Source organism: Butyrivibrio sp. TB (genome assembly GCF_900110805.1).
Classification (GTDB): domain Bacteria; phylum Bacillota; class Clostridia; order Lachnospirales; family Lachnospiraceae; genus Butyrivibrio; species Butyrivibrio fibrisolvens_C.
The window spans coordinates 1-57,671 of the sequence record NZ_FOER01000010.1; the positions used below are offsets into that span (position 1 = coordinate 1).

Sequence of the window (57,671 nt, forward strand, 5' to 3'; positions counted from 1 at the left end):
GAGCGATTACAAAATGATTCCGAATATAGCCATTGGTTCAATGAACTTGTGAAATGCCGCAAGGAAGCTAGTGAATGTGGTTTTAACATTGGTAGGCTTGAGGGAGTTATGTATCAGCTCCATATAAGGGAGATTGGCAGTATAGCCGATAATATGCCCCAGTAATTCCAAACATAAAAAGAGAGTTTCATGTATCATATGAAACTCTCTTTAATGTTTGATTATAAAGTTTAATTATATATAATCAATGCACACTCCGCTTAAAATATGGCTTAATTATAATTTATTATACTATTTACCTTATATTCTCCTTGGTTGGGGCTTTTCTTTTTCTCCGGTTTTTCTTTGACAATTTCCTTCGGAACATAATCATCAGGAGAAGTTGTATGTGTATAGATATGCTTTAATTCTATAGATGGCATATCAGACAGATCCCCTCCCTGGATCATGACCTGACGACGCAAAAAAGACAGAAAGCTCCATCCAAGAGGCGTTCCAAATACTTTGTTCTGTATAGATTTAGTATAGACTGTTTTAATATTGGCAAGACTGTTCAGTTTGACATGGGACTCCAGATACTCTATTTTTCTGGCATCGACTCTTGCTTTGTCTGCGTCTTCTTTGGTCTTAAACAAAAAACCGCCAACATCAAGTGCATCATCAGTCTCTACAGGATCATTCTTAGCAGGCTCAGTATTTTTATCTGGAATTATATTGTCTCGCAAATCTGTCATTGCAGCCTCCTGAAGATACACAATAACCCATTTTTCGCAAAATCATTATCCCCTCAGCAGCTAAATTTTTTGGGGGATATATTTCCATGTACAAATACAGGATGTATTTAGTACATGTATGGAAATACATGGATGTATTTCCATGTACTTCACTCTTCTATTTCGGCAGAAAATCCAATAATATCAAGATTTTATTTTGTTTTATCCAGGATTTGCTTCAAACATACAATAAAAGATCTTGTTATCTTAGTGTAATCAAGTCAATAAAACAAAAAAGATTTTATTGCCGGATCAAAGTCCAGACAATAAAATCCTTTTTATTTTTATAAATACTTATTTCAAATCTCCCACTTCGGCAGAGAAATATCCTCAAAGAAGCTTTTTAACTTGCTCTCATCCCTGATCACGAATAATCTGTCGGGAAATTACCAACAAATACACTTACACTTCGTGCTTTCAATATCCATCCCTCATCTGTCAGAGGTACAGGCCTATTATAAAAGAACTTGCCATCCGTAGCTCCTGTATTTATAGCAAGAGCCCAATATCCACCTCCGGGAAAACCGGGAAGTTTTATAGCTATATCTTCCCAGAAAACATTGATCGCAATATATACTACATCATCATGACCTTTTTCTCTGGAAAAACCTGCAAAACGGATACCAATCATTCTGCTATCCTTAGTTATATTACCATTATAAGGATCTTCTACATGGCAACTTACATAAGGAAGTCCGCATCTAGCAGGTTGTAAATCTTTCCTGATCGCAGGATGCCTTTTCCTAAATTGTATAGCATTTCTATAAAAATCATAGAAATCGTGGTTTTTATTCATAAGATCCCAGTTAAGCCAGGATATCTCATTGTCCTGACAATAAGCATTATTGTTACCAAACTGGGTATTGGCAAACTCATCACCGGCAAGCAGCATTGGTGTACCTCTGGAGCACATAAGGATCGTAATGGCATTGCGCATCATCCTAAAGCGCAGCTTTAAAATCTCTGGATCATCAGTCTCTCCTTCTTGGCCGCAGTTCCAGCTTCTGTTATCATCTGTTCCGTCAGTATTGTTCCATCCGTTAGCTTCATTATGCTTGCCATTATATGAATACAGATCATATAGAGGAAAACCATCATGACAGGTTATAAAATTGATCGATGAATTATAACCAACATACTCACCACCATAAAGGTCCATGGAACCTGTGATTCTCTTTATTGCTTCCGGCGCAGACCAGTACTCACCCTTAAGATATGAACGAATGTCGTCACGGTATTTGCCGTTCCATTCAGCCCATCTGTTCCATGTAGGAAAACTCCCTACCTGATACATTCCACCTGCATCCCAGGCTTCTGCAATTAGTTTACAGTTGCCAAGGATAGGATCATAAGCAAGTCTCTGAATAAGGGGTGGCCTGTCCATTGGAGTACCATCCTCATTTCTACCAAGAATGCTCGCAAGATCAAAGCGGAATCCATCCACTCTATAATCCTCAACCCAGTAGCGCAGGCAATTGACTATCATCTCCTGAACCAGTGGATTGTTACAGTTCACAGTATTGCCACACCCTGAGAAATTGTAATATTTGCCGTCAGGTGTCAGCATATAGTAGATATTATTATCAAAACCTTTAAAAGAAATAAAGGGACCGTTCTCATTACCTTCAGCTGTATGATTGAATACAACATCAAGGATTACTTCTATTCCATTATCCTTAAATTCCTTTATAAGATTTTTGAGTTCAAGACCTTCGTAATTGTACTCGCCAACAGAAGCATAAGCTGTATTTGGTGCAAAAAAGCTAACCGTGTTATATCCCCAGTAATCAAGCAAGGTCCGCCCGTTAACTTCTCTTTTATCCCTAGTCTCATCAAACTCGAAAATAGGCATCAGTTCTACTGCTGTTATTCCAAGGCGCTTAAGGTAAGGCACCTTCTCCTTAAGCCCTTCAAAAGTTCCGGGATACCTTACACCGGAAGACGGGTCTTTAGTGAACCCTCTAACATGAAGCTCGTATATGATAGAGTCTTCCATGGGAGTTTCAAGCTGCCTTGTAGCATTCCACTCAAAGTTATTCCTTACTATTCTGGCTCTGTATATGCCATTTCTATTATCATTCTGTCCCCAGATGCGTTGCCCGCTTACAGCCTTGGCATACGGATCCAGAAGCATATGCTTTTTATCAAAAAGAAGTCCTCTTGACGGATCCCAGGGACCATCAACAGAATATGCATATTCAATATTCTCTATATCCAGTCCGAATACGATCATTGAATATGTCTTACCGATTTTATAAGATTCAGGAAAAGGGATTGTTCCAAAAGGAGCAGAATCGCCTCTGTGGAATAACAATAATGTTATAGACTTGGCTCCTTTAGAATAGCATGTAAAATTAACACCATCAGGGATGACAGTGGCTCCGTTCATTTCATAATAACCAGGCCTGATACGAAAACCATTGATCTCATCAAGTGCCAGCATCTGGCGGTTTAGATCCATCTTTCTGAATTCTACACCGCGGTGCTCTCTGAGTACTTTTCTTTCTACTCTGCGTCTTCTGAACTCTTGCATAAAAAACCTTCCGCCTTTGTAAATGTTTTTAAACGCAAAACCTCATTTATAGTTTAACATAAAAAAACACCCCGGAAAACCAATTTGGTAAATCCGAGGTGTTATGTTTTTGGAATTATAAAAATATAGTAATAGTATACACTATATTCTCAACTAAAGCTCCTATTAAGCAGGATATGCTCCGTTCTTAGTATCAGCCTTAGCAAGATCTACTCCGCTCTTCTGAGCTTCACGATACTTGAAGAAGTCAGTAGCAACCTGAGGGAATAATGCGTATGAAAGAACATCTTCATCGCATGTAGCCCACTGCTTGCACTCTTCTCTGAACTTGTCCATCTGAGGCTCGATAAGATCTGCAGGACGGCATGTGATACGCTCTTCGTCGCCGATGCACTTCTTAACAACTTCAGGATCCATAGGCTTGATAGTCTGACCGTATTTACCTCTTACAAGGTCCTTGGTCTGCTCAGGAACGATCTTATATCTCTCGCCCATAAGGACGTTCATAACTGCCTGAGTACCAACGATCTGTGATGAAGGTGTAACGAGCGGTGGCTCACCAAGGTCTTTACGAACTCTCGGTACTTCTTCAAGAACTGCTTCAAGCTTATCAAGCTTGCCCTGATCAGAGAGCTGCTTAGTAAGGTTAGAAAGCATACCACCAGGTACCTGATACATAAGAGTCTTGATATTAACACCAAGAACCTTAGTAGACATAAGTCCTGACTCAAGGCACTCTTCTCTGTATGGACGGAAGTGATCAGCAATCTTAGAAAGGATCTTCTGATCATAACCTGTATCATATGGTGTTCCCTTAAGGGCTTCAACCATAACTTCTGTAGCAGGCTGTGATGTACCAAGAGCAAATGGGCTGATTGCACAGTCGATGATATCAACACCTGCTTCAATAGCCTTCATGTATGTCATGCTGGCTACACCAGATGTGTAGTGAGTGTGAAGCTCGATCGGGATCTTTGTACCGCTCTTAAGAGCACGTACAAGCTTATCTGCTTCGTAAGGAAGGAGAAGTCCTGCCATATCCTTGATACAGAGTGAATCAGCACCAAGTGACTCGATCTCACCAGCAATTCTCTTCCAGTATTCATCATCATAAGCGCCGCCAAGTGTGTAGGAAAGAGCAATCTGAGCTTTTCCGCCATACTTCTTGCAGGCCTTTACAGATGTCTCAAGGTTACGAAGGTCATTAAGACAGTCGAAGATACGGATGATATCAATACCGTTCTCGATTGACTTAGCAACGAAAGCTTCTACTACGTCATCAGCATAGTGGCTGTAACCAAGAAGGTTCTGACCACGAAGAAGCATCTGAAGAGGTGTATTTTTGAAGCCTTCTTTAAGTTTACGAAGTCTTACCCATGGATCCTCTTTTAGGAAACGCAGGCATGAATCAAATGTAGCACCACCCCAGCACTCTACTGCGGCATATCCTACTTTGTCCATTGTATCAACAATAGGAAGCATCTGCTCTATTGGCATTCTGGTAGCGATCAGAGACTGATGTGCATCACGAAGGACTGTCTCGGTGATCTTTACCGGTTTTCTTTCAATATCAGACATAGATTTTCTCCTTTATAAATTAGATTCCGAATATCGCCATAAATGTACCGGCAACAACTGCTGTTCCGATTACACCGGCAACGTTAGGTCCCATAGCATGCATTAGAAGAAAGTTGGTAGGATCTGTTTCAGCACCAACCTTCTGAGATACACGTGCAGCCATAGGAACGGCTGAAACACCGGCTGAACCGATAAGCGGATTGATGCTTCCACCACTGAAAAGATTCATCAGCTTACCGAACAGTACACCTGCGGCAGTACCTACAGCGAATGCTATAAGTCCGAGAGCTACGATCTTAAGTGTAGCAACATTAAGGAATGCTTCTGCACTTGTAGAAGCTCCAACTGATGTACCAAGAAGGATAACTACAATGTACATAAGTGCATTAGATGCTGTCTCCTGAAGCTGGTGTACTACACCACACTCACGGAAGAGGTTACCAAGCATCAGCATACCAATAAGTGGAGCTGTTGTAGGAAGGATCATGCAGACAACGACTGTAACAACAACAGGGAAGAGAATCTTCTCAAGCTGTGATACAGGACGAAGCTGAAGCATGCGAATCTTACGTTCCTTCTCAGTTGTGAAAAGCTTCATGATCGGAGGCTGGATGATCGGCACAAGTGACATGTACGAATATGCAGCAACTGCAATAGGTCCAAGAAGGCCTGTACATCCAAGCTTTGTAGCAAGGAAGATAGATGTAGGACCATCAGCACCACCGATGATGGAGATAGAAGCAGCTTCTGTTCCGGAGAATCCCATAAAGATAGCCATAAAGTAAGCTGAGAAAATACCGAACTGTGCTGCTGCACCAAGCAGGAATGACTTAGGGTTGGCAATAAGCGGACCAAAGTCAGTCATCGCACCTACACCCATGAATATGAGTGAAGGAAGGATTGACCATTCATCCAGCTTGTAGAAATATGTGAATAATCCACCGCCGCTTCCGTCTTCGGATATCTCGTGCATAATCTCAGGATAGATATTTACAAGAAGCATACCAAATGCGATTGGAACAAGAAGCAGAGGTTCAAAATCATGGGCTATAGCCAGATACAGAAATACGAAAGCTACGAGGATCATAACATAGTTGCCCCAGTAAAGTTTCTGGAAAGCTGTCTGAACCCATAGATTCGAAAATGTTTCAACGATTTTTTCCATTTTTGTTCCTCCAGTAGAATACGAAACTATTAGTTAAGTGTTGCAAGAACTGTTCCTGCCTCTACTGAATCACCTACTGCGCAGTCAATGCTTGCAACAGTTCCGTCTGAAGGAGCAACCATAGGAATCTCCATCTTCATAGACTCGATAGTAACAACAGCATCGCCCTTCTTAACAGCCTGTCCTACGTTAGCGTTAACCTTAACAACCTTTCCGGCTGCACCGGCTTCAACCTTGATTGAACCAGCACCAGCGGATGCCTTCTTAGCTGCAGGAGCTTTCTTAGGAGCTGCCTTTGGAGTTGCTGCAGGAGCTGCGCCGCCTGCACCTTCTTCTACTGTAACATCATATACGTTGCCATTTACGGTAATAGTATAGTTTTTCATGTTTATCCCTTCCTGCCGTATATTACGGCTTCGAATTTTATGTAAATCCTGTAATTTCTTATCTTATGCCCCAATAGGGACTAATTTATGCTCTTGCTCCAACACGTCTCTTTCTGATAGAGCGAACAACAAATCCATCACCGGATGCTGAAGTACTTCCCTCATAAGCTGCGATAGCTGCAGCAATTACAGCAACAAGCTCATCATCATCAGAAAGATCCTCTTCTTCTACAACCTCAGGAGCTGCTGCAGGCTTGTTTGCAGGAGCTGGAGCAGGCTGTTTCTTACCGATCTTTCCGATCATGGGGAAAAGAGAAATGATCAGACTGATAAGAATAAGTACTGCGAATGCAGTTCCCATTCCAAGCAGTGTGTTGATACCCGCATCAGCAAGCTTGTCAGCCATTGAAGTAGTTTCAGTTGCTTCAAGAGCTACAGGAAGATAAGATAAAGAACTTGTAAAAAATTCCATCATCATTTACCTCCTTATTTCGTTACATGCTTCTTTGCAGGTTTAGCTTCTCTCTTTGTAAAAAGCATTTCTAATGCACCGATAACATATTTTCTTGTATCTGCAGGCTCGATGATCTCGTCAACATAGCCTCTTCTTGCAGCGCTAACTGCACTGTTCTGAAGAGAAGCATACTCTTTGGCGATCTCATTAACTTCTTCTGCGCTCTTGCCATCACCGATGATCTTGGCAGCCATGTCTGCTTCCATAGTTCCGATCTGGGAATCAGGCCAGCATACATTTATATCAGCCTTAGAATTCATGATAACAAATGCACTTCCAAGAGCCTTGCCTGTAACAACGTTAACCTTCGGAACAGAAGCATTACCAAGTGCAGAAACAAGTGCTGCTGCATTCTTGGCAAGTCTTCTCTCCTCACATGTTGTTGCAAGGAAGCCCTTTACGTTAGTGAATGTAACGATAGGAAGATCGAATGCATCGCAGAAACGTACAAAATCAGCAGCCTTCTCAAGTCCGTTTGCTGTAAGAACTGCATCGAACTTCTCTTTTTCTTTACCATTTTCATCAAATACTACGCTACGGTTTGCAACAGCACCTACTGTAGCACCGTTAAGTTTGATGAATCCTGTAACCATCTCTTTAGCGTACTCTCTCTTTGTTTCAAAGAAAACGCCATTATCTGAAAGAATCGAAAGTGCAAGTGCAGGATCTGCAACTGCTCCGTCAAAATTCTCAAGTGATCTGTTAAGATCATCAGCACACTCTTCATAGAAGTCGCTGTCTTCGTTATTGGAAGGAAGAAGACTTACAAGCTGACGAATCTCGTTGTAGATTGTCTCTTCATCACCAGCTACATCTACGATTCCAGTCTTAGAGCTCTGGAAATCAGCAGCTGCTGTGTCACACTTCTCTTCATAATTGCCTTTAATGGAATTTGGAGAATTAACGAAAAGCTTTCCGTTCTTGCTCTCCATGAATGTAAAATCAGAAAGTGCCGGTACAAGTGCCAGACCACCACCACAGCCACCGAATACAGCTGTGATCTGAGGAACAACTCCTGAAGCCTCAACTTCTTTAGCGTAGATCTCGCCAAAAGCTGAAAGAGCATCTGTTGCCTCCTGAAGACGCATACCTGTAGAATCAATAAGACCAATTACAGGTGCTCCCATCTTGACTGCCATATCGTAGATACGTGCAATCTTCTTTGCATGCATTTCACCAACGGAACCGCCTAGTACACTTGCGTCCTGGCTGTATACATACACAAGGTTACCATCGATGACACCATATCCCGTAACAACACCATCGGATGGAGTCTCTGACTGTTTCAGACCGAAGTCAGTGCTCCTTGCTGTAACCATAGCACCAATTTCGACGAAACTGTTCTCATCGAGTAAAGCATTAATTCTTTGACTCGCCTGTGAAGTACTACTCATTTACTTACCTCCGTATAATATATGTTGACGTTAAAGCACTCGCAAGTAGAAACATATTGATTTGTTTGTGAAATGAAACCTCTTACATGTCCTAAAACTTGATAATGCCAAACTTTTCACAAATATTATTGTAACATAAACAAATCGGAAATAGTACTGTATTTATAAGGATTTTTATATAATAACGCTTAAAAAATTTAATTGTATACACAATTACATCTGTAATTGTGATATTGAAAGTATTCTTTTACTTTTTCCAATATCAAAATTACAGATTTTATATTAGCAAGCATGAAGATATGGTCAGATATCCAATTTGACATCTATCTCTTTTTCAGCCTCTTTCTTGAACTCTTCTGCATGATCTATATCAATTGAAGGCAGATCATCGACAGATCTTACTCCAAAAGATCTAAGGAACTGTTCTGTAGTTCCGAACAAGATAGGTCTTCCGGGAGCATCCATACGGCCAAGCTCCTTTACAAGCTCGAATTCTACAAGCCTGTTAACAGCATGATCTGAATTGACTCCGCGGATACGTTCTACTTCAGCTTTGGTAACAGGCTGCTTGTAAGCAATGATCGAAAGAGTCTCAAGAAGAGAATCCGTAAGAATATACTTCTTTGGTGAACTTGCAACCTTGATAAGCTGAGGATAAAAATCCTTCTTGGTGCTAAGCTGCAGTGAATCTTCCAGTTCCAGCAGATTTATTCCGCTGTCATTTTTTTTATATTTATCCTTAAGATACTCTATCTGTTCTTTTACTTCTTCTATACTTTCTTCAAGAGCATCTGCAAGCTTGGACACTTCAACAGAATCTCCCATTGTAAAAAGAATAGCCTCAATAGCTGCTGCTCCTTCTTTCTTTTTCATATCAGCTCTGCTCCTTTTCTAATTCCATGGCTGTCTTAACCGCCTCTTCCTCGTCCAACTCTTCACCAAACTTATTTGAAGTTATGGTTATATCCGCAAAAGTGTCATCCTGAGTCACAGTAACTTCTCCAAGTTTGATCTCTTCTAAGATTACAAGAAACGCAACAATGATCTCAGCCTTAGTTGCTTGTTCCTGCAAGAGTTTTCTAAAGCTGAAACTCTTATGTTTTCTGACATAAGCTTTAATAAAAAGAGTCTTCTCATCAATATCAACAGACTCTCGTTCAATTCGTCCGAACGTACTTCTAACAGGATCGATCTTATCTTCCTGCCTGCGAAGTAGTTCCTGGAATATCTCGTTTAGTTTCTGAAGATTGTTATCACCAACAAGCTCCGCGTAATCTATAGGAGGTTCATAAGACGTAACTTCTGAAGGAAGGTTCTGCTTACGATAAAAATACATATCGCCACCATCGAATCTCTGCGCCAGCTCTCCCGACAGATACTTGAACATCTTGTGCTCAAGGAGTTTTTCAACAAGTTCTGCTCTTGGATCCTCCTCTTCGCCTTCTTCATTGACTTCGCGAGGAAGCAGCATCTTGCACTTTATATCCATAAGTTCAGCCGCCATGACCAGAAATTCACTGGTAACATCCATGTCCTCTTTCTCCATAAGGCTAAGGTATTCAAGATACTGAGCTGTGATAGTGGAGATCGGAATATCATAAATCTCAACTTTATTTTTATCTATAAGATGAAGCAGAAGGTCCAAAGGTCCTTCAAATGCCTCAAGCTTAACTTCAAGTGACATTACTGTGCCTCCCCATTATCAGCTTCAAGGTCGATCACCACAAGTTCTCCGGGATTAAATACCCTGATAGGAATAGTATGTGTCCAAAGCCCTCTGGACAGAACCATGGTATGACCACCTATCTTAAACAATCCACCATCATATTTTGGAAAAAGAATAAGTGCCGGAGATATTACACCTCCAAGCAAAGGAAGTTTTATGATACCTCCGTGAATATGGCCTGACAAAACAAGGTCTGCTCCCCACTTTGCATATTTAGGAAAATACTGGGGATTGTGTACTATAAGAAGATTAAATCTATCTTCATCAGGTTTGCCTATCATGCTATCAAGATAATCATCCTTCATTCGGCGTATGATAACTTTCCTGAAATATTCATGAGGAAGCTCAAGACCTGTTATCCTGATACCATATTCATCAAGAAACATCTTATCATTGTTCAAAAGATTCACGCCAAAACTGCTCATATCATTGATATATGTATCATAAAATTGCCCAAATCCTTCATAATACCAGTTAAGCTCACTTTCGTGATTGCCATTTGCTGCATACACAGGATATCTGGATGCAAGCTCTCTGACAAGTCCCTTCTCTAAAGGCCATGTCTTACGAGGCGAAGAGCCTGTAAGAATGTCTCCTGAAAAGACAATGATATCAGGATTTAGTTCATCTATAGCTTTGATAAGGTTCTTGTTATCATCGCCATACTGCCAGCCGTGAATATCAGATAAATGGCATATTCGAAGACTTTTTTTAAGCTTAGAACTCTTTATGTTATATTTTCTTATAACAAATCTTTTTGAATTATATATACTGTTACAGATACCTATAACAGCGCAGACAATGATCAGTATGATCAGAATTTCCAATATTTTAATCAGCAAATTAAAACCCAACTTTCGTGAAATGTATTGCTACTATGAAATCTATTGCAAATATAAAACATAATTGCAATCATAAAGCTACCATGATAAAAGAAAAGCCCTTGATTTTATATAAAAAACCAAGGGCTGTATTTCTTTAGTTGTATTTACGCTTTCTAGCAGCTTCAGACTTCTTCTTACGCTTTACGCTAGGCTTCTCGTAATGTTCTCTCTTACGAATCTCCTGCTGGATACCAGCCTTAGCACAACTTCTCTTAAAACGACGAAGTGCGGAGTCAAGTGTTTCATTCTCTTTTACTATAACTGTTGACATATATTCTCTACCCTCCCTTCAGTCCCGTTACATTATTGAACTGATCGGGTTATTTACTTAAGTTAAATCAATTTAACTCACAGCATTTAGAATTATATACTGTTTTATTTCGATAGTCAAGGGGGTCTTTGACATCTTTTTTACTGGATCTGACCGGCAAGCACTTCAGCAGCCTTCTTGAGGGCATCTTCGATACCTGCAGGATTCTTACCACCAGCCTGAGCCATGTTAGGACGACCGCCACCGCCGCCTCCTACCATAGGAGCTATCTCTTTAACAAGATTGCCGGCATGTGCACCCTTCTTAACAGCTGAGTCAGAAGCCATTGTCATGATGCTGACCTTGCCACCATTATCACTCATAAGAACTACAACGCAGTCTCCAAGCTTCTCTTTAAGAGAATCTCCAAGTTCGCGAAGTCCGTTCATATCTACATCCTTAAGTGACTTAGCTACAAGCTTAAGACCCTTAACATCTACAGCATCATCAGCTGCATTACCAAGAGCTTCCTTGGCAGCGCTGCTCTTTAAGGACTCGTTCTCGCTCTTAACAGCTTTAAGTTCTTCCTGAAGCTTCTTGATGTGATCATACAAAGTATCAGGTGTAGCCTTGAGAAGAGCTGCTGCATCCTTGGCATTTTGCTCAAGCTCTTTGTAATACTCTGTTACATTGCTGCCTGTGATAGCTTCAATACGTCTAACGCCTGCAGCAACACCGGACTCAGAAAGGATCTTGAACTGGCCGATCTGTCTTGTATTTGATACATGTGTACCACCACAAAGCTCTATAGACCAGTCACCCATGTTAACAACTCTTACGTTGTCACCATACTTTTCTCCGAACAGAGCCATAGCACCTGACTTCTTAGCTTCTTCAAGAGTCATAACCTGTGTATTAACATCAAGTTCAGCTGCAATCTTCTCATTTACAAGCTCTTCAACCTTCTGGATCTCAGCAGGTGTCATTGCCTTAAAGTGAGAGAAGTCGAATCTTGTACGATCTGCATCCTGATATGATCCAGCCTGCTCTACATGTGTACCAAGCACCTCACGAAGTGCCTTCTGCATAAGGTGAGTTGCAGAATGATTACGGCATGTAGCCATACGACCATGCTTGCAAACCTTAAGTGTTACCTTATCTCCTGTCTTGAACATACCCTTAACAACGCGGCCTATCATAGCGATCTTAGATCCGGCAACATGCTCTGTACTCTCAACCTTGAATACAGCAACCGCCTTATCATTGCAACTATCGCAGCCAAGTGCATCATGCTCAGCGCTGTCAACATCAGCAGGATACAGGAAAATCTTACCATGATCTCCTACCTGACCACCCATTGTTCCATAGAAAGGTGTCTGGGAAGTAATGATCGCACCTGTCATTCCATCTGTAAGAGCATCAGCAACAGCATTCTCTGCATCTTCATCAGCAGCATGCAGCTCAGCCATAGCTACGATAGTAGAATCAGCTACAAGCTTATCATAGCCGATAAACTCTGAATTGATACTAGGATCAATATCTTCGTATACAGTTGCATCAGCGCCCATGTAGTTACTTACTTTACGAGCAGCTCTAGCTGTATCACGCTGATTCTTCATAGCCTTTTCGAATCCTTCTGCATCTACTAAGAATCCGTTCTCAGCAAGGATCTCTTCTGTAGAATCAAGAGGGAATCCGTATGTATCATATAATTTGAATGCATCTTCACCTGACAATGTATTCTTGCCGGCAGCCTTAAGCTCTTCCTGCATATTTGCAAGGATCTCAAGACCCTGTTCGAACGTCTTCTCGAATTTATCCTCTTCCTGACGGATAACATTAAGGATGAAGTCCTTCTTCTCCTCAAGCTCAGGATAACCATCCTTAGAACCTGCAATTACAGAAAGTGCAAGCTCAGGAAGGAATGAACCGCTTATTCCAAGCTTTCTTCCATGTCTTACAGCTCGGCGGATGATTCTTCTAAGAACATATCCTCTTCCTTCGTTGCTAGGCATGATACCGTCTGAGATCATGAAAGTAGTAGAACGGATATGGTCTGTTACGATACGAACAGATACATCGCTTTCTTCTGTTCCTTCTGCTTCATACTGTACGCCGCCTGCCATCTCGCAGATCTTATCACGAAGAGCTTTAATTGTATCTACATCAAAGATTGATCCAACATCCTGAACTGCAACAGCAAGTCTTTCAAGGCCCATACCTGTATCAATGTTCTTCTGTACAAGGTCTGTGTAGTTGCCATGTCCATCATTGTTGAACTGAGAGAATACAACGTTCCATACTTCCATGAAACGATCGCCTTCTCCGCCCAGTACATCCTCAGGACCTGTACCGTATTTCTCACCGCGATCATAGTAGATCTCTGTACAAGGACCGCAAGGGCCTGAACCATGCTCCCAGAAGTTATCTTCCTTACCAAGCTTTATGATACGCTCAGCAGGAATATGCATCTTATCAGTCCAAATCTTGAAAGCCTCATCATCATCCACATATACAGAAGGATACAGACGCTCTGCATCAAGACCTACAACCTCTGTAAGAAATTCCCATGCCCACGGAATAGCTTCTTCTTTGAAGTAGTCTCCAAAAGAGAAGTTACCAAGCATTTCAAAGAATGTACCGTGACGAGCTGTCTTACCAACATTCTCAAGGTCACCTGTACGGATACATTTCTGACAAGTAGTAACTCTACGCTTTGGCGGAACCTCCTGGCCTGTGAAGTAAGGCTTAAGTGGTGCCATACCTGAGTTAATGATAAGAAGTGAATTATCATTATGTGGTACAAGTGAAAAACTATTCATACGAAGATGCCCTTTGCTCTCAAAGAACTTAAGATACATCTCACGAAGTTCATTAACACTATATTTCTTCATGACTATTCCTTTCAAAAGGCTTTGTTTATACAAAGTCTCAATATATTATCTCAAAATAATATTTGCGTAAGATCCGCATCTATTGCAGATCTTACGTCAAATATCTTCAAATCCTGAATTTATCAAAAAGCAAACTTTTCTTCAAAGAACTTATCAAGCTCTGCGATAGGCCATCTTACATTGCCTTCAGAGTACTCGATCTGCTTCATGGTATCACGCTCACGAATTGTTACGCAGTGATCTTCTTCAGAATCAAAGTCATAAGCTATGCAGAAAGGAGTTCCGATCTCATCCTGTCTTCTGTATCTCTTACCGATAGATCCACGATCGTCATACTCGCAGTTCCACTTCTTGGAAAGCTGGTCAAATACCTTCTCAGCATTCTCTGAAAGCTTCTTGGAGATAGGAAGAACAGCGATCTTAACAGGAGCAAGAACAGGATGGAAGTGCATAACTGTTCTTACATCGCCGCCCTCAAGTTCCTCTTCATCATATGCTGCGCACAGGAATGCAAGAGCAACACGGTCTGCACCAAGTGAAGGCTCGATAACATAAGGGATATAACGCTCTTTTTTCTCTTCATCAAAATATGTAAGATCCTGAGCTGATGTTGTCTGGTGCTGACTAAGGTCATAATCAGTTCTGTCAGCGATACCCCAAAGTTCACCCCAGCCAAATGGGAACTTGAACTCGATATCTGTTGTTCCCTTTGAATAGAATGCAAGCTCTTCAGGGTCATGCTCACGAAGACGCATCTCATCTTCCTTCATACCAAGCTCAACAAGGAAGTCTCTGCAGAAATTCTTCCAATACTCATACCACTCAAGATCAGTTCCGGGCTCGCAGAAGAACTCAAGCTCCATCTGCTCGAACTCACGTGTTCTGAATGTGAAGTTACCAGGTGTGATCTCGTTACGGAAGCTCTTACCGATCTGACCGATACCAAAAGGAAGCTTCTTACGAGTTGTACGCTGTACATTCTTGAAGTTTACGAATATACCCTGTGCTGTCTCAGGACGAAGGTATACAGTATTCTTAGCATCCTCAGTTACACCCTGGAATGTCTTGAACATAAGGTTGAACTGACGGATATCAGTAAAGTTGTGCTTGCCACATGAAGGGCAAGGAACATTATTATCGTTAATGAAATCCATCATCTGCTGCTGGCTCCAGCCGTCAACTGATGACTCAAGTATGATATTGTTCTCAGCAGCAAAATCCTCAATGATCTTATCTGCTCTAAAACGCTCATGGCACTCCTTACAGTCCATCAAAGGATCAGAGAAGCCGGCAAGATGTCCTGATGCAACCCAAGTCTGAGGGTTCATAAGAATCGCGCAATCAACACCTACATTGTATTTGTTCTCCTGAACGAATTTCTTCCACCATGCCTTCTTGACATTATTTTTGAATTCAACACCAAGTGGACCGTAATCCCAAGTATTTGCAAGACCTCCGTAAATCTCAGAACCGGGGAAAATAAATCCTCTGCCCTTAGCCAGTGCAATTACTTTGTCCATTGTCTTCTCTTCTGCTTTCATTTCCTTAATCTCCTGTATCTTTATTCGTTAATCTGCTTTCAGTACAATATAACACAAATCGTCCTTAGTTGCAGATAAATCTACGTTTTTACTACCATTAAAAGAGCTCCCTTCAGGAGCATAAGCTATTTTGCCATAGGAATAGAATCCTATCTTCTCATTCATGACAATAACTGTCTGATCCTCTGAGATAAGCTTAACATCTATCTTCTGACCCTTAGAATCAACCAGTGTAGACGGAAGGCTGTATCCAAGTGCCTTCATATCTTTATAAGAGCCATAGAAAAAAGTAACCTGATTAAAATCCGCATAAGAAGCCGTATCCTTATATGTCATTGTGACACGTACATTCTTATCTTCAGTTACGGCATCCTGAAAAGTAATAAGATCCTTACCTTTGGTTGAATTGTACTCATTGACTTGACTTTCAATATCAGTTTTCAATTCACCCAGATCATAGTAAGGTGCCGAGAAATCCTCGACTATAGTACTTATTACCTGTCCGTCCTTGCCCACATATACGGCAGTGCTATCAGACTTAGTAACATCCATACTCTTACCGCATCCGGTCAGTGCAACTGCCATAAACACGGCTGCACAGATCATCTTACGTATATGAAGTTTATAACTATTATCCGCACAATTAACCATACTTAACCTCATGTCGCGATCATAGCGAGTTACTATTGGCTGAAATTGGTGGAGCTCGCGGCACCAATTCGCTATGCCTGCTGTCTTTCCTAATGATGAATAAACTCTAAAAGTCCGTAATATGGCCCTTAGCTCTTCTTTTATATATTCACAGCGCCAAAAATGCGCGCAGAATGCGCACTTATGTAATATATTCATGTGAATACATACATTACATGATTATAATAGAGCCATGACCTTTTTTCAACTTTTTTAAAGTTTAGTCATGGTCATATAAGTTCACGTTCCACGGTGCTTAATATTTCAAGGCTTTTGAGCTGCCTGTCAACAAAATGTTCCCGATACATCCTTGTTATATCTATCAGCTCTTTAAGTGCCTGATCGCTTAGTCTGAATGTAAAAAGACTTTTTAGATCAGAGCCGCTTATATGCTGCATTGCAAGCTTTACTGCATCGCTATAGCCTCTGTTTTCAGGAAATCCCGGATATTGACCATCAATAACAAGTGCCCGAAGTTCAAATATACATCTGACAAGCCTCTTATCAAAAGCATCTTTGGTAAGAGCAGTAAGTGAAAGATATAAAAGCTTTAATAGCTCAGTCTCATCGCTGTTTTCCGTCGCATAATAATCCGCCAGTTCCAGAAGATAAGTTCCATAGCAGGTATCTTCCAGATTCCGGCGGAAAGGTTCGAAATAATTGATGATATCTGTTTCAATTATACTGTAGGAACTTTTCCCTTCATATAGGGTGAAAGTTCCATAGCAAAAAGGTTCGACATTGCCGGAAAGCTTGCCTCCCGGCTTTCTTGCGCCTCTTGCAAAAGCACTGATCTTGCCACGCTCCATAGTAATGATCGTAACAGTAAAATCATATTCACCAACAGGCCTGTGCTTTATGACAATGCCGTTTACAGTAAGTCTGTTGTCCTGATCAAATGTCTCTTTCATCATAGCCAAAATGCTTCATCTGCGAACTGTCATCTCTCCAGTTCTTACGAACTTTAACCCACAGTTTCAAATTAACCTTGCACTGAGTCATATCTTCAATATCAACTCTGGCCTGGCTTCCAATCTTTTTGAGCATAGCACCGCCCTTACCTATGACTATTCCTTTATGAGAATCCCTTTCACAGATAATGGTAGCGTCTATATCCAGAAGCGGCAGGCCATCATCAGACAGATAGCCTTCTCTTTCTCTCATTCTCTCAATAGTAACGGCGATTCCATGTGGAACTTCATCCTGAAGGAGTCTAAGAGCCTTTTCACGGATTATCTCAGCTGCAATATCACGCTCAGGTTCCTCTGTTACAGTATCCTCATCATAAAGAGCAGGACCATATGGAAGATATTTGCATATAACATCCATAAGGGTATCGAGATTCTCTTTTTTCCTAGCTGAAACAGGAACTATATCAGAAAAGTTCAGCTCACTTTTGTAAGCATCTATGAACTTTGGCAACTGGTCTTTTTTGACTGTATCAATCTTATTGATAACAAGAACTACAGGCTGTTTGCATCTTTTGAGCTGCTTAATGATATATTTTTCACCTTGTCCTATGAAATCTGTCGGCTCTACAAGCCACAGGATCATATCAGCATCTTCCAGGGTCTTCTGAGCTATGTGAAGCATATAAGATCCAAGCTTATTCTTGGTCTCATGTATACCCGGCGTATCAACGAAGATCATCTGACAGCGATCATCCGTATATACTGTTTGAATACGTCCTCTGGTAGTCTGGGGCTTATTGGAGGTGATGGCTATCTTCTGGCCTATCATATTGTTCATAAGAGTGGACTTACCCACATTAGGACGCCCAACCAGTGCTATAAATCCTGTTTTAAAACTATTACTATCCATAAACACACTTTCCTGTTATCAGAGTTCTTCGACTTTGTCAAAAAGATCTCTGTGCTGATTAATCTTTTCACTTGTACCAACTACGCAGATACTGTTATCTTCTTCAAAAGCATCTACATAATCTGCAAGCTTCCTGATATCCTCTACAGTTACATCAAGTATCTGGTCACGATGCTCCTGAAGCTTATCAATATCTACATGGCACATGTAAGCCATAAGGCCGTAAGAGCCTTTTGCGCTAGGTGTCTTAGGTGTATCAAGCTCTCCTATCGCACCTATAACAAATCCTGTAAGTGTACGCTCATCTGCTTCATAATTCCTTACAAAATCAGAAACCTGACGGAACACATCAAGACTTCTCTTAAGATGAGGATCTCTATAAGTTACAAAATATGAGTCTCCATTGGGAGAAGCTCCGCCCATAACGCCGTATGCTCCGCCTTTTACACGGATATTGTTCCACAAAAAGTCATATCCCATCATAACCTGAAGGACACGAAGCGCTCCTGTATACTCAAGTCCGTTCTTTCTAAAGTTGCCCGCAAGCGCAGTATACTGAACCTGCCCCGGAGTCTTGAACGCATCATTACTCTTTACAGGTACAAATTCAAGTCGGCCCTTCTGACAATCCTGAGTATAAAGGTTATCAGCAAATTCAGCCACCTTCGCTTCTATCTGACCGTAGTTCTTCTTATCTGTAGTAAAGCTTACAAGAAGATTCTCTTTACGGAAAAGAGTCTTCATAAGCTCAGAAAGCTTTTCAACAAGCTCTTTGTGAGCAGCCTCATCATAATGCTTAGCATACTTTTGAACAAGGCGATATCCTGTTATACCGGACAGATTCTCAGAAACATTGCCTGCCTTAGAGAATCCCGCTGCAGCATGAAGAGCAGCAGCACGATGTCCTGCCGTCTGAAGATCTACTTCCATATGTGACATCTTCTCATCAAGGATCTCCTTCATACGCTTCATATCATCGATTTTTGAAGTCCTTATGATCTCAGTTGCAAGATCAAATGCATGATCTATATTTGAAGGAAGGACCTTGACTGCAATCTCAAAAGTTGTAGCGAATTTTGACAGATCACGTCTGTCAGAGTAAGTACCGATACTTGCTGTAAATCCGCCTGTTTTCATGTTGATCTCATTATAAAGATCTCCATAAGAATAATTCTTGGTATCTACAAGTCCAAGTACAGACTTAAGGATTCCTGAATATTTAAACAGTTCATAAGGAACATCTTCCATTCGAAATACGAAGTTAAGATAATCTATACCATTTGTAAAAATATCATGGAATAAGAGTATATTATCCCCAACCTTCTTTTCCTCATAGATGAAAGGCTCTACGTTTCTTCTAAGATCCTTTCTTGTAAGCATAGGAATCTTCTTGAGATTCTCTTCCAAGTCAGGAGCTTCCTGATATTCCTTAAGCTCGGCAGTTTCGCGAACGATTCTGTCTATATCTTCCTTAGTAAGGCTTTCCTTATACTTTTGAAGCTCTGCAGATTTTGCAGCTTCTTTTTCTTCATTAAGGCCCTTTACAGGATCCATGATAAACATACTCGAATGCGTATTATCAAGAAGATATTCCTGTATAAGTTTTTCGAAGTAATCGCCTTCTATCTCATCTCTAAGTGCCTTATAGGTATCTCCTGCTTCGATATGAATAAAAGGCTTCATGTCGTCATAGAGCCAGCTGTCAAGGACCTGAAGTCCATATAAAAGTCCCTTAGGGAATCTTCCAAAGTCCGCTTCTCTGTACTTAAACTCATCTACGTTGATGGCAGCTTCAAGAGCCTTCTTATCAAGGCCTTCCTTAACTGTCTTTTCAAGGCACTCAATGATTGTCTGTTTGAAAAGATCTGCCTGATCAGCATTTGCATTCTTGGCAATTACAGAGAAAAATGGCTGAAGTACACCATTTTCATATTCGCTGTAAACATCTTTACCAATACCCTTATCAATAAGAGCCTTTTTAAGAACAGCGCCGGGTGCAGAAACAAGACAATAATCAAGAACATCAAATGCCACATAGAGCTTTCTGTCAAGGCTTGTTCCGACAGACCAGTTCATAGTCAGATATGTATTATCTTTAAGATCATCTGTCTTAAGAATGGAATAGTCCTTGTGAACAACAGACTGCTTCTCAAAAGGCTTCTGCATCTTGATACTTGAATCAATATCAAGATGATCAAAATGTGACAGATAATTCTCGTCTATATAAGTAAGCTTCGATACCATATCCATATTTCCATACAGATAGATATAGCTGTTGGACGGATGATAATATCTTCTGTGAAAATCAAGATACTGCTCATATGTCAAAGAAGGAATAACGTCCGGATCACCGCCTGACTCAATATTATAAGTATTGTCAGGATAAAGAGAGTTCATGATACCCTTATCAAGAATATCATCCGGTGATGAATAAGCGCCCTTCATCTCGTTATATACAACGCCGTTGATTTTAAGATCATCATCAGCGCTTTCCATCTCATAGTGCCAACCTTCCTGCTTGAATATCTTATCTGTTTTATAAATATTGGGATAAAAAACAGCATCAAGATATACATGCATAAGATTCTGGAAGTCAGCATCATTGCAACTTGCTACAGGATATACAGTCTTATCCGGATATGTCATTGCATTAAGGAATGTATTAAGTGAACCCTTGGCAAGTTCGATAAAAGGATCCTTAACAGGAAAATCCCTTGATCCGCACAAAACTGTATGCTCAATGATATGCGCAACACCTGTAGAATCTGTCGGAGGTGTACGGAAACCTATATAGAAAACCTTGTTTTCATCATCATTTGGTAAAAGAACTACACGAGCCCCTGTCTTTTTATGCTTTAAGATATAACTATCTGTTCCAAGGTCATCTATTCTTCTATGCTCTAAGACCTCGTAAGCAGTCAATTCATTAACTGTCATAAATACTATAATTCCCTTCTTTTTGTTCTCATATCATTATCTCCTCCCAAAGGAAAAGACTATATTAACTAATCATTATCATTGATCATGTGGCGCTTAAGTTATTTCCAAAATATAATCAGATCAAAAACATATAAACCAATATACGCTCGATCAGAAAAGATCAAAATCATCTCCTGCAGAGACTTCAACATCAAATTCTCTGTTAGTGATGACTTTACGTCCAACTTTCAGTTTGCCTGAAGGATTGTGCATCTTGGACATAGTGCGTCGCCTTTCAAGAAGCTCCTGTTTTCCAAGCCTTGGAAGCTCATCTTCTTCTGTATCCATAGGAACCACCATTCCTTCCGGAACAAAACGTGTGATCTTCTCATCATCAAATGAAGGATCCAAAGTACCTTTCAGTGATAAATCCAGGTCATCTGGCTTGTTAGCATCTGCTACTTTAATATCTGTAGTATTGTCTAATAAATCAGCGCCATTTTCAAGTGCCTTAAGCGAATTGCGATCGTCTGACTGAATATCTTCAAGTTTCTGCCCTTTTACTATATTTTCTTTTTTCTGGTTATCCTCAGGTTCTCCTGCATTTTTATTCGAAGTATCTTTTTCAGTATCATCTATAGTATGTTCTTCTTCAGTTTTTTCTATAGACTGCTCATCTTCGGATTCTTCTGCAGTCTGTTTGATTTCCGATTTCTCTTTAGCCTGCTCGTCTTCAGATTTGCCTACAGTCTGCTTATCTTCAGATCTTTCTATGGACTGCTCATCTTCGGATTTTTCTTCAGTCTGTTTGATTTCCGATTTCTCTTTAGCCTGCTCGTCTTCAGATTTGCCTACAGTCTGCTTATCTTCAGATCTTTCTGTGGACTTCTCAACTTCAGATTTTTCTTCAGTTTGCTGATCTTCAGATTTCTCTTCGTCGCCCTCAGCTTTGAGTGAATCATCCGCGCCTTCATCTAAAGGCTCGAACACAACCACATCTTCTTTATTTTCAGATGCATCATCAAAATCATCATTACCAAACAACAGTTCAAAATCAGAAGTATCATACGAAGTAAACATGCAGGCAAGTCCTCCTCCGATCACTATAATGCACATAAGTGTCATCATTCTGAGTGTATTAACGCCAGTCTCCCCCATCACAGGAGATACAATGCATACCAATAGTGCCGGAAGCATAACAGGCGCAAGACGTGTAGTCTTTTTATGGAAAAGAAAAGCAAATGACGAACAAAGCATGATTATAGCAAGTATAAGATACAAAGCTGCATAAACCGACGAGCTCGATTCGCCAATAACTTCAAAACTCTCTATCGAAAGAACATCTGCAAAATACTTGGAAGACCATCTGTAAAGTGCAGGTCCTATAACATCATATCCGTCCCACACTATCAAAGTCAGCATAAAGCCACAAACAGCTCCGGGGATAATACATGCAAAGCTCTTAAGCACCTCTTTTATCTTCTTAAATACAAAAAGAAGAAGCAGCATAGGGCTCCAGAACAGGATGGTTCCGGCATCTATATAGAATAATGCACCAAGTCCGATTCCAAGTAAAAAATATAGTAAAAACCTGATTGCAGACTGACTTTTCTTTGCTCTTGTCATGTTTTTAAAATATATTGCCAAAAAGATAAGCTCAAGAGCAACGAAAATCTCAAAGAAAGAAGCTGCATCAAGTATATGAACCGTGATAAATGGCGGAAGGAACATAAGAAGAGACAGGACAATTATAGACGCAACCCGTCCGGTCATTATCCTCACTGACACACCTATAAGGATAAAAAAGATCATCCTTACAACTATCTGATATACTATGGCTGCTATCACGATATCTCCTGTGAAATACAGCACCGTTCTCATGATGACCAGATAAAAAAGCTTCCAGATAGAATCAGCTGTGATGATCCCTCCTTTTGTAACAGAAGCCGTTTCAAACAGCATTATGCCTGTCTTTATGTAAACTCCATCGTTATAGAGAATAACGCTTCTAAGAACTATCCCTCCAATAAGGACAAGTGCAAATAATATCAAGTAAATAAGATTAGAATTTAATTTTTTCCCCTGCATAAAGTAAACCGAAAGTCTGTCAATTAAAAAGGATACAACAAGACACGTGCCTGTCACCAGGGCTGTGAACAGCCCGGTAAAAAGCATCGTTTCAGTTGTATCCGAAGTAGGAAAGAGACCGGAATATAACCCAAATACAGCAATCAGTAATACATTAAATGTAGCAAATAAAGCCCAGATAACATACGAAGATACATCCTTCTTCAGTATCATTTCCGATCCCCCATTTTTTGAATTTTAAGTCCCTAAACCCTTATTAAAGTAATCAGTCCTCGTCTGGCTCATCCCAGTTGTGATATACGTTCTGTACATCATCATCTTCATCAAGCATGTCAAGAATTCTTCTAAGGCACTTAACGTTCTCCTCATCTGTAACCTGAACATAGTTCTGAGGAATCATAGTAACCTCTGCAGAAACAGTCTCAACCTTAGCATTGTTAAGAGCTTCAACTACAGCCTGGAATGCATCAGGAGCTGTAAGGATCTCATAAGAATCCTCTTCTTCCTTGAAATCATCAGCGCCGGCATCAAGTACTGCCATCATAAGGTCATCAGCTGACATTGCGCACTCTTCCTTATCAATGATGATCTGACCCTTCTTATCGAACATGAAAGATACGCAACCAGGTGTTCCCATAGAACCCTTACCCTTTGTGAATGCACTCTTTACATTAGCAGCTGTACGGTTTGTATTATCTGTAAGAGTCTCAACTATGATAGCTGTTCCGCCAGGACCATATCCTTCATAAGTGAACGCCTTATAATCAACGCCTCCGTTCTCACCGGAAGCCTTCTTGATACCTCTTTCGATTGTATCGTTAGGAACGTTGTTGGCCTTAGCCTTTGCGATTACTGTAGCAAGTTTGAAGTTGTTAGACGGATCCGGACCGCCTTCCTTAACAGCAACTGCAATCTCACGTCCGATAACTGTGAAGATCTTACCCTTAGCAGCGTCGTTCTTCTCTTTCTTATGCTTGATGTTTGCAAATTTTGAATGTCCTGACATCTTTATAACCTTTCCTTTTCCTAAAATAAATATAATTACGAAGCTTTCAGCCTCGTGATTTAAACAATAATTTTTTTGACACCAACACTGGTGATCATATGATTCTGAACTTCCAAGATACTGAAGTTGTAACCATCTATCGTAACATCGTATTTCTCATCCTCTTCAGGTATCCTGTCCATCTTCGAAATCAGAAGACCATTCAGAGTTTCAAACTCATCCTCATGAAGATCTATTCCGAAGCGCTTCTCAACTGTCTCAATAGGAGTCCTTCCAAGAGCCACAAACTCTCCGGGTTTGCCGGAAGGTGTGATAAAACTCTCATCTTCGTCATATTCATCCATGATATTGCCGACGATCTCTTCAAGGATATCTTCCATAGAAACAAGACCTGCTGTCTGGCCATACTCATCAATAACTATCGCTATCTGAGTCTTTGTAGACTGCATACTGTGGAACAATGACTCTATATTCCTTGTCTCAGGCACATACATAGGCTGACGCATAAGTCCCTTGATCTGCCTTATTTCCTTTTTCTCATTGCCGGATTCAGAGTCCTTCTGAACCGCATCTCTTATATGAACTATACCGATTATATGATCGATATTATCAAGGAATACAGGAAATCTTGAATTATTGCCCTGAAGCATGAATGAAATCGCATCTTCAAGACTCATAGTTCCTTCGATTCCGCATATATCATTACGATGGGTCATGATATCCCTAACTTCCTTGTCAGAAAATTCGAATATATTGGTTATCATGTCGGCTTCAGAATCCTGAAGCACTCCCTGCTCCTGACCTTCGGAAACCATCGACATTATCTCTTCTTCTGTAACATCTGTATCATCATCAAAATCTCTGATACCGCACAGATACATGATTCCATGCACAGTTACTTCGATAAGACTTGTAAATGGCCTCAAAACCGCCATAAGTATCTTGATAAACGGGCTTAGAATCATGGCCCAGACTTTAGGTTGTCTTCTGGCAAGCTTCTTGGGAAGCAGCACTCCGATTGAAAGAAATACATACAAAAGCAGAAATGCTACTACTACCTGGCCTAAAACAGATGCTACGAGCTCATTGAGTGAAAAGATAAATCCTCCAACAATGATCCCGAAACGTTCTACATAGAAGCGTCCGATTATGATATTCAGTATAAAAACAAAAAGCTGTACAGTATTAACATATTCTGTCGGATTATTCATAAGTTCCGACAAAAAGATGCCACTTTTGCTGCGAATCTTTTCGTTTTGGTCTTCGGATGGTTCTTCACCTTCCTCTTCAGACTTGCTAAAGAGGTCTTCTGCTTTTAGATTATGCAGAGCTGCGCCAAAACCGTACACGATCACGTCCAGCACGAGTAATACGAGCAGTCCGATAAAATAATAGGCAGAGGGTCCGCCATCATCCATATAAATTCATCTCCTTTTTGGTCAAAAAAATTGTTTGATACATAACAGTTTGCGTGCCTCTGCACACAAAACGTCAACTTAAACTATAACATTGTGATACTTACTAGTCAAGGTCGAGGCTTTGCCGCCTTGTCGCATTATCGCCTTTATTTGTATTTGCCCATAGCCTCTTTATATTGGCGGTTTATTTCGGTTATTGCTGAAGAGTCGCCTTCGAAGTTGTCCGGGTGGTAGAGTTTAGCGAGGGAATGGTATTTCTTGACTATGCCGTCGCGGGATTTACAGCCTGCAAAGAAGTCGAAGGTTGAATAGTTTCCGGAAGGTCTTTTTGGATCAGACGAACTTCTGCTATCAGATTTCTGATAGTATGACTGATTTTGTTTCTGCTTTTGATGATCATAGCTACTTTCAGATTTATAACTACTATATCTATTGTAACGGTCATCGTCATCTATACGTTCGTAACGATCCTCATCCATATCCTGATCATAATCATCATAGTTATCATCATAGTTATCGTCATCGTCATCATCATAATAGTCATCATAACGTCCGCTACTATATCTTTTATTCCATCTTCCTCTGCGGAATCTGTCGTCCTCTTCGTCCTTTTCTTCCAAGTCTTCTAATCTGTCATAATAGTCTTCATAGTAGTCATCATAATTTTGCTGACGTTTTTTTATTTTCTCAAGCCTTCTTATTTCTTTTCTTGATAAACGTTTACCTTCGTAATCCGCATATCCCATTCTGTCGTAATCTTCTTCGTCATATGCCTCATCATATTCTGCTTTGTCTGTTCCGAAGGTGTCATTTTCGAATTCGTCGTGATGGCGTTTTAGCCAGTCCTGATAGGAGTCTTCGTATTTAGGATCATAAAAGGGTTTGGTATGAAAAAGAAAACAGTATCTTCTTCTAAATTGTCTGAATGGAGTAGTCATTCCGAAGACGCTTCTGAATATATAGATAGCAAGGTCTACTATTATCGCTATTCCCAAAAAGTTAACGCCGCTTGCTGCTGCCGATAATAGTAATAGTCCGAGGAAAATAGGTATTCCTATTAGTATAGTTATTGCCCAGGCTATGATGCTGTAAGCTTTCTGCTCACTTTTTTCCAGTATTCCTTCCCACCAGGAAGTAACTGCTTCAAGGAGTGTCTGAGTTACTTTCTCGGATATATCATTTACGCCATTTTCTATATTTTGCTGTAGACCATTTGCTATATTATTGGAAATCTCTCCTGAAAGGTTATCTGCTATACTATTGGCAATGTCTCCGGATACGCCATACGAGCTGTCAGCCTTAGCCACCAGTTTTTCATCCTGAAGGTACTCTATATCACAGGCATGAACATAGCTTTCTACATACTCTTTGGCCTGTCCTATATAATCATTGCCGGTAAAATAACCTGCGCATTCAAATACAACAAGAGCTGCCAGTACGATACCGGCAGCCGGGAATAGACAAAAAAACAGTTTATAAACATTCCAAATAAGCCTAAACATCTGTTTAAGCAGCCATGCGTATGCTTTTAGTATAGTCATGAAAATAGTAACAAGTACACTGGTAAAAAGCATAAGTAGGTAACCTCAAAAATTATTATGAAATACAAGGATGTATTTCCATGTACGGATACAGGATGTATCCAGTACATGCTTGGAAATACATGGATGTATTTCCATGTACCAGATACAGGATGTATCTAGTACATGTCCGGAAATACAGGGATGTATTTCCATGTACGCCTATCCCTTAATATACAACCTTGGGATTCTTGGATTAAGATCGCAGGCAAGTTCGTAATTAAAACGTCCGCTCAAGTTTCCAAGTTCTTCAATTGATATATGCTGATCGCCGCTCCATCCTATAATAGTGACTTCATCATTTTCCAAAGCTTCAGGGATTCTACTTATATCAACCATGAACTGATCCATGCATACACGTCCAAGGATAGGTGCTCTATGACCGTGGATAAGGACATAGCCTTTATTAGAAAGGCTTCTTGGATATCCGTCGCCGTATCCAACAGGGATAGTAGCAATCCTTGTAGGCTTATCTGTAACATAGGTTCCGCCATAGCTAACAGCAACACCCGCAGGTACATCCTTAATATAAGCGATGTGGCTATACAGTCCAAGTGCAGGCGTGATCTTCACTTTGTCTGTAGGAACATCCTCAGAAGGCTTCATTCCATACATTGTAACTCCGGCCCTTACCATATCCATCTGAGCCTGCGGGATACTTATGATGCTGGCAGAATTCGCACAGTGATGTAGAGGAATCCTAACGCCGTTTTCTTTTTCTACTCTTTCTATAAAAGCTGCGAATATATCTTTTTTCTCTATAGCATCTGTAAGGTCTTTCTCATCAGCTCTGGCAAAATGAGTGAAGATTCCCTCAACTTCGATGTGCTTCATGGAGAGCGCTTTCTTAACAAAGAGAGCACCGTCATCATTAGGACGAACACCTATTCTGGCCATAGATGTATCAACAGCAATATGAACCTTAACTTTGCAAGTCTCAGACCTCTTTGCAGCTCTTTCTTCAAGCTGCTCAAGCTGATCATATCTGAACACTGCCGGTCTTATATCATTTTCAATAAGGGTATCGTAAGAGAAAGGGAATGTGTATCCCAGAATAAGTATAGGTTTTCTGATCCCATTGTCCCTAAGCTCCATCGCCTCTTCACAGGTTGCACAGGCGTATCCCCAAATATAGTCCTCTGATTCAAGTAATTTTGCAATTGGTACTGCTCCAAAACCGTAACCATCAGTTTTGATAACTGCGATCATCTTGGTTTCAGGCCTTAAATTGTCATGCATTGAATGCATATTTGAAAGAATTGCATCAAGATCAACTGCAGCACATACCCTCGGGTATTTTAATGCCATCTCCTTAGAAAGATTCTGTCTGCTAACTATTTCATGTGAGTTCATTTTATAAATACGCTTTCTATCTTAATGAATTCAGAGATTGCCCAATGACCATATCTTTTGATGATCCAAGAAAACAGCTCCTATAATCCAAAGACAGTTTCTACGATCAAAAATATTTTCTATGATTCAAAAAGCAATTTCTTAATTCTATTATTATTTTTCCGGAAGAACATTTGCAAGTTCCTTTATTATATCACTTGCTGTCATATAATACTCTCCCACTCTGGAAGCCGCACGATTGCCGGCAAGACCGTGTATGAAGGTTCCAATGCAGGCAGTCTGGAAGGCTCCAAGCTTTCTTGAGCTCAAAGCTCCGATTATCCCTGCAAGCACATCGCCTGATCCTGCAGTTGCCATGCCACTGTTACCTGATATATTAACATACATCTGCCTTTTACCGGCTCCCGCCACGACAGACCTTGCATCCTTACATATTACTACACAGTTATAATACTCCGAAAGTGCCAAAGGCCACTTTAACATATTTTCCTTAATATCATAGACCGTAACAGGCTCAGGACGCTCATCGCCAAATGCAGCATTGTAAAGCCTTGCAAACTCAGCAACATGAGGAGTTATAACAAGCTGCTTGTCTTTAGAGTCAGAATAGGATCTTGCAAGCTCGCTTATATGGCTATCTTGTGCTATCAGAGTAATGGCATCTGCATCCGCAACAAGGAACTTGTCATAATGTTCTAGTACGATGCTAAGGATGGCCTTGGCAACCATTCCTGTTCCAATCCCTGGGCCTATAACTATAGCGGACGCCCACTTCATATTTTCAATAAGTATATCTCTGATCTTGTCTATATTGCTGTCAGTCTCAATATTGGCATATGAATCAAACATTGCCTCAGGAATACTGCTTTTAATAGCTTCTACATTAGCTAGTGTCGTAAATACTTTGACCATACCAGCACCTGTATGGAATGCTGACTTGGAACACAGAAGGCATGCGCCCGTAACCTTATCGCTTCCGGCAATGACTAAAACCTTGCCGAATGTTCCCTTATTACCATAGCCAACTCTCCTTGGAAGAAGATCTTCGGGACCCTCATCAAAGAAAAAATATTCAGGAAGATTCCCAAGAAAACCGTCCACTGTAATACCGACATCTTCTACAAATAACTGCCCGCAGTACTCAGTACCTGGGTACAGCAGCTGCCCCATCTTGGCAAAATTAAATGTAACAGTAAGATCCGCCTTAACAGCAAGAAGATGAACACTTCCTGTATCAGTATCTATGCCGGATGGAATATCAACAGCGACTACAAGAGTAGATTCATCCTTGAGCTTCTTACATTCATTGATATACATTATTGCTTCGGCATATTCGCCTTCTACATCTTTGGTACATCCGATTCCAAGGACAGCATCTACTATGATATCCCATTCCATTTGTGATTTGGTGGCTCGTACATTGGAAAAAGTGTCCATTGGGATATTATACGCCTCTGCGCATTTCTTCTGGGATACAGTATCAGGATTAGAGTCCTTGTCATCAACAAGAGCTATCTGCACTCTGTAGCCATGCTGATACAAAATCCTTCCGATAGCTATCCCGTCACCGCCATTGCCGCCGTGTCCTGCAACGATCAGAACATTAAAAGCTCTGGAAGTGTGCATAGCTCTCTTCCACTCACCGATTCTGGCAGCAACAGCCAGAGCAGCTCTTTCCATAAGTACAATGGATGGAACCCCAAAGTGCTCTGAAGTATTACGATCGCATGTTTTCATTTCTTTGGCTGTTACTAAATACTGCATATGTCCCCTTTTTGCTTATTATGAATGAGTCAGTACTAATTATTGACCAATTACGAATAAGCCAGTACATTACGTCTGTATGGATCCTGACCCCGGAGTTCTGATCCTGTGATTTCTCTCGGGATCATATTCCATATCGAATATATCTATAACTTCAGGTCCGAAGATATCATGCATATATGAATACAGGTTGAAATTCTCCATCTCACCTTCCTGAAGTCTAATGACCTGTTTCTTGAGCTCTTTTCTCGTATTGGATAGCCACTCATCGATCTCGTTGATCTCATCTGTATTGCGATGAAGTCTTTCGTAGCATACAGACATGGATGCCACCATAACCTTATAATTGAGCTGATATATCTCTCTGGGAAGTCCTAAAAGCCGATCTTCCAGCTCTTCAATCTGAGCATTACAATCCCCTATAAGTCTCTTCCTGTCATCAAGCTCCTTACCTGCAGACTTATCGCCCTTATTAAGCCTGTCAGATATGCCTATCACTTCATCAAGCAGTGTCTTCTTAAGACGCTTTATATCCTTGATCTTTTGCTTGAACCTGGCCTGCTCATCCACAAGCTTATTAAGCTCATCGGCAAGAGCCTGCAGTTCATCACTAACACCCTCTTCACCAAAGAGCAGCTTCCACTTCTCATCAGTTGTTACAATTGGTATATTCTTGCCAAGTAGAGCCGGCATATAGACATCTTCTTCTCTGGACATAGCATCCTTCCTCTTAGGCACGACTATATCTCAAACAACGAAAACCTGCATTTAGTATTTCGGATAATCCCCCGAATTAAATTAGAACACACCTGCATTCATATATATTTAAGATCATGGACTTAAAATATTGTAATAGAACCGCTTTTAAAGCCCCTATACTTATTATACTATATATCATCAATATAAATGACAGGCCGCCGGAATCACCTAAGTCCCAGCACAGCCTGCCAATCACTATCGATTTATATATTGCCAAAAATCACTTCTTACCGCCATGGAATCTTTCATAACGGTTAATGTTGTATGACAGCTTCATAAGGCTGTCTGAAAGATGAACATTCTCAACCTGAACATTCTCCGGAACATCAAGATCCACATGAGCAAAATTCCATATTGCCTTGATGCCTGCCTTAATAAGTCTGTCGGCCATTGGAACTGCCTGATCCTTGGGGATTGTGAGAACTGCGATATCGATATTGTTCTTCTTGATAAAATCCTCAATCTCTTCTATCGGACGTATCTCAACATCGCCTATCATCTTGCCTTGAAGAGCCGGGTCACGGTCAAATGCACCCTTGAAAACAAATCCTCTTGTTGAAAAATTGGTATAACCCGCCAGAGCTGTACCAAGATTACCCGTTCCTATAATGATGAGCTGGTGCTTCTTGTCAATGCCAAGTATCTTACTGATCTCATCATACAGATACTCTACATTATAGCCATATCCCTGTTGTCCAAATCCACCGAAATTGTTGAAATCCTGCCTTATCTGTGAGGCTGTAACCTTCATTATATCAGAAAGTTCCTGAGATGAAATCCTCTCTACTCCGCTAGCCTTAAGCTCACCAAGATATCTGAAATAACGGGGCAGGCGGCTGACTACTGCCTGGGATATTTCTTTATCCATGCGCCTTCCTCCTGATCTGTTATTATTGTTAATTTTGTATCACTCTATAATTGTAGCGAATCGTTAAACTTTAGTCAATTGAAATTATGTCCTAATCAGTGTAATATATTGCTGTTATGAATAAAATACAAGGCCAGCCATTTCAAGACTGAGCCTGCATTTCAAAGCACAAATGATGCGAGGTATATCATGTTACTTTCATGTCACAATATATGTAAATCTTTCGACGGTAAAGACATCTTAAAAGGTGTTTCTTTTCACATAGAAGCAAATGAAAAAGCAGCCATCGTCGGTATCAACGGAGCCGGCAAGACTACACTTTTAAAGATAATAACAGGTCAGCTGTCACCTGACGAAGGCGAAGTTGTTTTTGCCAAGGATACAAGTTTTGGATACCTGGCGCAGAACCAGAACATAGATTCAGGCAATACGATCTATGATGAACTTAAGCTTGTCAAAAAAGATACAATAGAACTTGAAGAGAAGATCCGCGAAGCTGAAGAACAGATGAAGGTCCTTACAGGAGACGATCTTACAAAGCTCATGAATGACTACACCGCAATGACTCACCACTTCCAGCTTATCGACGGATACGCCTGGCAGAGCGAAGTCGCCGGAGTAGCCAGAGGTCTTGGCTTTACAGATGAAGAGTTCGGAAAGTCCATCAGTACCCTCTCCGGAGGCCAGAAGACAAGAGTTGCCCTTGGTAAGCTCCTTCTCCAAAAGCCTGACCTTATCATCCTGGACGAGCCCACTAACCACCTTGATATGAATTCCATACAGTGGCTTGAGACCTATCTTCTCAACTACAAGGGCGCCGTACTGATCGTATCCCACGACCGTTATTTCCTTGATAAGATTGCAGACAAGATTGTCGAGATCGACCAGACAAGGTCCAGCATCTACAACGGCAACTACTCTTTCTATGCTACAGAAAAAGAAAAGCGCCGCGCTATAGCATGGCACGCCTACATCAATCAGCAGCAGGAGATCAAGCACCAGCAGGAAGTAATCGATAAGCTCAAGAGCTTCAACCGTGAGAAATCCATAAAGCGTGCCGAGAGCAGAGAAAAGATGCTTGAGAAAATCGAGCGTATCGAAAAGCCTACAGAAGTTGATGATGAGATGAAGATAAAGCTCACACCATCCTGCGTATCAGGTAATGACGTACTTAACGTTGAGGGCATCTCAAAGTCTTTTGACAATGCCCACCTTTTTGAGAATATATCATTCGAAATAAAAAGAGGCGAGCGCGTTGCGATAATCGGCGATAACGGAACCGGTAAGACCACAATGCTTAAGATCATCAATGGTCTTCTGCCACCTGATGCAGGCAAGATAACCCTTGGCGTCAAAGTTCACCCTGGTTACTACGATCAGGAACACCACGTGCTTCATGATGAAAAGACTCTTTTTGAAGAAATTTCAGATGAGTACCCGACTCTCAATAATACAGAGATAAGAAATACGCTTGCTGCCTTCCTCTTTACTGGCGAAGACGTATTTAAACGTGTCGGCGACCTCTCCGGTGGTGAAAAGGGTCGTATGTCACTTGCAAAGCTTATGCTCTCTGAAGCAAACCTTCTGCTTCTCGATGAGCCTACAAACCACCTTGATATCACAAGTAAGGAAGTTCTTGAAAGTGCTCTTAACGGCTATGAGGGAACTGTCCTGTACGTAAGCCACGACAGATACTTCATCAACAAGACTGCTACCAGGATCCTAGATCTTACAAACGGCGTGCTTGTTAACTATCTTGGTAACTACGACTATTATCTCGAGCACCATGATGAGCGTATGGCTCAGATCCTTGCAGGTAATCAGTCTGCTACTGCTACCGCTGCTGCCAGTGGCGTGCTGCTTGGTGGTGCGGCTTCTACAAGCAGCAATAACAGCGCTTCTAGTTCATCAATTAAGGCTAACAGCTTCCAGTATGCAGGTGATAGCGCTGATGCTTCTGATGGTAAGGCTGACTGGAAGGCACAGAAGGCCGCAGCTGCTATGCAGAAGAAGAAGGAAAAAGAGCTGAAGGCTTGTGAAGAAGAGATTGCAAAGCTTGAAGAGCGCAATGAAGTTCTTAACGAAGAGATGTCAAGGCCAGAGATTGCTACCGACCTTGCAGAGCTTCGTAAGCGTACAGATGAGCAGGAAGATATCACTGCAAAGCTTGAAGTGTTGTATGACAAGTGGGCTATGTTGTCAGAATGACGCTGGCTATACTTTAGGAAAAAAAGCAAGGGCCTAATCTCCTATTCAGAAGATATACCCTTGCTTTTATAATTTACTTCTCCTCTATTGTCAGTTCTGGCAAGCAACGATTATAACTGCTAAAACTAAAATTATTATCTTTTTCATAAATCACTGATTACCTGTTTCAGAGTATTCATCTATGATCTTAGCATCATCTATTTCTTGTAAGATCACAGTCTTTAGTTCTTTTGTCTGTCGGTAAGTAGTAATATGGTTAACAGCATAACCGACAATCTCTAAAATAATTATATTTGGATTTCATTCCATAAAATCTGGATTTAATGCATCCTGTTCAAGGTTACTAATATATCGATCGAAGTATGCTTTTACCCCCTTATATAATTCTGAATCATAAGTATGACTTATAATTTCATAGTATGTACTTCTTAAAAGAGGTTCTGGTACTTCCTTTATAGAATTATATTTACCTGAACTATGTTTGCTATTTTTACAACCATAAACAATTGCATTAATAGCACTTTCTATTTCGACTTTACTATACCTATTGAAAACTAATAATATCTTTGTATCTGTCTGTATGTTCTCAATAATCTTTGAATCACTTATTATGCTCTCAAGATTCTCCTGTACTTCCTCCTGCTTATCTTCAAAAAAAATAGAACACCCGTATTCATCCCAGATTTTAATGCCTTCAGCAGTATAATAATCTTTACTATCAAATCCAAAGAATGAGGCGTTCTTTTCTTGATAGTAATGCGTAATATTACATAATAGTGCGTAAGAAATTATAATACCTATTTCTACAAGAAGAATCGCAACCTCTCTCTTCTCTACCACTTTACAAAAATATTTTTTTAATTTGAAAATAATATCTTTTATATTTATTTCCATATCATTCCTCATTTGCATATACGACTTTATCGGTTACAGAATTGGTCTTTTCTTCACATATTGTTTTTTCTTCATATGTCATTACTCTAAATTTAATATTATTTTCTTGGCAGAATGATTCAAGGAAGGAACCTTCCGGAACAACAATAGTTCCTTGAATATCATTAACATTATAATCGTCGATTTCAATTTCACTCATAACTGGACAATATACTGTTGTTTTCGAATCTATAATAGGATCTATCCTAACTATTGTTGAAGGATAATAAATAGATCTGGAACATGATTGTTTATCATGACGATCATACAAAGAGCCTTCACATACGCTCTTTACTCCTTCGGGAATAGCTATAGAGCTAGTTTCACCGTTATAAAACAAAAGAATATTATCGCCCACAACATAGTATTCATCTGTTCTATGGTAGTATTCAAACAATGTTGATTCAAAAGCAGCCCAGCCAATGTAGGAAACAGAATCTGGTATATAAATATTCTCCAGCGAAACACACCCCGAAAACGCATCAACTTCAATACGTTCAACTGATTCAGGCAGCACTACATTATTCAAGTTTATACACCTCGAAAAACCATCAACAGATTTGCAAATACTATTTTCAGAAAAGGTAAGCTGTTCCAAATTAGCACAGCCATCAAATGATGGTATTACTCGTATATCTTCAGATATATATACTGACGTTATATTTCCATTATTCTGAAAAACTCTGGCATTAAAATCAGAAGCATTAAAAAACATTAAATGCGAAGGAACTATGATGTTTTGATCATTCCCTGTATATTCTGTAACCCTTATATTTCCAAAAGGAAGAGGTGTAATATAATACTTATAGCCAGTCATCATCCAAATACTAACCGGAAGCAAAATACCAATAATAATGGCATAGGCTAATATGATATCTATTATCCAAAGAGCAACTCTTAAAGGCTTTAAACATCTCCCCTGATCATCCCTCTTCTTCATCTTTACTTTTTCCATATTCCTTTAATTCTCTCTATTTCCATTGTTATAAAGATCAACAACAAAGTTAATAGTACCAGTTCAATAAACTTAAGTAACTAATATCAAACAACATCTTTTTTTCATATCGCCTCCCAAATATCTATTCTGCAACAATCAAATTCGATTTGCTCGTCATCATCAATATCACCTGGTATAAGTTCGGGTTGAATATGTATCTTTATCTGGCCAACTACCATTAAACCCGACTTTCTATCAAGCAGCCTTCCACACAAATGATAACCAAAAGAAGAATCTGTTTTTTCAGCTTTATCTTCTTCATCACTTCGAATAATATTTTGAACAATCACACACTCTAAAGGCTTTGTTAATTCATCATTTATCCCTTGCTGTAATACATCAGCAAAACATGTAATTTCATATTTAGTATCTGAAACAACAGTAATAGCTTCTTTTTCATTTTGGTCCAGCCATTCTATATTTTTTATATACATTACTATTCTCCTGCCATGGATACACTTTATTTATATGGCTTTTCATTTCTGATTTTAATCATATCTCTATTGATCAGCCCGCTTAGCTCAAGAGGTTCAACTCCAAATTCTGTATTACTATAAACAATCTTTTCGCTATTAGCATCAACGACCATAAAGTCATACGCCTTATCCAAAGTATATGAAATGGAAATTGCCATTTCCCCTTTCATAAGCACATATTCTATTTTCTTATCGCATATATGTTTTTCTGTTGAATCAATATTTAATTCTGTTAATATCGAGCTTATTATCGAATCGATGTTCCTAATCCAATTATTCAAATGTTCTCCATTCAACATAACGCACTTCAAAACGACTCCAATAGATATACTAATTCATCAGAATTGGTATCAAACTCATAATTTCCATTAGCATCTAATCTTCCTTTAAACCAGAGAATGTCGTATTCTTCACATTTCATAACGTAATATTTTGCAAACTCAAATATTTTTATAGGTCGTACCATATTGTATCTTTTATTTGCAAAATAATCACTGTTTGCCTTCTCAAAACATTCATTGTATAAATATTTACCTTTAAGATCAAAAACATAGCAATGATTTTCAACTTCAGTTAATACTTTGGCCTCATCGCCGCAGTAATATGCAATTAGTCTCATTTCTTCTTCTGTAAAATGCTCAAGTTTCATATTTATTCCTTAATCGAACAACACCTCTTAGGTATGACAAAACTTATTATTCTTATCGCTTTCGGATAGCACGTATTTATGTATGAATCAATGTTCTCAGCGCAAGCAATCACCCCAAGAAAGCACAGATCTATTACTCCTATTATTACTATTGACCACATATAACCTCGGTAAATTCATTTATCAAAATATAAGCATTTTCATCCGGAATCCAAGCATATTCACTTAAAAACATCTTCCTTAGATACATAATAAACATCAATAGTCTGTCGTGTATTCTCTGGATAATAACTCAGATACATACCTCCATCTGTCAGCGTCATATCTCCAACCCTGTTCATAAGTATTTCTTTTTTCGAATCCAAATCAACAACAGTTAATGTATAATTCCATGACGAAATAGGATCTTTCCATTCAACCAGCTTCAAATAGACCTTTCCATCGCTATATACAATATCTTCATTATTAACCATGTCACTATAAGACAGTCGATAGACCCTACTCACCTTTCCATTGCTATCTAATGCTGATACTTCCTCATGTTTGTTCTTTTTACCATAATAGAGAATTTCAGACCTGTCTTTGGCATAAGCTACAGAATAAATTGTATCTATATAATCTTCTACTTTATAAACGTCTTCTTCATCCGATTCCAGGTCATACTTCAGCAAAGACAATCCATTATCATTTACAGACGCGATCAGGTACTGATCTACCACATCCATTCCATACGAAATATAATCTTTATCAGAGCTAAATGTATAAAGAACTTTGATTTGTTTGCTATCAATATCATATGAACAGATATCTGTTTTCATATTGGTTTTATCTATTTTTTCATATATCAAATTATCCCTGTAAAAAAACACTCTGGGATTTTGCTTATCATCAATGACATCACCGGAAGTCGTATCTACTATCACATCTGCTCGAGAAGATATATCATATAAATGCCAACTACAAAGATCTGATCCGCCTAATGTATACTCTAGGTAAGCTACACGCTCTCCATCAAAGGCCATATACTCGTATTCAATATGGTCACCTGCAAGTATTCCCATATTATCAGTACTAGAAAAATCAACGCTTTTCGGATCATCTGTCAAAACTATAGATGTTTGACTATCTTCATCTTTAAAATGACCTATAATGGCATATGTGTCATTTACTCTAAGTATTCTTGCTAGACGGACATAATTCGCATCATTACTGGTTAATATTTTGTCGTATTCAGTAATATCTAATTCTGTTTTATTTATCCCTGACAAAAGACGAAATATAACAACAACTCCTATGATAACCACTAAAAACTTAAACACTTTTTTCATTAAGATCCACACTCCTTGTGATAGCTAGTCATTAATAAATATCCGGAATATATACTCCGTATCTGTCTATTTCCTCTTCGCCATCAAATAGTATTTTTTCATTACCATCATATACTTTTAACCTGTCTTCAGCTTTTACAATAATCAAACTCTTTACCCCTTGTTTTTCTGGTTCTAGGGTATTTTTCGAATAATTATCTATCTGAAAAAAGTATTTATCTGTTGCTGTACTTACATAATAGTATGAACTTATCTTTTTAATCTTATAATTCCTATCTGATGACTCAAACGAGCCAGCAGGGCTTGATTCCTCGTAAGAAACTATGTTGCCATCTATAAAATCAAACATAGATTGTACATCCGCATCAAAGCTTTCTGAATTTTCTATTGCATATTCAGAAAATAACTCTTTTATGGCATCTTCATCTTTGTTATTAATCCCCTCTATGATTTTTTCTAAAATATCATCAGATACCTTTTGATCACTATCCCAAAATGAATGATGTCCACATCCAGTAAGAAAAGTAACTGATATAAAGAAAACCATAACGCATTTAATTATCCTATGCATTGATCATCCTCCTACTATTGACCAAATATAACCTCGATATAAACTCTTTTGCACCAATCTATCATCTTTGTGAGAACATCTCTTTATAGTATTCCCGCATTCTTTCTAAATTAAATGTCTGGTATTCGTTAAAAGCATCTTCAAGATCTTTGAGAATATCAATGTTAGGATATAAATATGAACTTGATCTATCTATCAAGCATTTCTGATACTTATACTTTGGGTTAAAATGCAAATCCCATTTACCCCCAAGATGCTTAACAACCTTTTCTCCAATAAAAGATGCAGTTTTAATCAATTCTGTATCTATATTCTGAAGATTATCTGTTTTCTGTAATTCTTTAAATTTTTTATCTATAACAAAAACCAATTATCAATATCTGAATCTTCGCACCCATCTCCTGTTATCGCATTCTCTTCGATAAAATTTCTGGCTAATTCAGCATGATTGTTATATACCTGCTCAGCCATAGCATCTGTATAAATATAATTATCCTTACACTTCTCTATGACCAAATCCATTGCAGGTATACCATATTGCTCTATTATTTCATTCATTTGAGTCAAGATTCTTTCAATATCTTCTTGAGATGAATAATGCCATTCATCGTCTGTAAAACCCATATTCAGATCCTCTACCCTAAAACAGCCACCACCCTTTCGACTATAGGATTGAAGTTCAAAGTACAACTTATTATCGTATCTATGTTTACAAATAAATACTTTCTGATAAGCTTGATCACTGCACTTATCAAACTCCCAATCTCCGTCTCGCATTCTTATAAATTCAAATCCATGATCGGCTAGCATTTTTCCTATGCATTTTTTTACTAAGTTTGTTGTTATATTCATAATTTCCTTTCAAGTAAACCTATCACTGGAATTTATACGAAAATACCGTTAATAGTACAAGGTTCAATAAATTAATTAGTAGTAATCAAAATAGGATTGATATTTTAAACAACTAAACACAAATCATCATCTTAATAATATTTATGGCTTTTCTATCACTGCATATTTTGAATGCGGTAAATACGTAATATTCACAATATCTCCTTTAGTTATCCCTTCCTCTGCATACGCCACGCTAAATTCATAATCAGTTTTATCAATAGTAACAATTATAGTTTTAAATAAACCTAACAATCCTCCATCTGTAACTGCCTGAGATACTATGCCTTCTTGAACACAATACTCTCCCGAATCAATCACTGGTTTATCTCTAATTATCGGAATAGCTACAAACCATGTATATCCTATAACTAATATTGGTATTATTGATTTATAAAGTATTCTAAGTAATCGATCATCTCTTAAAAAATCAAATTTATCCCAATACGACTTATTTAATAGAAAATATATAGAAGCAAATATGCCAACAATATACAATATGATAAAAAAATAATATATCTTACAAAAAATAGCATAATACATAATTATCACGTCTCCTAATTACCACAACTTTGAGCTTCATTTGTTAAATATGAATCTAAGAAATTAGCAATCATATTCGCACCCCCATTTAAACCAAAAGCCGCTCTGCCATAATCATCTATAATAGACCAAAAACTTCTTGTATTAAAGTTTTTGAAAACCCATAATGGATCATACACTGATGTTACTGCAGCTTTAATTAGTCCTGGTGAAAATGCATTCAGAAGTACTATGCCAACATCACACATTGGTACCAGGTTCAATAAACTTTTTTCTCAGGGACGACATTCCATCTTTTACAGCTATCTAAGTATTCCTGATAAAAACTTCTTGCATATCCAGAAGGATTATTTTTAGTAACACGCAGTACACATCCTGTATCTTTGCGATTCTCAAGAGCTTTTTCTATACACTCATCCCAAGTCATTGAATCAGATCTTTGTGTTACTGAAGCTCCCATGAACTGAACATCTTTGAAGTTTCCGCCACCAGCCAGTATAATTGCATCCTCATATGCTCTTATGTTTATAGGTGAAACGGGTTCATCGACACATATTAGCACCGATTTTTTTATAAAAAGATGTTTTTTGCATACATATTTATGGTACATCCACGAAAAAAGCTGCTCCGTACAAACATAATCAATTATCTCTCCACGCACTATTGGCGCAACAAGCTTAAGATCAGGATTCGTACCATCAAAACTTAGACATTCATTTCCCAATGCCACAAGCTTTTCAGCTTTTGAATTGTATATAACCAGCCCTTTCTCCTCATGAGTTTCACCTGTCTTGGGATTTAATATTCTGATATCTGCACATTCATCCAGTGCCTTTTTTATACTATTGCTATACATGTTCAACTCTCTATTATCCTTTTCATTCCTCATACCAGTCCACGTTGTGAACCGATCTGGTCTTCTTCACAGGGACCTTCTGAAACTCGTCCTTTTCCACATCATATATAAAGATATAATACCTATCTTCTTAAGGCGTTTCTTCGTAAAAAGCCTCTCTTTTTAAGCAGAATCAGGTTACCTATAACAAATGTAAGTATTGCTGATGCAACCTGGATCGGTAAAAAGAGCTGGAATATAAAAGCCGCTGTATGAAAATCTTCGGCATTATAAGCCGCAAAAAAGTCATAACCAACCAGTGCTGCTGTTACCAATATGGTAATCAAGTTAAACAGCCAGATTTTCTTGCCCTTAATTACATAAAACACACATAGGATAGGCGCAAAGGCAAAAAACAAGTAAAACAAAATCCAAAGTAACCCCATAAAAGCAAAACCTCCTTTTATTCTGTGCTTTTTGGCCTGCTGCCTCCATAGCAGACTTAAGAGATTCACAGCTTTCTTCGTCACACATTAGAATTCCCTCGCATGGCGTAGCATCTGAATCTGATGGCATTGTTCCATTTTTAAATATCTGTGGAAAGCCATTTGCTAAGTTTTTGGCTTCTTAGGCATTATACCAATCATCAGTTTTTAAATCTTCAATATCTGACGAAATGACATTTTAATACGACGAAATGCATTTTCCAGAAAAAAACTACAACTCAATGATAAAAACCATTAAGTTGTAGCCCATTGATTTAATATTTATTTGTATTAGTATTCTTGCTAATATTTAGATTCTGGCAACACCAGTTTCTCTGGCTGCTTTAGCTGTTGCAGTTGCAACGGCTTCTTTTACCCTAGGATCGAATGCCTTTGGAAGGATGTAGTCTGCACTAAGCTCCTCATCAGATACGAGGGATGCGATAGCTTTAGCTGCAGCGATCTTCATCTCGTCGTTGATCTCTGATGCTCTAACATCGAGGGCTCCGCGGAAGATTCCAGGGAAGCAGAGTACATTGTTGATCTGGTTAGGATAGTCGCTTCTTCCTGTTGATACTACTGCTGCGCCTGCTGCCTTAGCTTCGTCAGGGAAGATTTCAGGAGTAGGGTTAGCGCATGCAAAGATGATAGGATCTTTAGCCATAGAGCGAACCATGTCCTGAGTAAGTGTTCCGGGAGCAGATACTCCGATAAATACGTCTGCGCCCTTTATTACATCTGCAAGTGTTCCCTTTTCCTTATCGAAGTTAGTGATCTTAGCCATCTCTTCTTTGATAGGGTTAAGGCCTTCTCTGCCTTCATATATAGCGCCCTTACGGTCTGTCATGATGACATGCTTAAGTCCCATAGCCATAAGGAGCTTGATGATAGCGATTCCTGCTGCGCCAGCGCCGCTTGTTACGATCTTGATATCTTCAATGTTCTTGCCAACAACTTTAAGGGCATTCATAAGTCCTGCAAGTGTGATAACTGCTGTGCCGTGCTGATCATCATGGAAGATCGGGATGTCACTTACTTTTTTGAGCTTCTCTTCGATCTCGAAACATCTTGGAGCTGAAATATCCTCAAGGTTGATACCGCCAAATGAACCAAGAAGGAGGGATATAGTCTTAACGATCTCGTCAACATCCTTACTTCTTACGCAAAGCGGAAATGCGTCAACATCGCCAAATGCTTTAAAGAGTGCACATTTACCTTCCATAACAGGCATACCTGCTTCTGGTCCGATGTCACCAAGTCCCAGAACTGCTGTTCCGTCAGTTACAACTGCAACTGTATTCCAGCGTCTTGTAAGCTCGTAACTCTTATTTATATCCTTCTGAATCTCAAGACAAGGCTGAGCAACACCCGGAGTGTATGCAAGGCTCAGGGCTTCTGATGAATCAACAGGAGCACGGAGCGCAACCTCAATCTTTCCCTTCCATTCGTAGTGCTTGTCAAGTGATACCTTTGCGTAATCCATTTTAGATCCTTTCTAGAATAACTATTATCTTTTGCCTTCCAGGTACTACCGGCAGGCTAGTTATCATTTGTTTTTAAGTTATCTCTTTTTAAGATTGTGTCATGTTGATATTTATATTTTGGCTTCATTTTAACCTCATGTAATGAGCATAGCGAGTGACTAATGATTCAAATTAATGGAGCTCGCGACGTCAATTTAGGTTTGAAAATGGAACATTTTTATTTTTTGATCAAACAGTCAAAAAACAAGCCTAAACAATAATAACACAAAATCCGCAACAAGTGCGGATTTTTATCATTAACAACAGTAAACGACTTTAGAAAATGTTTTATGCCTGTTATCCAATGCTCACATACTGGACATTTGATAACTTACAAAGTGCATTCTCTTAAGTCGTTTACTAAACCTACTTGTAAAAAAGAGGTCACATATTCTCAAGTGTATCTTTGATTGCAAGAATGAAGTCTTCTGTATTCAGTTTCTGTGTATTCTCAAGAGTTGTCATAAGCTGAAGATCACCTGTCATCTTGCCACTTTCGATAGTAGACAGAGTAGCCTTCTCAAGCTTATCTGCAAACTCCATAAGCTCTTTATTACCATCAAGCTCTCCGCGCTTTCTAAGAGCGCCTGTCCATGCGAATATAGTAGCAACAGGGTTAGTAGATGTCTCCTCACCCTTGAGGTGCTTGTAATAGTGCCTTTGAACTGTTCCGTGTGCAGCTTCGTATTCATATACTCCGCTTGGAGATACCAGAACAGAAGTCATCATAGCAAGTGAACCAAAAGCTGATGATACCATATCACTCATAACATCGCCATCGTAGTTCTTGCATGCCCAGATGAATCCGCCCTTAGACTTCATTACTCTAGCTACAGCATCATCGATAAGTGTGTAGAAATATGTTATGCCTGCTTTATCAAATTTATCTTTATAATCTTTTTCGTAAACCTGATCAAAGATAGCTCTAAAGTCTGCATCATAGGTCTTACTGATAGTATCCTTGGTTGCAAACCATACATCCATCTTAGTATCAAGTGCGTACTGGAAGCAGCTGTGTGCAAAGTTTTCTATGGACTTGTCCTTATTATGTATTCCCTGGATGATTCCGGGGCCGTCAAATTCCTGGATTGTCTCACGGATTTCTTTGCCATCAGCGCCTGTAAATACAAGCTCAGCTTTGCCAGGTCCCGGAACCTTGATCTCTACGTTTTTGTATACATCGCCGTAAGCATGACGGGCAAGTGTTATAGGCTTTTCCCAAGTACGAACATTAGGATCGATGCCCTTGACCATGATAGGTGTACGGAATACTGTACCATCCAGGATCGCACGGATAGTACCGTTAGGGGACTTGTACATTTTCTTAAGATCATATTCCTTGACTCTGTCAGCGTTAGGTGTGATAGTTGCACACTTAACTGCTACGCCGTATTTAGCTGTAGCATTGGCAGAATCGATTGTTACCTGATCGTCAGTCTCGTCTCTGTGCTTAAGACCAAGATCATAATACTCTGTTTTAAGATCAATATAAGGTGTAAGAAGGTGCTCCTTGATAAGTGCCCAGATTATCCTGGTCATCTCATCTCCGTCCATCTCAACAATTGGTGTAGTCATCTGGATTTTAGCCATTAAATCTTCTCCTGTCATGAATAAAAAACAATAGTTACATTTAAATTTAGTTCTTTTTTCAAAAATGATCAGAACTTTTCTAATATCATTAATTGTTTGGTCTTAATATGCATTACTTCTTTTCAGAATCTTCTCTATCATCACTATAAAGATCATACAATCCGTATTTGACCATATTGGAGTATGCATTGATCATATGCTGGTTAGCAAGCTGCTCGGCAAGATCTGCATCCTTGTCCTTGATAGCAAGCATGATCTGTTCATGTTCCTTGTTGGATACAGGGCCTCTGTTGGTAGACAGGGTCTTCTGCCTGATCCTAAGTACATACTGATGGAAATCCTTAAGCGTATGCTCTAACATCTTGGAATGACATGATTCATACAAAATAGTATGGAAGCGGTTATCAAGCTCCGCAAGCTGATCCATATGTCCCTTGGCTGCATGGAATTCTGAAAGGTATACTACCTCTTCCATCTCTTCCATCTGCTCCTTGGAGATATTCTCGCAAGCCCATCTTGCGCACAGGCCCTCTAGTTTAGAACGGATCATGTATATATCTTTTACATCATTTGCATGTATTCCGGTAACATACGCTCCTCTATTGGGGATGATCTTAATAAGACCTTCCAGTTCAAGCTGTCTGAATGCTTCACGAACAGGAGTTCTTGAAACTCCAAGTTCCTTGCCTATAGCTACTTCTTTTAACTCTTCATTGTCCTTGTACTTACCGCTTAGAATATCTTCGCGAATCTTGTGGAACACTCTGCCACGTAAGGAGTACTTATCCATCTCTTCGGGATTCAATTCTTTATTTGTCATATTCAACCTCATTATACCGAGTGATTGGCTTCACTCTTATACTTCATTTAAGACATTTTCCATGCCCAGCTCTTTTTGAACATTCCCGATTTCAGTAACAAGTTCTTTGTCAGTTAATACAGTAACTCTTCCATCTGCATACTGCTTGTCTACCCACTCTTTGATCTTTATAACAAGTGGAGACTTTTTATCCATAGCATTCTCATCCCTAAGATGATAATGAATATTGATCCAGTGTGCTATGCCCGCAAGGCCAGAAGTATTGCTTACAGCGCTTATCGGAGGTCTTCTGAGGAACTTCTCTGTATCAAAGATATTGTAGATTTCTTCGTTCTTAAGAAGACCGTCTGCATGGATACCTGCCCTTGTAACATTGAAATTCTTGCCTACAAAAGGAGTCTGTGGCGGAATATGGAATCCGATCTCTTTCTCATAATACTCTGCAAGGTCAGTTATCACCTGAGTATTCATGCCGTTAAGGCTGCCCTTAAGCTGGGCATATTCAAATACCATAGCTTCAAGAGGTGTATTACCTGTACGCTCTCCAATTCCAAACAAAGAGCAGTTAACACCGCTGCAGCCATAGATCCAGGCAGTAGTTGAGTTGGTAACAGCCTTGTAGAAGTCGTTGTGACCATGCCACTCCATAAGCTCTGATGGAACGCCGCCATTAGTATTAAGTGCATATATGATACCCTGTACACTTCTTGGAATAACAGCACCTGAGAAATTGACGCCATATCCCATTGTATCACATGCTCGGACTTTTATCGGTATATTATATTCTTCTTTTAACTTCATAAGCTCGATACAGAAAGGAACCACGAATCCGTAGATGTCTGCACGGGTTATATCTTCAAGATGGCACCTGGGACTTATACCCTCATCAAGGCAGGAGCGAATGACAGAAAGGTAATGCTCCATAGCTTGTCTTCTGGTCATCTTGAGCTTTAAGAAAATATGATAATCTGAACATGATACCAGAATGCCTGTCTCTTTTAGACCTATCTCCTTAACAAGCTTGAAATCTTCCTGACTTGCACGGATCCAGCTTGTAACCTCAGGGAACTTGTAGCCCTTCTCAAGACATTTATAAACCGCATCCCTGTCTTTCTTACTATACAAAAAGAATTCTGACGCCCTTATCATTCCATTAGGTCCGCCAAGCTCATGGAGCATATCATAGATTCTTACTATCTGCTCTGTAGTATACGGCGCACGTGACTGCTGACCATCACGAAAAGTTGTATCTGTGATCCATATATCCCTTGGCATATTGTGGGGAACGATACGATCATTGAATGGAATCTTAGGAATTTCCTCATAAGGGAACATGTTTCTGAAAACGTTCGGCTTCTGGACATCGTCTAAGATATACATGTGCTCTTCGATCTGAAGAAGATTGTTCTTAGAATTCATCGATACCGGACGATTCTGGAATGCGTTATTATCCTGCCTCATTGCAGCTGCCTCCCTGATAGTAATAATGAAAATAAACGTAGATTTTTAAGTGGAATTTTATTTGTGCATAATTGTATACAATCATACGATTTGTGTCAAGGCAGTAAATTTCACGTCTTTGAACCATTACAAAATTAATTATGTATTCCATATGTTTTGTTCCGATATATAATTTAGAGTAAACGATCAAAAAAGGATACTGTATATGTCTAATAATGCAAATAAGAGCTATTCTGAATTTTTGTCTTACATATTTATTATTACAGGTGCACTGATGGCAAGCTTCTCCGTTGCCTGTATACTCTTGCCCAATGACGCACTCGACTACGGAACTGCAGGTCTTGGCATCATCGCAAGTAAGCTGACCGGTTTAAACTTGTCTGCATGCGTATTTGCTGCTTTTCTCCCATTTATAATCGCAGGCTTTTTTGCGCTTGGAACACATTTTACTATCAAGGCTCTTATAGGATCTGCCGTTTATACCATAGGCCTTGAGATTTTTGAGAACTTCCCTTTTACCCTTGATACTGAGCATTTTATAGCAGTAGCTTTTGGCGGTGCCATACTTGGAGGCGGCTTATCACTGATCCTTAGATTCGGAGGCTGCATAGACGGCTCTGAGATCCTTGCCAACATTGTAGTAGACAAGGTATCTGAGAAGACAGGCAAAAATATCAGTATGACCTCTATATTGGTATCCTTCAACATCATGGTATACACCTTAGCTTTTTTCTTATTAAATCAGAACAGTGCCCTTCTAGGCCTTCTTGTATATATAGTTGCTTCGTCCATAATCGACCACTTCACAGATCACTTCGAGTCAATTAAGCGAGTCACCATCATTACCAAAAATCCTGACGCCATGATCGATAAGATAAGAAATGATATGAAGAAGACCTGCACTGTAATGAACTCCTACGGAGCCATAGCAGGCAAGAACAAGACTGTCATCTGCTACGTAACATATTTTGAACTAAGAAAACTAAGAGATATAATAGATTCATTTGAGGAAAATGCTTTTATAACCGTATCCACAATCGATGAGATTCATATCAAGAGTTAGGATAGCAAGATACTTATCAAATAGTTTTAATGATTAACTTCCCACTTGGACGGACCGGCATCCCCCAAAGTCTTTACAGGGGCAGGCAGTATATAAATCATTACCACGCTTTTTAATCATTTTATAGAATTCATGAGCGTGATAGATGGAGATTCCCATTCTGCCTGGGGTCCGCATGTCTGAGCGAAGCGAGTTTCGGACCCCAGAATGGGAATCTACAGATATCATGCCATGAATTCATAAAATGATTAACAGCGTGGCAATGATTTATATACTGCCTGCCCCTGTAAAGACTTTGGGGGATGCCGGTCCGTCTAAGTGGGAAGTTTGAGTGAATAATAAAACAGAAGGTTTGATGCCCCCCAGCACCAAACCTTCTGTCTTTTTTGATTTTTGCAGTCAGCACCCTCCAGTGCTTTTCTGCAACTTATATAACTTTTCTACCTTCTCTAAAAAAGTTAATCGTCTGACTCGCTATCTGCTGCAACCTTAGCTGCTCTAGCCTCAACCTCTTTGGCCTGAACATCTGAAGGACACTGCTCGTAGCGAGCAAATTCATATTCGAAATCTCCTGCACCCCCAGTCATAGAACGAAGCTGTGTGCAGTATCCGTACAGTTCCATCTGCGGAACATCAGCAGATATCACCTGCTTACCACCGCTTATAGGATCCATACCGGTTACACGGCCGCGACGCTTGTTGAGATCGCCCATAACATCACCTGTGAAGTTATCCGGAACTGTAACCTTCAAAGTTACAATAGGCTCAAGGAGAACAGGTGTTGCCTTCATGAAAGCGTCCTTGAATGCCTGTCTTGCTGCAACCTTGAATGCCATTTCTGAAGAATCTACAGGATGATAAGATCCGTCATAAAGTGTAGCCTTAACGCCTACAACAGGATATGCTGCAAGAGGGCCTCTTTGAACAGACTCTGCAAGACCCTTTTCAACTGCAGGGAAGTAGTTCTTAGGAACTGCACCGCCGACAACTTCTTCTGCAAACTCATAAGACTTAGTCACATCTCCAAGAGGTTCAAAGCGCATCTTAACGTGACCATACTGGCCATGTCCGCCTGTCTGCTTCTTGTACTTAGACTCAACATCAGCACTCTTACGGATAGTCTCGCGGAATGCTACCTTAGGCTTTGTAAGGTCTATCGCAACCTTGTACTCATTAAGGAGCTTGGATGCGATGACATCTATATGCATATCACCCATACCATAGATAAGTGACTGATGATTCTCAGCATCATTGACTACTCTCATGGTAGGATCTTCTGCCTGAAGCTTGGCAAGAGACTGTGCGATCTTATCAATATCACTCTTGTTCTGAGCATGATATCTCTGACAGGTATATGGTGTGGAGATATTCATCTTAGCATACTGTACAGGTGTAGCCTTGGTAGCAAGTGAGTCTCCTGTACTGATATCAAGCTTTTGAAGAGCACAAAGGTCACCTGCATGAACCTCAGATATCTCAGCAGTCTTGTTACCTCTAAGAAGGTACAGCTTACCGATCTTGACTTCTTCATCCTTATTAGGGTCATAAAGAACATCATCTGTCTTAAGAACACCTGAGCGAACCTTTACAAGAGAATATTTTCCAATGAAAGGATCCATGATAGTCTTAAATACAAATGCTGTCTTAGGCTTAGAGAAGTCGAAGTTAGCTTCGAAGATCTCATTGGTCTTAGTATTGATACCGCTCATCTTGCGGTTCTCAGGACTTGGCATGTACTTAACGATATCATCAAGAAGTGTATATACACCTTCACAATATATAGATGAGCCCTGCTCTACAGGTACTATGCTACCATCACATACATTGGTTCTAAGCGCTGATCTGATCTCATTCTCAGAGAATGTCTCTCCGTTAAAATAACGTTCCATGAGATCTTCACTTGTTTCTGCAACTGCTTCCATAAGAGTATCTCTGTAGGAAGCAAGGTATTCTTTACTATAATCCGGAACATCCATAGGAGTTGCTTCTTTATTTTCCCAACGGAAAGCCTTCTCCTGAATTACATTAACGTATCCTATAAGCTTCTCATCTTCACGAACAGGAAGATTGAAAGGCGCTATCTTCTTACCGAATTTATCTACTAAATCCTGGACGACCTGACGATATGAAACTTCATCGATATCCATATCTGAAACATAGATCATACGAGGAATATTGTATTCTTCGCACAGATCCCATGCCTTCTGAGTTCCAACTTCTATGCCGCTCTTACCTGATACAACGATGATAGCTGCATCGGCTACGCTTATAGCTTCCTCAACTTCTCCAACGAAATCGAAGAAACCGGGAGTATCAAGAATATTGATCTTACAGCCATCCCATTCGATCGGGATAGTAGATGTACTGATGGAAATCTTACGCTTTTGTTCTTCTTTGTCATAATCGCTGACGGTATTACCATCATCGATAGATCCAAGTCTGGATGTAACGCCGGCAAGATAACACATAGCTTCCGCCAGAGTTGTCTTACCACAGCTTCCATGTCCAAGCAACACAACGTTACGAATCTTGTCAGTGGTGTAAACGTTCATATCCTGTCCTCCAGTATGTAATTATTTTGGGTAAAATGCAGATAAAACTAGATTCTCCTCCCACATGTCCCATGTATATATTTTACAAACTTTTGCCTTATATGGCAAGAAAAATGTGCATTTGCAATAAAACGTTTTTTCAAATACTAGTGTTTTCTTATATATAATTATGATAAAATCTTAAATAAGTGAATAATAGTCAAATTACATCAATATACTTTTAATATTTTTAATAATAAAAATATGACTTACTCAATATCGTACATAATTGTCAGTGACCGAAATTTACTGCAATAGTCATCACAGAAATATCTATTTTACAGTTGTCTTTCGCAGTTTAAAGTGTTATAGTATCAAAGATGTCATTTAATAAAAATCTTTGAATAATATCTGGACTTAATATGGAAAACTTAACTTGTGGATTTATAGGACTTGGCCTTATCGGCGGATCTATGGCCAAGGCTCTCAAAAACGGCAACAAAAATCTTACTATAATAGCTTATGATGTAAACCTCGAAACCCTGGAGATGTCCCGCGCAGACGGCATCACAGACGAAATATGCACAGAAATAGATGAACGTTTTCTAAAATGTGACTATGTCTTTTTGTGTGCACCTGTAAAGGTCAATATAGCCAATATTGATAAGATATGTAAATACTTAAAAGAAGATGCTATCCTGACTGACATAGGATCTGTAAAGACGAAGATCCATGAACGCATCCATGAACTTTCCCTTGATGATAAGTTCATAGGCGGTCATCCTATGGCAGGAACAGAGCGAATAGGGTATATCAATTCTAAACCCATAATACTTGAAAATGCTTATTATATCCTTACCAAGACTCCAAAAACTTCTGATAAGAAGCTGAACGCATTCTACGATCTTGTTAAGAGTATGGGTGCCATTCCTCTTGTAATGGATCACAAGCAACATGACTATATAGTAGCTGCCATATCACATGTTCCTCATGTGATCTCAGCTTCACTTGTGAATCTTGTCAGGAATTCCGATTCTGAGAACGGCCTTATGAAGCTAACTGCAGCAGGCGGTTTTAAGGATATAACAAGGATTTCTTCTTCATCTCCTGTCATGTGGCAACAGATATGTCTTACCAATACTGAGAATATTTCAAGTCTTTTGGGAAAATATATAGATTCTCTTCAGGATATCAAAGATAAGATCGACAAGGGTGATGGAGACAGCATTATAAGTTTTTTCAAAGATGCAAGAGAATACCGCGAATCCTTCATCGACTCTTCAGGCGGACCTATCAAAAAGGTATATACCATTCATATTGATATTGCCGATCAGCCCGGCGTCCTTGCCACAGTTGCAACGCTCCTTGCTGTTCACAATATCAATATCAAGAACATTGGTATTATTCATAACCGCGAATACCAAAGCGGAAGTCTGCAGATAGAGTTTGGAGATGAGCACGATCAGCTCGAATCTATCGCACTTCTTAAATCGCATGGCTATATCGTCAACTGATAATTGTACTATCTCGTTTATATTCATCCAATATAACAGATATACAAAGTTATAGATATACAAGATTACAGCTAAAGCCATCTTGATTATGATAAAGTCAGACCAAACATACCTATATACTTATAGGTGTATATCATGACTATTAAATCAATGCAATAAATATAATCTCACAATAAGGCAGGTTACTATGATCAAATTAACAAGTGCACCAAAACCACTCAAAGGTGAGGTATACGTCCCCGGAGATAAGTCCATCTCCCATCGCAGCATCATGTTCGCTGCTCTTGCAGAAGGCACCTCACAGATTACAGGCTTCCTTGAAGGTGCTGACTGTCTGTCAACAATTGATTGTTTCAGGAAGCTGGGCGTACTCATCGAGCGCTCCGACAGGCCGCTTAACGGCGTTCCTACTATCACAGTACATGGACAGGGACTTCATGGACTAAAAGAGCCTACAACTACTCTATATACCGGTAACAGCGGTACAACCACAAGACTCATGTCAGGAATTCTTGCTGCCCAGAAATTCGACACCGATATAACAGGTGACGAGTCTATTGAAAAAAGACCCATGGGCAGGATCATAAGGTCTCTGTCAGACATGGGCGCAAGCGTCACAAGCGTTAAAGATAACGGATGCTGCCCTCTTCACATAGAAGGCGGTCATAACCTTCGCGGAATCGTATACCATAATCAGGTAGCTTCCGCTCAGGTCAAGTCCTGTATTCTCCTTGCCGGGCTCTATGCTCAGGGAGATACTGTAGTCCACGAGCCAGCTCTATCCAGAAACCATACCGAGATCATGTTAAGGTACTTTGGCGCAGATGTTCACAATGACGCTACACGCTATGGCCCATCCGCAGCTGTACTTCATCCTGGAATGCCACTGTATGGAAGAAAGATCAATGTCCCGGGAGACATAAGCTCAGCCGCATACTTCATAGCAGCCGCTCTCCTCGTACCGGGATCAGAAGTCCTTATACATAACGTTGGCATAAACGGAACGCGTGCAGGATTCCTTGCTGCTCTTAAGCAGATGGGCGCTGATATTACACTTCTTAATGAGAACAATGACATGGAGCCAAGAGCTGATATCCTTGTAAGATACTCAGAACTAAGAAGCCCCAACAATGATACCTTTGAACTTGGCGGCAAGATGATACCTACTATGATCGATGAGATCCCAATGTTTGCAGTTCTTGCAGCAGTTGCTAATTGCAAGACTATTATAAAAGATGCTGCTGAGCTCAAAGTCAAAGAAAGTAACAGAATCGATGCTATAGTTGATAATCTTAAAGCTATGGGCGCAGATATCACTGCTACAGAAGATGGTATGATCATAAATGGCGGCAAACCTCTTCACGGCGCTGTCATTGATTCTCACAAGGATCACAGAATCGCCATGAGCTTTGCTATAGCATCACTTGTAGCAAATGGCGAGACCAAGATCAAGGATGAGAAATGCGTAGATATCTCCTATCCTACTTTCTTCAGAGACTTTAACAATCTTAAGAACAATTAACAAAAGGTGGTGCAACTAAGATAAAAATTCCTAGTTGCACCACCTTTTTTTATTTTATACTTGCCAGACAGCACATAAACTATTTACTCTTCGTCGTCATCATCGTCATGAGGTACCAGCTCTTCTACTGTCTCATAGACTGCTATACGCTGCCTGTCAGAATCAGGCATTCCTATGAAGATGCATCCATAATTATAGGTATCATCTTCTCTTTTTTCAGAACGAACTATCTGCAGGAATACATTGATAACCTCTTTGGTCCATATTGTAAGCTCTGCCTGATAGTTATCGCCTATCATAAGCTGTTTTGCGCAATTAAAACCCAGTCCATGTCTTGAACAATTCTGAATATCAATAGCTACTTCAGATTCCGGGCCATCACCGCTAAGCGCCTTGAGCATAAGCTTTCCTGTCATTGATAATCTCTTACTCTTACGTCTCTCATTCATAATGTAATCTCCCGTATTTATTGATAATCGTGTTCTAAACCTAACTTCATGTCACGTGCAAAGAAAGTGGCATATGGTTCAAATTGTTGGAGCTCGCAGCACCATTTTGGATATGAAAATTGAATATTCTCATGCTTTGGCACACTCTAGGAAAACAGATCAGCTCCTATTTTTAATATATCGCAAATACGCATCAATGGCAAGTAATATACGTTATTGCGTATTACTTGCCATCATATAACCTCATGTCTTAAATTATTATTTAAGATTATCCATGAATTCGTCTATAAGACTTTGCTGGTATCCATCATCGAAGCTTCCGTCTGTAAATTTTGAAAGTGATTCTGTTCTAAGCTTTGTCCAGGACTGATTTTCTTTATTAACACATATAGGATAATATAATACGCCATTGGACTGCGCCGCTTTCATATCACCTACTGCATCTCCGCACATAAGGATATTTCTTTTGTCATAGCCTTTTTTGGCAATCTCACCGATACAGTATGCCTTACTACCCATATCCTGAGTGCACAGAATATCTACATAGTCAAGGAGACCGAATCTCTCCCACTCAGCTTTGACAGCCTCGGGATTGGCGCTTGAAACAACTGCTATATCACAGCTTTTATGAATCTCTTCCAAAGTCTCTTTAACACCATCAAAAGGTTTTATCTCTTCCTTGGGGAGCTTTTCTATGCCTTCATTGACAGCCCTGCTCCAGTTAAGAGCCTTGGCAAAGATCTGACCGTTTGGGATCATAGCTTCTACTGCCCTATTACTAAGTTCAGGAGCTTCATCTGCCCATTTTACAAGCTCGTCAACACCTTCTATAGCTTTATATCTGTCATTAACTTCTTTTAATGCAACTGCCAGCCCCTTAAAACGGTTAATTCCCCTTGTCTTTGTATAAAGATTAACCCTGTTCCAGCTTGTAAGGATCTCATCCTGCCACTGTTCAAGACTCCATTCTCTTACCATGCAAGGTCCAAAGCATCTATAATGCTTGATATTCATTGTATCCATAGCACATCCATCAGAGTCTATGCATACTATAAAATCTTTCTTTTTAGTAAATGAATCAAATAAAGACATATATTTCCTTCCTAAATAAAGCTTTTGTAAGCCACTAAATCCCTATTATGAAGTCTGTATACTATAAGATATGTAACAAATCTGCCATTGGAGCATTATGTCATATTATAGTATCCGTAATCTTCATAATAATGAATAGAAGTACATCCCTGTACTTCTGGATATTCCATTTTTACGTCCTGTAATGTCGGAATTTGTATTATCTGTATTAAAGTCTTGTATCCCAGCGGCCGCACCATACAAGATCATTGGCAATGCCTTTAAACTCAGACTTACCTGTAAGCTTTTCTACAAGTGCATGCAGATATTCCTTGCTATCACCATATGCGTTGATATAAGTCTTCATCATAGGTATATCATACAGATGATTAGTATAGTTTAAAGATACTGCAATTGTAGGAACCTCTCCTGCAAACCATGGGTTCTGCGCTGAGTGAGAAGCGTCATAACACAGTCTTACATTATTGGTCTGAGCATATCCCTTCATATTGACTACAAAGAGGACCACATCAGTATTTTCTTTAAACTGCTCACGGCCTTCATGTCCCATAACTCTGAACTTATTGAAAGGACTCTGCTTCTCCATCTCAAGCTCGTAGTAATCTTTAGGAGCAGTTACGTTAAAGCCTGCATCCTCAAGCTCTTTCACAAGCATAGCCTTAGCCTTATCAGCACCATTTAAAAGTGATACAGGAGCACTCTCTATAAAATAAAGACGAAGATTCTTCTTGGTAGAAGGATCAAGAGGAAGAATATTCTGTGTATCCTTAACAAGAGTTATGCTCTCGTCAGCTGCCATTTCTGCCTTCTTGTGATGTTCATCACATCCTACTACTGATAAGCCTTCCTTTTCCGGGAACTTCATGTTGTTAAGGCCAAGTTTTGCCTTAAGCCCCAGGATCCTAAGAACAGCATCATCAAGTCTTTCCTTGGATATTGTTCCATTCCTAAGAGCCTGTCTTATATAATCAATATCCTCAGAAGGATCATTGAAGAAAAGGATCATATCGCATCCTGCTGCAATAACTCCGGGTATATAATCCTTCCTAGGCATAGTAGCTGTAAGTCCTACCATATGAGTAGCATCAGTAACGATAAGTCCATTAAAACCAAGCTGCTCTCTAAGAAGGTCCTGAAGAAGCTCTTTAGAAAGAGTTGCAGGCATGATCTCAGAATCCTTGATATCAGGTCTGAACTTCCTGGAATAAGCCTTCTGGCAGATATGTCCCACCATGATACTGTCAAGACCAGCATCAATAAGAGATTTATACACATATCCGTAGCTTTCATCCCACTCATTTGTTGACAGATCATTACATCCCATTACAAGATGCTGATCTCTTTCTTCTGATCCGTCTCCGGGGAAATGCTTGGCAGCGCAGGCGATTCCTCTCTTAGTATACTCATCCATATATGCAAGAGATCGATCTGCAACAAGCTTTGGATCATCTCCGAAAGCTCTTGTATTAACTATAGTATTGCGCCAGTTAGTGACAACATCGCATACAGGAGCAAATGCCCAGTTACAACCAACCGCCTTTGCTTCCTTAGCTCCAACAGATGCCATAGCCCTTACAACACTGTCTGTCTTAGCAGCTCCGCAGGCAGCGCCGCTAGCTACCATAGTACCTTCCGATACAGCGCCATTGCCACCGGCTTCTGTGTTAGCTGCAATAAGAACTGGAACCTTACTGTGCTCCTGGAAGTACTTGTTCTGCTCATATATCTCTTCTAAAGTTCCGCCCTGCCAGCGAACACCGCCGATGTGATATTCGTTTATAAGCTTTGAAAGACTCTCTTCATCTCTTTGAAGAGTCAGATTTATGAAGAGCTGACCGATCTTTTCATCTTCTGTCATGGAGCTAATAGTTTCATTGACCCAGGAAAGCTCCTCTTCGTTTAAATTAAAAGGTTTTTCTTTAAGATTTACCATTACTTACCTCATACCGCGAGTGAAACAAGTGGCTAATGGTTCGAATTGATGGAGCTCGCGACACCAATTCGGGTTTGAAAATGTAACATTTTCAAACTTACTCCTCTTCAATTGACTGTGCCTTAATCCTGGCTATGTCTTTTGAAATACTCTCCATCTTCTCTTTGGTCAGAGGATAGAAATGCATTGCTATTATGTTGCAAAGGTATCCGAATATAAGAATACCAAACATGCAGAAGATACCAACTGCTGCAAGTCCCTTAGAATAAGGTGTATCTACAGTAGGAAGCTGAGCTGATGAGCTTACCTTAGCGCACAGGATACCGATGATAAGTGGCGCAAGTGATGAGATA

Annotated in this window: 50 protein-coding genes (1 of these 50 running past the window's edge); 4 read left to right on the forward strand and 46 right to left on the reverse strand. The window is 39.7% G+C overall.

The window, feature by feature from the left end:
* Window positions 1-272: 272 nt before the first annotated feature.
* From BMX21_RS08135 to BMX21_RS08255, 25 genes are all read right to left on the reverse strand, one after another.
* Entirely contained in the window at window positions 273-734 is a 462-nt protein-coding gene (locus tag BMX21_RS08135) for a hypothetical protein (RefSeq protein WP_092043207.1), read from the reverse strand.
* A 403-nt stretch (window positions 735-1,137) separates the two neighbouring features.
* The gene (locus tag BMX21_RS08140) at window positions 1,138-3,234 is read right to left on the reverse strand and encodes a glycogen debranching protein (protein ID WP_242952901.1); all 2,097 of its coding nucleotides are present in this window, start codon (window positions 3,232-3,234) and stop codon (window positions 1,138-1,140) included.
* 237 nt (window positions 3,235-3,471) lie between these two features.
* Window positions 3,472-4,884 (reverse strand): oxaloacetate decarboxylase subunit alpha, encoded by a 1,413-nt coding sequence (locus BMX21_RS08145; protein ID WP_092043212.1) that lies wholly within the window; start codon window positions 4,882-4,884, stop codon window positions 3,472-3,474.
* A gap of 19 nt (window positions 4,885-4,903) precedes the next feature.
* Window positions 4,904-6,049: a sodium ion-translocating decarboxylase subunit beta gene (locus tag BMX21_RS08150; protein WP_092043214.1), complete on the reverse strand. Its 1,146-nt coding sequence runs from the start codon at window positions 6,047-6,049 to the stop codon at window positions 4,904-4,906.
* Between the two features lie 29 nt (window positions 6,050-6,078).
* Window positions 6,079-6,435, reverse strand: a complete 357-nt coding sequence (locus BMX21_RS08155) for an acyl-CoA carboxylase biotin carboxyl carrier protein subunit (RefSeq protein ID WP_092043217.1) — start codon at window positions 6,433-6,435, stop codon at window positions 6,079-6,081.
* An 85-nt stretch (window positions 6,436-6,520) separates the two neighbouring features.
* On the reverse strand, window positions 6,521-6,910 hold the full coding sequence (locus BMX21_RS08160; protein WP_330390175.1) for an OadG family transporter subunit: 390 nt from the start codon (window positions 6,908-6,910) through the stop codon (window positions 6,521-6,523).
* 11 nt (window positions 6,911-6,921) lie between these two features.
* Entirely contained in the window at window positions 6,922-8,343 is a 1,422-nt protein-coding gene (locus tag BMX21_RS08165; protein WP_092043222.1) for an acyl-CoA carboxylase subunit beta, read from the reverse strand.
* 303 nt (window positions 8,344-8,646) lie between these two features.
* Window positions 8,647-9,216, reverse strand: coding sequence for an SMC-Scp complex subunit ScpB (gene scpB / locus BMX21_RS08170; RefSeq protein WP_022755616.1), 570 nt, complete (start codon window positions 9,214-9,216; stop codon window positions 8,647-8,649).
* A gap of 1 nt (window position 9,217) precedes the next feature.
* Window positions 9,218-10,027 (reverse strand): segregation and condensation protein A, encoded by an 810-nt coding sequence (locus tag BMX21_RS08175; RefSeq protein WP_022755617.1) that lies wholly within the window; start codon window positions 10,025-10,027, stop codon window positions 9,218-9,220.
* Window positions 10,027-10,911 carry a metallophosphoesterase gene (locus BMX21_RS08180; protein WP_177173973.1) on the reverse strand — a complete coding sequence of 295 codons (885 nt, stop codon included), beginning with the start codon at window positions 10,909-10,911 and terminating at the stop codon, window positions 10,027-10,029. The genes BMX21_RS08175 and BMX21_RS08180 overlap by 1 nt, the downstream gene beginning before the upstream one ends.
* A gap of 136 nt (window positions 10,912-11,047) precedes the next feature.
* Window positions 11,048-11,224, reverse strand: coding sequence for a 30S ribosomal protein S21 (gene rpsU, locus BMX21_RS08185; protein ID WP_022755619.1), 177 nt, complete (start codon window positions 11,222-11,224; stop codon window positions 11,048-11,050).
* A gap of 140 nt (window positions 11,225-11,364) precedes the next feature.
* Window positions 11,365-14,097: an alanine--tRNA ligase gene (alaS, locus tag BMX21_RS08190; RefSeq protein WP_092043227.1), complete on the reverse strand. Its 2,733-nt coding sequence runs from the start codon at window positions 14,095-14,097 to the stop codon at window positions 11,365-11,367.
* Window positions 14,098-14,219: 122 nt separating this feature from the next.
* Window positions 14,220-15,638, reverse strand: coding sequence for a glycine--tRNA ligase (locus BMX21_RS08195; protein ID WP_034489244.1), 1,419 nt, complete (start codon window positions 15,636-15,638; stop codon window positions 14,220-14,222).
* A gap of 27 nt (window positions 15,639-15,665) precedes the next feature.
* On the reverse strand, window positions 15,666-16,289 hold the full coding sequence (locus BMX21_RS08200; protein WP_022758741.1) for a hypothetical protein: 624 nt from the start codon (window positions 16,287-16,289) through the stop codon (window positions 15,666-15,668).
* Window positions 16,290-16,558: 269 nt separating this feature from the next.
* Window positions 16,559-17,242 (reverse strand): DNA repair protein RecO, encoded by a 684-nt coding sequence (gene recO, locus BMX21_RS08205; RefSeq protein ID WP_242952897.1) that lies wholly within the window; start codon window positions 17,240-17,242, stop codon window positions 16,559-16,561.
* Window positions 17,223-18,149 carry a GTPase Era gene (era, locus tag BMX21_RS08210; protein WP_022755624.1) on the reverse strand — a complete coding sequence of 309 codons (927 nt, stop codon included), beginning with the start codon at window positions 18,147-18,149 and terminating at the stop codon, window positions 17,223-17,225. The genes recO and era overlap by 20 nt, the downstream gene beginning before the upstream one ends.
* Before the next feature lie 18 nt (window positions 18,150-18,167).
* Entirely contained in the window at window positions 18,168-21,086 is a 2,919-nt protein-coding gene (locus BMX21_RS08215; RefSeq protein WP_027203461.1) for an insulinase family protein, read from the reverse strand.
* A 153-nt stretch (window positions 21,087-21,239) separates the two neighbouring features.
* Window positions 21,240-23,369, reverse strand: coding sequence for a hypothetical protein (locus tag BMX21_RS08220; protein ID WP_092043232.1), 2,130 nt, complete (start codon window positions 23,367-23,369; stop codon window positions 21,240-21,242).
* A 52-nt stretch (window positions 23,370-23,421) separates the two neighbouring features.
* The gene (locus BMX21_RS08225; RefSeq protein ID WP_022752965.1) at window positions 23,422-24,162 is read right to left on the reverse strand and encodes a YebC/PmpR family DNA-binding transcriptional regulator; all 741 of its coding nucleotides are present in this window, start codon (window positions 24,160-24,162) and stop codon (window positions 23,422-23,424) included.
* 59 nt (window positions 24,163-24,221) lie between these two features.
* A complete protein-coding gene (locus tag BMX21_RS08230; RefSeq protein ID WP_092043235.1) occupies window positions 24,222-25,580 on the reverse strand; it encodes a hemolysin family protein in 1,359 nt (452 codons plus the stop codon).
* A gap of 146 nt (window positions 25,581-25,726) precedes the next feature.
* A complete protein-coding gene (locus BMX21_RS08235; RefSeq protein WP_092043238.1) occupies window positions 25,727-27,154 on the reverse strand; it encodes a hypothetical protein in 1,428 nt (475 codons plus the stop codon).
* Window positions 27,155-27,322: 168 nt separating this feature from the next.
* On the reverse strand, window positions 27,323-28,513 hold the full coding sequence (alr, locus tag BMX21_RS08240) for an alanine racemase (protein WP_242952898.1): 1,191 nt from the start codon (window positions 28,511-28,513) through the stop codon (window positions 27,323-27,325).
* Between the two features lie 153 nt (window positions 28,514-28,666).
* The gene (locus BMX21_RS08245; protein ID WP_092043241.1) at window positions 28,667-30,277 is read right to left on the reverse strand and encodes an NAD(P)H-hydrate dehydratase; all 1,611 of its coding nucleotides are present in this window, start codon (window positions 30,275-30,277) and stop codon (window positions 28,667-28,669) included.
* A gap of 69 nt (window positions 30,278-30,346) precedes the next feature.
* Complete coding sequence (locus BMX21_RS08250; protein ID WP_092043244.1) at window positions 30,347-30,994, reverse strand: hypothetical protein; 648 nt, start codon at window positions 30,992-30,994, stop codon at window positions 30,347-30,349.
* A 262-nt stretch (window positions 30,995-31,256) separates the two neighbouring features.
* Window positions 31,257-31,904 (reverse strand): redox-sensing transcriptional repressor Rex, encoded by a 648-nt coding sequence (locus BMX21_RS08255; RefSeq protein ID WP_022752971.1) that lies wholly within the window; start codon window positions 31,902-31,904, stop codon window positions 31,257-31,259.
* Window positions 31,905-32,093: 189 nt separating this feature from the next.
* On the opposite strand from BMX21_RS08255, the gene abc-f reads away from it, so the two are divergent.
* On the forward strand, window positions 32,094-34,112 hold the full coding sequence (abc-f, locus tag BMX21_RS08260) for a ribosomal protection-like ABC-F family protein (RefSeq protein WP_092043247.1): 2,019 nt from the start codon (window positions 32,094-32,096) through the stop codon (window positions 34,110-34,112).
* 300 nt (window positions 34,113-34,412) lie between these two features.
* Here the strand turns inward: abc-f and BMX21_RS08265 are convergent, their stop codons facing one another.
* From BMX21_RS08265 to BMX21_RS08345, 16 genes are all read right to left on the reverse strand, one after another.
* Window positions 34,413-35,006 carry a hypothetical protein gene (locus tag BMX21_RS08265; protein WP_092043249.1) on the reverse strand — a complete coding sequence of 198 codons (594 nt, stop codon included), beginning with the start codon at window positions 35,004-35,006 and terminating at the stop codon, window positions 34,413-34,415.
* A 1-nt stretch (window position 35,007) separates the two neighbouring features.
* Window positions 35,008-36,000, reverse strand: a complete 993-nt coding sequence (locus BMX21_RS08270) for a leucine-rich repeat domain-containing protein (RefSeq protein ID WP_143057227.1) — start codon at window positions 35,998-36,000, stop codon at window positions 35,008-35,010.
* A 104-nt stretch (window positions 36,001-36,104) separates the two neighbouring features.
* Window positions 36,105-36,476 carry a hypothetical protein gene (locus tag BMX21_RS08275; protein ID WP_092043252.1) on the reverse strand — a complete coding sequence of 124 codons (372 nt, stop codon included), beginning with the start codon at window positions 36,474-36,476 and terminating at the stop codon, window positions 36,105-36,107.
* Between the two features lie 26 nt (window positions 36,477-36,502).
* A complete protein-coding gene (locus BMX21_RS08280; RefSeq protein WP_092043255.1) occupies window positions 36,503-36,817 on the reverse strand; it encodes a hypothetical protein in 315 nt (104 codons plus the stop codon).
* An 8-nt stretch (window positions 36,818-36,825) separates the two neighbouring features.
* Window positions 36,826-37,167, reverse strand: a complete 342-nt coding sequence (locus BMX21_RS08285) for a hypothetical protein (protein WP_092043258.1) — start codon at window positions 37,165-37,167, stop codon at window positions 36,826-36,828.
* A gap of 221 nt (window positions 37,168-37,388) precedes the next feature.
* Window positions 37,389-38,495 (reverse strand): hypothetical protein, encoded by a 1,107-nt coding sequence (locus BMX21_RS08290; protein ID WP_092043260.1) that lies wholly within the window; start codon window positions 38,493-38,495, stop codon window positions 37,389-37,391.
* Window positions 38,496-38,526: 31 nt separating this feature from the next.
* Entirely contained in the window at window positions 38,527-39,066 is a 540-nt protein-coding gene (locus tag BMX21_RS08295) for a DUF5104 domain-containing protein (RefSeq protein ID WP_092043262.1), read from the reverse strand.
* A gap of 61 nt (window positions 39,067-39,127) precedes the next feature.
* The gene (locus tag BMX21_RS08300) at window positions 39,128-39,436 is read right to left on the reverse strand and encodes a hypothetical protein (protein WP_092043264.1); all 309 of its coding nucleotides are present in this window, start codon (window positions 39,434-39,436) and stop codon (window positions 39,128-39,130) included.
* The gene (locus tag BMX21_RS08305; RefSeq protein ID WP_092043266.1) at window positions 39,421-39,918 is read right to left on the reverse strand and encodes a hypothetical protein; all 498 of its coding nucleotides are present in this window, start codon (window positions 39,916-39,918) and stop codon (window positions 39,421-39,423) included. The genes BMX21_RS08300 and BMX21_RS08305 overlap by 16 nt, the downstream gene beginning before the upstream one ends.
* A gap of 141 nt (window positions 39,919-40,059) precedes the next feature.
* Window positions 40,060-40,500 carry a hypothetical protein gene (locus BMX21_RS08310; RefSeq protein ID WP_092043268.1) on the reverse strand — a complete coding sequence of 147 codons (441 nt, stop codon included), beginning with the start codon at window positions 40,498-40,500 and terminating at the stop codon, window positions 40,060-40,062.
* 259 nt (window positions 40,501-40,759) lie between these two features.
* On the reverse strand, window positions 40,760-41,356 hold the full coding sequence (locus BMX21_RS08320) for a rod shape-determining protein (protein ID WP_177173974.1): 597 nt from the start codon (window positions 41,354-41,356) through the stop codon (window positions 40,760-40,762).
* Between the two features lie 122 nt (window positions 41,357-41,478).
* Window positions 41,479-41,781, reverse strand: coding sequence for a hypothetical protein (locus tag BMX21_RS08325; protein WP_027218186.1), 303 nt, complete (start codon window positions 41,779-41,781; stop codon window positions 41,479-41,481).
* 349 nt (window positions 41,782-42,130) lie between these two features.
* On the reverse strand, window positions 42,131-43,303 hold the full coding sequence (locus BMX21_RS08330; RefSeq protein WP_027205934.1) for an NAD(P)-dependent malic enzyme: 1,173 nt from the start codon (window positions 43,301-43,303) through the stop codon (window positions 42,131-42,133).
* Between the two features lie 424 nt (window positions 43,304-43,727).
* Window positions 43,728-44,933, reverse strand: coding sequence for an NADP-dependent isocitrate dehydrogenase (locus BMX21_RS08335; protein ID WP_092043277.1), 1,206 nt, complete (start codon window positions 44,931-44,933; stop codon window positions 43,728-43,730).
* Window positions 44,934-45,045: 112 nt separating this feature from the next.
* Entirely contained in the window at window positions 45,046-45,753 is a 708-nt protein-coding gene (locus tag BMX21_RS08340; protein WP_022752982.1) for a GntR family transcriptional regulator, read from the reverse strand.
* Between the two features lie 36 nt (window positions 45,754-45,789).
* Window positions 45,790-47,214 carry a 2-isopropylmalate synthase gene (locus BMX21_RS08345; RefSeq protein WP_092043280.1) on the reverse strand — a complete coding sequence of 475 codons (1,425 nt, stop codon included), beginning with the start codon at window positions 47,212-47,214 and terminating at the stop codon, window positions 45,790-45,792.
* 205 nt (window positions 47,215-47,419) lie between these two features.
* On the opposite strand from BMX21_RS08345, the gene BMX21_RS08350 reads away from it, so the two are divergent.
* Window positions 47,420-48,277, forward strand: coding sequence for a YitT family protein (locus tag BMX21_RS08350; protein ID WP_092043282.1), 858 nt, complete (start codon window positions 47,420-47,422; stop codon window positions 48,275-48,277).
* 458 nt (window positions 48,278-48,735) lie between these two features.
* Here the strand turns inward: BMX21_RS08350 and fusA are convergent, their stop codons facing one another.
* Entirely contained in the window at window positions 48,736-50,829 is a 2,094-nt protein-coding gene (fusA, locus tag BMX21_RS08355) for an elongation factor G (protein ID WP_022752985.1), read from the reverse strand.
* A gap of 401 nt (window positions 50,830-51,230) precedes the next feature.
* Between fusA and BMX21_RS08360 the strand changes: the two genes are divergently transcribed.
* Together BMX21_RS08360 and aroA are read left to right on the forward strand one after the other, a co-directional pair.
* Entirely contained in the window at window positions 51,231-52,322 is a 1,092-nt protein-coding gene (locus tag BMX21_RS08360; protein WP_022752986.1) for a prephenate dehydrogenase/arogenate dehydrogenase family protein, read from the forward strand.
* Window positions 52,323-52,509: 187 nt separating this feature from the next.
* Window positions 52,510-53,844 carry a 3-phosphoshikimate 1-carboxyvinyltransferase gene (gene aroA / locus BMX21_RS08365; RefSeq protein WP_092043284.1) on the forward strand — a complete coding sequence of 445 codons (1,335 nt, stop codon included), beginning with the start codon at window positions 52,510-52,512 and terminating at the stop codon, window positions 53,842-53,844.
* An 83-nt stretch (window positions 53,845-53,927) separates the two neighbouring features.
* Here aroA and BMX21_RS08370 read toward each other — a convergent pair whose 3' ends face one another.
* The 4 genes from BMX21_RS08370 to BMX21_RS08385 form a co-directional block, all read right to left on the reverse strand.
* Complete coding sequence (locus BMX21_RS08370; RefSeq protein ID WP_022752988.1) at window positions 53,928-54,293, reverse strand: PilZ domain-containing protein; 366 nt, start codon at window positions 54,291-54,293, stop codon at window positions 53,928-53,930.
* A 258-nt stretch (window positions 54,294-54,551) separates the two neighbouring features.
* A complete protein-coding gene (locus tag BMX21_RS08375) occupies window positions 54,552-55,385 on the reverse strand; it encodes an HAD family hydrolase (RefSeq protein WP_092043287.1) in 834 nt (277 codons plus the stop codon).
* A 208-nt stretch (window positions 55,386-55,593) separates the two neighbouring features.
* On the reverse strand, window positions 55,594-57,318 hold the full coding sequence (locus BMX21_RS08380) for a glycoside hydrolase family 3 protein (RefSeq protein ID WP_092043290.1): 1,725 nt from the start codon (window positions 57,316-57,318) through the stop codon (window positions 55,594-55,596).
* A gap of 97 nt (window positions 57,319-57,415) precedes the next feature.
* On the reverse strand, window positions 57,416-57,671 hold the final stretch of the coding sequence (locus BMX21_RS08385) for an MFS transporter (protein ID WP_092043293.1). The gene runs 1,223 nt beyond the window's last position; 256 of the gene's 1,479 nt are visible here — the last part of the coding sequence; the start codon falls outside the window, past its right edge — the gene reads right to left on this strand; its stop codon occupies window positions 57,416-57,418.

Bases quoted from the DNA above. Each gene is read 5' to 3' on its own strand.
- BMX21_RS08345 (WP_092043280.1), bottom strand. From the start codon at position 47,214: ATGAGGCAGGATAATAACGCATTCCAGAATCGTCCGGTATCGATGAAT.
- BMX21_RS08275 (WP_092043252.1), bottom strand. From the start codon at position 36,476: ATGTATATAAAAAATATAGAATGGCTGGACCAAAATGAAAAAGAAGCT.
- BMX21_RS08295 (WP_092043262.1), bottom strand. From the start codon at position 39,066: ATGCATAGGATAATTAAATGCGTTATGGTTTTCTTTATATCAGTTACT.
- BMX21_RS08380 (WP_092043290.1), bottom strand. From the start codon at position 57,318: ATGGTAAATCTTAAAGAAAAACCTTTTAATTTAAACGAAGAGGAGCTT.
- BMX21_RS08265 (WP_092043249.1), bottom strand. From the start codon at position 35,006: ATGGAAATAAATATAAAAGATATTATTTTCAAATTAAAAAAATATTTT.
- recO (WP_242952897.1), bottom strand. From the start codon at position 17,242: ATGATGAAAGAGACATTTGATCAGGACAACAGACTTACTGTAAACGGC.
- BMX21_RS08220 (WP_092043232.1), bottom strand. From the start codon at position 23,369: ATGATACTGAAGAAGGATGTATCTTCGTATGTTATCTGGGCTTTATTT.
- BMX21_RS08310 (WP_092043268.1), bottom strand. From the start codon at position 40,500: ATGTATTATGCTATTTTTTGTAAGATATATTATTTTTTTATCATATTG.
- BMX21_RS08225 (WP_022752965.1), bottom strand. From the start codon at position 24,162: ATGTCAGGACATTCAAAATTTGCAAACATCAAGCATAAGAAAGAGAAG.
- BMX21_RS08375 (WP_092043287.1), bottom strand. From the start codon at position 55,385: ATGTCTTTATTTGATTCATTTACTAAAAAGAAAGATTTTATAGTATGC.
- BMX21_RS08320 (WP_177173974.1), bottom strand. From the start codon at position 41,356: ATGTATAGCAATAGTATAAAAAAGGCACTGGATGAATGTGCAGATATC.
- BMX21_RS08215 (WP_027203461.1), bottom strand. From the start codon at position 21,086: ATGACAGTTAATGAATTGACTGCTTACGAGGTCTTAGAGCATAGAAGA.
- BMX21_RS08290 (WP_092043260.1), bottom strand. From the start codon at position 38,495: ATGAAAAAAGTGTTTAAGTTTTTAGTGGTTATCATAGGAGTTGTTGTT.
- BMX21_RS08305 (WP_092043266.1), bottom strand. From the start codon at position 39,918: ATGAATATAACAACAAACTTAGTAAAAAAATGCATAGGAAAAATGCTA.
- era (WP_022755624.1), bottom strand. From the start codon at position 18,149: ATGGATAGTAATAGTTTTAAAACAGGATTTATAGCACTGGTTGGGCGT.
- BMX21_RS08250 (WP_092043244.1), bottom strand. From the start codon at position 30,994: ATGTCCAGAGAAGAAGATGTCTATATGCCGGCTCTACTTGGCAAGAAT.
- fusA (WP_022752985.1), bottom strand. From the start codon at position 50,829: ATGAACGTTTACACCACTGACAAGATTCGTAACGTTGTGTTGCTTGGA.
- BMX21_RS08325 (WP_027218186.1), bottom strand. From the start codon at position 41,781: ATGGGGTTACTTTGGATTTTGTTTTACTTGTTTTTTGCCTTTGCGCCT.
- BMX21_RS08135 (WP_092043207.1), bottom strand. From the start codon at position 734: ATGACAGATTTGCGAGACAATATAATTCCAGATAAAAATACTGAGCCT.
- BMX21_RS08285 (WP_092043258.1), bottom strand. From the start codon at position 37,167: ATGAAACTTGAGCATTTTACAGAAGAAGAAATGAGACTAATTGCATAT.
- scpB (WP_022755616.1), bottom strand. From the start codon at position 9,216: ATGAAAAAGAAAGAAGGAGCAGCAGCTATTGAGGCTATTCTTTTTACA.
- BMX21_RS08230 (WP_092043235.1), bottom strand. From the start codon at position 25,580: ATGGATGATGGCGGACCCTCTGCCTATTATTTTATCGGACTGCTCGTA.
- BMX21_RS08280 (WP_092043255.1), bottom strand. From the start codon at position 36,817: ATGTTGAATGGAGAACATTTGAATAATTGGATTAGGAACATCGATTCG.
- BMX21_RS08175 (WP_022755617.1), bottom strand. From the start codon at position 10,027: ATGTCACTTGAAGTTAAGCTTGAGGCATTTGAAGGACCTTTGGACCTT.
- aroA (WP_092043284.1), top strand. From the start codon at position 52,510: ATGATCAAATTAACAAGTGCACCAAAACCACTCAAAGGTGAGGTATAC.
- BMX21_RS08195 (WP_034489244.1), bottom strand. From the start codon at position 15,638: ATGAAAGCAGAAGAGAAGACAATGGACAAAGTAATTGCACTGGCTAAG.
- BMX21_RS08150 (WP_092043214.1), bottom strand. From the start codon at position 6,049: ATGGAAAAAATCGTTGAAACATTTTCGAATCTATGGGTTCAGACAGCT.
- BMX21_RS08140 (WP_242952901.1), bottom strand. From the start codon at position 3,234: ATGGATCTAAACCGCCAGATGCTGGCACTTGATGAGATCAATGGTTTT.
- BMX21_RS08370 (WP_022752988.1), bottom strand. From the start codon at position 54,293: ATGAATGAGAGACGTAAGAGTAAGAGATTATCAATGACAGGAAAGCTT.
- BMX21_RS08340 (WP_022752982.1), bottom strand. From the start codon at position 45,753: ATGACAAATAAAGAATTGAATCCCGAAGAGATGGATAAGTACTCCTTA.
- BMX21_RS08330 (WP_027205934.1), bottom strand. From the start codon at position 43,303: ATGGATTACGCAAAGGTATCACTTGACAAGCACTACGAATGGAAGGGA.
- BMX21_RS08165 (WP_092043222.1), bottom strand. From the start codon at position 8,343: ATGAGTAGTACTTCACAGGCGAGTCAAAGAATTAATGCTTTACTCGAT.
- BMX21_RS08270 (WP_143057227.1), bottom strand. From the start codon at position 36,000: ATGGAAAAAGTAAAGATGAAGAAGAGGGATGATCAGGGGAGATGTTTA.
- abc-f (WP_092043247.1), top strand. From the start codon at position 32,094: ATGTTACTTTCATGTCACAATATATGTAAATCTTTCGACGGTAAAGAC.
- alr (WP_242952898.1), bottom strand. From the start codon at position 28,513: ATGAACTCACATGAAATAGTTAGCAGACAGAATCTTTCTAAGGAGATG.
- BMX21_RS08200 (WP_022758741.1), bottom strand. From the start codon at position 16,289: ATGGTTAATTGTGCGGATAATAGTTATAAACTTCATATACGTAAGATG.
- BMX21_RS08255 (WP_022752971.1), bottom strand. From the start codon at position 31,904: ATGGATAAAGAAATATCCCAGGCAGTAGTCAGCCGCCTGCCCCGTTAT.
- BMX21_RS08145 (WP_092043212.1), bottom strand. From the start codon at position 4,884: ATGTCTGATATTGAAAGAAAACCGGTAAAGATCACCGAGACAGTCCTT.
- BMX21_RS08245 (WP_092043241.1), bottom strand. From the start codon at position 30,277: ATGCAGTATTTAGTAACAGCCAAAGAAATGAAAACATGCGATCGTAAT.
- BMX21_RS08235 (WP_092043238.1), bottom strand. From the start codon at position 27,154: ATGCTTTTTACCAGTGTACTTGTTACTATTTTCATGACTATACTAAAA.
- BMX21_RS08335 (WP_092043277.1), bottom strand. From the start codon at position 44,933: ATGGCTAAAATCCAGATGACTACACCAATTGTTGAGATGGACGGAGAT.
- BMX21_RS08350 (WP_092043282.1), top strand. From the start codon at position 47,420: ATGTCTAATAATGCAAATAAGAGCTATTCTGAATTTTTGTCTTACATA.
- BMX21_RS08155 (WP_092043217.1), bottom strand. From the start codon at position 6,435: ATGAAAAACTATACTATTACCGTAAATGGCAACGTATATGATGTTACA.
- rpsU (WP_022755619.1), bottom strand. From the start codon at position 11,224: ATGTCAACAGTTATAGTAAAAGAGAATGAAACACTTGACTCCGCACTT.
- BMX21_RS08360 (WP_022752986.1), top strand. From the start codon at position 51,231: ATGGAAAACTTAACTTGTGGATTTATAGGACTTGGCCTTATCGGCGGA.
- alaS (WP_092043227.1), bottom strand. From the start codon at position 14,097: ATGAAGAAATATAGTGTTAATGAACTTCGTGAGATGTATCTTAAGTTC.
- BMX21_RS08160 (WP_330390175.1), bottom strand. From the start codon at position 6,910: ATGATGGAATTTTTTACAAGTTCTTTATCTTATCTTCCTGTAGCTCTT.